This is a genomic window from Pseudogulbenkiania ferrooxidans 2002, assembly GCF_000174355.1.
In the GTDB taxonomy this organism is placed as follows: domain Bacteria; phylum Pseudomonadota; class Gammaproteobacteria; order Burkholderiales; family Chromobacteriaceae; genus Pseudogulbenkiania; species Pseudogulbenkiania ferrooxidans.
Map to the genome: position 1 here is coordinate 1 of NZ_ACIS01000016.1, position 56,114 is coordinate 56,114.

Here is a 56,114-nt window from a genome sequence, read left to right on the forward strand (position 1 = left end):
TTAGCTCAGCTGGTAGAGCAGCGGACTTTTAATCCGTTGGTCGCAAGTTCGAATCTTGCACGACCCACCACCGAGGCTCGATGGGTCGTTAGCTCAGCTGGTAGAGCAGCGGACTTTTAATCCGTTGGTCGCAAGTTCGAATCTTGCACGACCCACCATCGACGCCGAAGGGTCGTTAGCTCAGCTGGTAGAGCAGCGGACTTTTAATCCGTTGGTCGCAAGTTCGAATCTTGCACGACCCACCAGATGCCGAAAACAAAAAGCCTAGTCGATCAGACTAGGCTTTTTGCTTTTTAACCCCGCAGATTGGTGTCACGCGTTGTGACGCTGTCAGCCATACCCGCAGCACGCAGACCTTCAATCTTCCATGAGCGCGCTCACTGCCTGGTTTGTCCACGACGAGATTAGGCCATCAGGCAATGTCGGCACGCGACGCCTTGGCATTGTTATGTCATTGGCTACTGTCGCATAATTCCGCGATATTCCCATTAGAGAGAGTTGTCATGTTGAAGCGCACTGCCGGCTGCCTGTTGTTATTGTCTGGACTGGTCTGGGCCCAGACGCCGGAAGAGGAGGTGCTGTCGGCCCAGATGGCGTACCAGCAGGCGAGCCGCAGCGCCGACGCGGCGCAGCGGCGTCTGGACGCGGCACAGCAGGCCAAAAAGCTGGCCGAGGCACGATTGGCGGATGCCCAGAACGAACTGCAGCGGCGCGAGAAGGAAGTGGGTGAGGCGTCGGCTGCCGCGGAGAGCGCGACGCGCCAGTTGCAGGCCGCTGAGAAAAATCTGAAACAGGCCTGGCAGCACAAGGAAGGCGTCGTGCGCTGACAGCGCGCATCAAAAAAGGGAAGGGGGCATCAGTGCGCCCCCTTCGTTGCGATCAGTGCTGGGTGAGCTGGCGGTAGCGTTCTAGGTCCGCCTGCATCTTCTTGGCCTGGCTGGCGATTTCGCTCTGCCGGCTGCTGATGGCGGCATCGAGGTTGGCGGCTTGCTGGCGCAGTACCCCGAGGTTGGCCGTCAGGGTGGGCTGGGGCGGCTTGCCGCCTTTCTGCAGCGCCTCGATCTGGCGCGTCTGCTGGGCGATGTTCTGCTGCAGCGTTTTGCGGTCGGCCAGCAGGCCGTTGAGTATGCTCTGCTGCACGGCGAGTTGTCTTTCCCGTTCGCTGCGCAGTTCGTCTGCCGACTGGTAGCTTTCGACGAGCCCCTTGTCGTAGCGGGCCTGGTAGCGCTGGCGCGCCGCCTCGGCCTGGCTGGCCGCTTCGCGAGCCTCGCGCGCCGTGCGCTCCTGGGGCGTTTCCACCGAGTGCGTGACATTGCCTTGACGGTTGAGTTCGACCAGGCCGCGCGGCGTCTGCAGCGGTGGGGCATCGCTGTAGTGAACCTTGCCGGATTCGTCGACCCATTTGTAAAGCGTGCCGCCGGCCAGGGCGGTTAGCGGTAGCAGGGCGAGCAGTAGTCCGGCAAGACGTGGCATGATCAGTCGTTCACTCCATATTGGGCGCGATAGGCGCGTACGGCGTCCAGATTGGCCGCCAGCTCGGGGCTGTCTTCGAGGAAGGCCAGCAGGTCTTTCAGGGTGGCGATGGCAACCACCGGCAGGCCGTAGGCCTGTTCGACTTCCTGCACCGCGGACAGGGCGCCGCTGCCGCGTTCCATGCGGTCGAGCGCAATGGCGACCCCGACCGGTTCGGCGCCGGCGTCGCGGATCAGCTTGACCGACTCGCGCACCGAGGTGCCGGCGGAGATGACGTCGTCGATGATCAGCACGCGGCCCTTGAGCGGGGCGCCGACCAGCACGCCGCCTTCGCCGTGGTCTTTGGCTTCTTTGCGGTTGTAGGCGAAGGGCACGTTACGGCCGGCTTCGGCCAGCGCCATCGAGGCGCCGGCAGCCAGTATGATGCCCTTGTAGGCCGGGCCGAACAGCATGTCGAATTCGACCTTGCCGTTCATTATCGCTTTTGCATAAAAACGCGACAAGTTCAATGTGGACAGGCCATCGTTGAACAGGCCGGCGTTGAAGAAGTAGGGTGATTTCCGACCCGCCTTGGTGGTGAATTCGCCGAACTTCAGTACCTGCTTGTCCAGCGCAAAACGAATAAAATCCTGGCGGAAATCGCTCATATCGACCTCTTTGAAACATTAACCATTTGAAAAACCTGCCTTTGGCGGGAAGGATAACACGGGAGACTGTCTTGCTTCGAATCGTTTCGGCCAACCTCAACGGCGTCCGCTCGGCGGACAAGAAGGGCTTTTTCGACTGGCTGGCCGGCAGCCAGGCCGACCTGGTGTGCGTGCAGGAGCTGAAGGCGCAGCCGGGCGATCTGTCGCCGCGGATGCAGGCCCCGGACGGCCTCACCGGCTATTTCCACTGCGCCGAGAAGAAGGGCTACAGCGGCGTGGGCATCTACTCGCGCCACGAGCCGGACGCGGTGGTGGAAGGCTTGGGCATCGGCTGGATCGATGCCGAGGGGCGTTACCTGCAGCTCGATTTCGGCGAACTGTCGGTGGTGTCGCTGTACCTGCCGTCGGGCTCCAGCTCGGACGAGCGCCAGCAGGTCAAGTTCGACTTCCTCGACGTGTTCATGCCGCACCTGAACGAACTGCGCGCGGCCGGGCGCGACATCGTGATCTGCGGCGACTGGAACATCGCCCACAACGAGATCGACCTGAAGAACTGGAAGGGCAATCTGAAGAACTCGGGCTTCCTGCCCGAGGAGCGCGCCTGGATGGGCGAGTTGCTCGGGGAGGGGGGCTGGCACGACGTGTGGCGCCGGCTTTATCCCGAGGTGCCGGGCTACACCTGGTGGAGCAACCGCGGCCAGGCCTACGCCAAGGACGTCGGCTGGCGCATCGACTACCATATCGTTACGCCGTCGATGATGGAGTGTGCGCGCGCGGCGTCGGTGTACAAGGACGAGAAATTTTCCGATCACGCTCCGCTGATCGTGGACTACGACAGGACGCTGTGATGTTCGACGACGAGGATATCTTCCTGCTCACGGTGCCGGGCTGGGGCAATTCCGGCCCGCAGCATTGGCAGACGTTGTGGGAGCGCAGCTACCCGCTGGCGCGCCGCGTGGAGCAGGAGAACTGGCTGTACCCGGAGCGCGACGCCTGGGTGGCGGCGCTCGCCCGTACGCTGGACGAGATCGACGGCAAGGTGGTGATCGCGGCGCACAGCCTGGGCTGCCACACCGCGGTGGCCTGGCTGTTGTCGGCGTCGCTGCTGGAACAGCGCAAGGTCAAGGGGCTGTTGCTGGTGGCGCCGCCGGCGCTGCCGATCACGCCGGAACGCGCGCTGGCCAGCGGCGAATTGCCGGCCGGGGCGCCGCTACCGGATTTCTCCGGCTTCGGCCAACCTTGGGTGCAGCGCCTGCCGTGCCCGGCGATCATGGTGGCGAGCCACGACGACCTGTTCTGCGAGTTTGCCGAAGCCGAGCGCATGGCGCAGGGCTGGGGGGTGACGCTGGTGGATGCCGGCCACGCCGGCCACATGGGCAGTACCGCGGGGCTGGGCAGCTGGCAGGAGGGGCAGCGCTTGCTGCAGCGGCTGATGCTGGCGTAGGGTGGGGCGAGCCCTCCAGGTGCCGGAGCCAGCAAAAAGCCATCCAGGGTGAAGCGGATGGCTTTTTTTACATCTTGGCAGGCTCAGCGTTCCACCGGCCGAGTGGGGTCGCTGCACCATTCGCTCCATGAGCCGGGATAGAGCCGGCTGCCGGTGAGGCCGGCGTGCTCCATCGCCAGCAGGTTGACGCAGGCGGTGACGCCGGAGCCGCACTGGTGCACCACCTCCGACCAGTCGTCACGCGCACCCAGCAACGCAATCCATTCCTGTTTCAACCTGTCCTTGTCCTTGAAGCGGCCGTCTTCGTCCAGGTTGCGCATGAAGAAGCGATTCAGCGCGCCGGGGATGTGGCCGCCGACGGGATCCAGCGTCTCGCCCTCGCCGCGGTAGCGTTCCGGTGAGCGGGCGTCCACCAGCACGAAGGCGGGTTCGCGCAGGTTGGCGGCCACCGCGTCGACTTTGACGGCCTGCGCCAGCGCGGGATGGCTGATGTAGCGCTGGGTGTGGCGACGCGGCACGTCCCGCGTCAGTTCCCCCCCCATCGCCAGCCAGGCCGGCAGCCCGCCGTCGAGCACGGCGACGGCTTCATGCCCCAGCCAGCGCAGCAGCCACCAGGCGCGCGCGGCGAACATGCCGCCGGCGTCGTCGTACACCACCACCTGCCTGCCCAGCTTCACGCCGCAGGTACCGAGATCGACCGCGAGACGCTGCCCTTCGGGCAAGGGATGGCGACCGTTGCGGCCGGTTTTGGCCCCGGACAGGTTGTAGTCGAGGTTGAGATAGTGGGCACCGGGGATGTGCCCCTTGTTGTAGGCGTGATGGCCATGATCAGGGTCGCTGAGCTGGAAGCGGCAATCCAGCACGACGCGCTCGGCTGCCGGCAGGGCGGCGAGTTCGCTGGCGGAAATCAGCGTGGTAAACATGATGGCTCTCCATAAAGGGGGCACGGGGAAGACGTGGGGGAGGCGGCTGACGGCAGTGTCGCGCACCGCTGGAACGCGCGGCGGAGCGCGATGCCAAAGACTCGACGATCAGCCTACCCAGAGCGGCCGGGTGGCGGCCAGCCGGGCGTCATGACGGAGCCTCAGGGGACGGCGTTGAGTGCGGCGATCAGCTTGTGCGCCAGGTCCGGCTGACCATGGTCGGCGCCGCTGCGGCGCGCCCCGGCCCAGATCGGACTGGGGAAATGGGCATCGTTCTGGAAGCGTGGGATCACGTGCCAGTGCAGGTGCGGCACCATGTTGCCGAGGCTGGCCAGGTTGATCTTGTCCGGCTTCATCACCTGGCGCACCGCGACCTCGGTGCGTAGCAGCCAGTCGAACAGGTGCTGGCGGTCGGCGGCGGCGAGGTCGCTCATTTCCTTGACGTGGGCCTTCCAGATGACGCGACAGAAGCCCGGGTAGCCGGGTTCGTCGACCAGCACCACCCGCAGGCGATCGTCCTCGAACAGGATGTTGCCGGCCGGCGAGGAGCAGAGTTCACAATACATGTCGGGGGAATCCGCGCTAAAAATTGAGTGAGGGAATGCTTCATTGTAGCGGCCGGCATCGCCGGCCGCTGTCGTACCGCGCCACTCGACGGCGGCCGGGTGGTGGCTCGGCGTTGGGCAGGGGTTACAGCCGGTAGGCGCTGACCACCTGGCGCATGCGCCCGGAGACCTCTTCCAGGCGCTCGGCCAGCGCCGCCGCCTGGGTCGCCGCGCTGCTGTTCTCCTCGGCCATGCGCGCCACCTGTTCCACCTGCTGGGCGATGGTGGTGGTCGCCTCGCCCTGTTCGCGGATCGCGGCGGTGATCTCGGCTACCAGCCGCACACTGTGGCCGGACGACTCGGAGATGCTGCCCATCGACTGCTGCGCCGAGTTGGCGCCGGAGACGCCCTGTTCCACCCGTGCCACGGCGTGTTGCATGCGCTCGACCGCGCTGCCCGACACGTTCTGGATGGCGCCGATGATGGTGCCGATTTCCTGCGTCGAGGCGGCGGTGCGTTCGGCCAACTTGCGTACCTCGTCGGCCACCACGGCGAAGCCGCGGCCCGATTCGCCGGCGCGCGCCGCCTCAATGGCGGCGTTGAGCGCCAGCAGGTTGGTCTGGTCGGCGACGTCGCGGATGACGTTGATCACCGAGGCGATCTCCTTGCTCTTGGCGTCGAGCTGGCGGATGTCTTCGGCGGCGGTATCCACCGCGGCGGCGATGGAATGAATGTCGCTGACGGTCTGGCCGATCACCTGGCGCCCGCTCTCGGCGCGGTCGCCGGCTTCGCTGGAGAGCTGGCGGGCTTCGCCGGCGCGTTCCGCGACGTGGCTGATGCTGACGGTCATTTGCTCTACCGAGGCGGCCATGTGCGAGGACGACTCGCTCTGCGCCCCGGAACTCTTGGCGACCTGCTGTGAGGCGCCGAGCAGTTCGGACGAGGTCTGGCCCACTTCCTGCACGCCGGTTTGCAGGTTGCGCAGACTGTCCTGCAGGCGGGCGATGAGCTGATTGAAGGCACGCAGGGTCTGGCTGACTTCGTCGTTGCCGTGCACTTCGGCACGGCGGGTGAAGTCGAGAGAGGATTCGATGGCGCTGATGGTGCCCTGGGCGTTGGCCAGCCCGACGCTGATCTGGCGGGCGATCAGCCAGCCCAGCAGGCCGGTCAGGAGCAGGATCGCCAGCACGGCGCCGCCGACGATGAGCTTGGCCTGCTGCACGGTATTGTCGGCGCTGTCGGAGCGCTGCTGGGCCTGTTGTACCTTGTATTCCAGTTCCTGGTTGAGCGCGGCCACGGTCTGGTCACCCAGTACCTTGAGCTGGTTGAGCTTGGCGTAGGCTTCGTCCTTGCGGTACAGGCCGGACAGTTCTACGGCCTTGTCCGCTTCCTTCAGATAGCCTTGCAGCGAATTGGAAGAGGCCTTGAACAGGGTGAGGTCGCGCTCGTCGCTGCCGATCAGCCCCTCGTAGTCCTTGAGCGCCTTGTTCAGCGCTTGACGCTGCTGCTTGAGCACGCTGTCCAGCTGCTGGATCTGGTTGGAGTCGGTGGTCAGGATGTGGTTGAGGATGCTGGTGCGCATCGCCAGCAATTCGATGATGACATTGTCCAGCTTGCGCAGGCTGGGGATGGTGTCTTCGTTGACGGTCTTGAGGCTCTGGTGAACGGTGCCCAACTGCTGCAGCGCCATACCCCCGATGAAGACGCTGCCGATGATGGCGGCTGCGATCAGGATCATCAGCCGGTGTGCGATTTTCATTCTCTCCCCTTTATTGTCGTGACGGTGCGGTGGACCGTCCGCGGGCCAGTATAGGCCATCTGCATGGTGTAATGAAGGGATTACCCAGGGGGCGGGAACGGCGCCCGGCGCGGCGGCGCCGGGTGATCTCGAGCAGGGGCCGGGCTGGATTCAGTCGCCGATAACGGCCTTGCTGTAGCTGGCACGCTCCATGTCGCGGACTTCGACGCTCAGCTGCACTTCGGCGCCGGGCAGCGTCAGTCCGGCGCGCTGCAGCACCGCCAGCAGGCTGGCGGACAGCCCCTGTTTGCACTCGGGGGTGCGTCCGGAGAGCAGTGCCAGCGTGACGTGGGCAAAGGCGCGCGGCGCGGGCTCGATGCCGATGCGGTAGTGCTCCAGCCGGCAGGCCCGGCTCTTGATGTCGTTTTCCGCGAATTGTCCGGACTCGACCAGCTGGCGGTTCAGCGCCAGCAGGGTGCGGTCGGCGTCGAGCGTGGTGAGGTTGCTGCTGTAGTCGAGCGTGAGGTGAGGCATGCGGCGGCTCCGGGTGGGGGGAAATGTCATGATAGACGAGCCAGGCGCGCGGCGGGGTGGTGAGCGGCGGGGGGCGTCGACAATAAAAAAAGCGGCCCAGGCAGGCCGCTTTTTCCTGGCGCGGAGCGCTTACAGCAGTACCCGCTCGATGCCGCCGTTGCGCGCCTTCTCGACGTACTCGGGCATCCAGTTTTCGCCCAGCACGTGCTTGGCGATCTCGATCACGATGTAGTCGGCCTCGGTGCCGGTGTCCTCGCCGTAGCGCGACAGGCCCTGCAGGCAGGACGGGCAGGAGGTCAGCAGCTTCACCGGTTTCTCCTGCGGCTGGCCCTCGGTCAGGAGCGCCAGATCCTTCTCGATTTCTTCCTGCTTGCGGAATTTCACCTGGCTGGAGATGTCCGGGCGGCTCACCGCGAAGGTGCCCGATTCGCCGCAGCAGCGGTCGTTGAGCTTGACGCCGCCACCGAGCAGGTTGTTGGCCACATCGAGCGGCTGGTAGGCCTTGATCGGGGTGTGGCAGGGATCGTGGTACAGGTACTTCTGACCGCTCACGCCGTCGAGCTTGACGCCCTTCTCCATCAGGTACTCGTGGATATCGAGGATGCGGCAGCCAGGGAAGATGTCCTCGAAGCGGTACTGCGTCAGCTGGTCGTAACAGGTGCCGCAGCTCACCACCACGGTCTTGATGTCGAGGTAGTTGAGCGTGTTGGCCAGGCGGTGGAACAGCACGCGGTTCTCGGTGGTGATCTGCTCGCCCTTGTCGGCGTGGCCGGCCGAGGTCTGCGGGTAGCCGCAGCACAGGTAGCCCGGCGGCAGCACGGTCTGGGTGCCGACGTGCCATAGCATCGCCTGGGTGGCGAGGCCGACCTGGCTGAACAGGCGCTCCGAGCCGCAGCCGGGGAAATAGAACACCGCCTCGGCGTCTTCCGCCACCTGCGGGTTGCGGATTACCGGCACGACGTTCGGATCCTCGACGTCCAGCAGGGCGCGCGCGGTCTTCTTCGGCAGGCCGCCCGGCATCGGGCGATTGATGAAGTGGATCACCTGCGCCTTGATGGGCGCCTTGCCGAGCGTGGCCGGCGGCTGCTCCTTCTGCTTGCCGATCAGGCCGAACTTCTTGGCCAGGTTGTGGCCGAGCCGCTGCGCCTTGTAGCCGATGTCGATCATGCCGACGCGCATCGCCTTGATGGTGGCGGGGTCCTTGACAGTGAGGAAGGTCATGCCGAGCGCGGTGCCGGGGTTGAACTTCTTGTTGCCGGTCTTGCGCAAGAAGTTGCGCATCGCCACCGACACGTCGCCGAAGTCGATCTTGACCGGGCACGGCTTGACGCAGCGGTGGCACACGGTGCAGTGGTCGGCCACGTCGGACAGCTCGTCGAAGTGCTTGAAGCTGACGCCGCGCCGGGTCTGTTCCTCGTAGAGGAAGGCTTCGGTGAGCAAACCGGTGCCGAGAATCTTGTTGCGCGGGCTGTACAGCAGGTTGGCGCGCGGCACGTGGGTGGAGCACACCGGTTTGCACTTGCCGCAGCGCAGGCAGTCCTTGACCGAGGCGGAGATTTGGCCGATGTCGGACTGCTCGAGGATCAGCGATTCGGCACCCAGCAGCTCGAACGACGGGGTGTAGGCGTTGGACAGGTCGGCGCCCGGCAACAGCTTGCCGCGGTTGAAGTGGCCGTTCGGGTCGACCTGCTGCTTGTAGGCGGCGAACGGCGCCATTTCCTCGGCGGTGAGGAATTCCAGCTTGGTGATGCCGATGCCGTGCTCGCCGGAGATCACGCCGTCGAGGCCGCGCGCCAGCGCCATGATGCGCGCCACGGCGTGGTGCGCGGTCTGCAGCATGTCGTAGTCGTCGGAGTTGACCGGCAGGTTGGTGTGCACGTTGCCGTCGCCGGCGTGCATGTGCAGCGCCACGAACACGCGGCCGCGCAGCACCTTCTGGTGGATGGCCTTGATCGCGGCCAGGATCGGCGCGTCGGTCTTGCCGGAGAACAGCGTCTCGAGGTCGGCCAGCAGTTCCTGCTTCCAGCTCACGCGCAGCTGGAAGTCGCGCATCGCGATGAACACCGAGGCGGGGTTGGCCGAAGCCTCTTCCAGCGGGGCCTCCGGCCACTGCGTGCGGTAGTCGGCGAGCGGCGCGTCGAGGTGGTCGAGCAGCCACTGCCAGCGCGTGCGCACGGCGCCGATCAGCTCCAGCGCGCTCTGGCGGCGCTCGCCGATCAGCTCGTCGGCCGACACCGCGCTGTTCTCGGCATCCACCGGCAGGCGGCCGTGGAAGTACTCGGTGAGCTGGTCCAGGAGGCGCACCTTGTTGGCGATCGACAGCTCGATGTTGATGCGCTCGATGCCGTCGGAGTAGTCGCCCAGGCGCGGCAGCGGGATCACCACGTCTTCGTTGATTTTGAAGGCGTTGGTGTGCTTGGCGATGGCGGCGGTGCGGGCGCGGTCGAGCCAGAACTTCTTGCGCGCCTCGGCGGTGACGGCGATGAAGCCTTCGCCGGAACGGGCGTTGGCGAGCTTGACCACGTGGCTGGCGGTTTCCGCCACGGCGTTCTCGTCGTCGGAGACGATGTCGGCGATCAGCACCATCTTCGGCCGACCCTTGGACTTGGCCTTGGTGGCGTAGCCGACGGCGCGCACGTAGCGCCAGTCGAGGTGCTCCAGGCCGGCCAGTTGCACGCCGGCCGCCAGACCGGCGCCGCCGGCCTTGAAGTAGTCGGTGATCTCGACGATGGCGGGGGTGGCCTGCGCCACGGTGCCGAAGAATTCCAGGCAGACGGTGCGGGCGTGCTTGGGCATGCGGTGCAGCACGAAGCGCGCGCTGGTGATGATGCCGTCGCAGCCTTCCTTCTGGATGCCGGGCAGGCCGGCGAGGAACTTGTCGGTGACGTCCTTGCCCAGGCCGACCTTGCGGAAGGTGCGGCCGGGGATCGCCAGTTCACGGCTCTCCAGCACGGTCTGGCCGTCGTCGGCCAGCTTGCTGACGCGGAAGGTGGCGGTGTCGACGTCATGGATCTTGCCGAAGTTGTGGCCGATACGCTCGATGAACAGCCAGTTGCCGTCCGGGTCGACCATCTTCCACGAGGCCAGGTTGTCGAGCGCGGTGCCCCACAGCAGCGCTTTCTTGCCGCCGGCGTTCATCGCCACGTTGCCGCCGATACAGGAGGCGTCGGCCGAGGTCGGGTCGACCGCGAACACCACGCCGGCGGCGTGGGCGGTTTCCTCGACGCGGCGCGTCACCACGCCGGCGCCGCACTGGATGGTGGGGTGGCGGCCGGTGAGGCCGGGCAGGGTGATGTACTCGACGCCGTTGTGGCGGTCGAGCTTCTCGGTGTTGATCACCGCCGACAGGCGGTCGAGCGGCACGGCGCCGCCGGTGTAGCCGGTGCCGCCGCCGCGCGGGATGATGGTCAGGCCGAGTTCGATACAGGCCTTCACCAGCGGGGCGATCTCGGCCTCGCTGTCCGGGCACAGCACCACGAACGGGTATTCGACGCGCCAGTCGGTGGCATCGGTGACGTGCGACACGCGCGCCAAGCCGTCGAACAGGATGTTGTCCTTGCGGGTGTGACGCGTCAGGCGCTTCAGGATGCGCGCACGCAGCTCGCGGGTGTCGTTGAACTGCTGCTCGAAGCGGGTCACGGCGTTGCCGGCGGCGGCCAAGAGCTGGCCCACCTTGTCGTTGCCGACGCGGCGCTTTTCCACTTCGGCGAGGCGATGGCGCATCGCCCCGGTCAGCGCCGCCAGGCGTTTGGGGTTGTCGAGCAGGTCGTCGACCAGGTAGGGGTTGCGGTCCACCACCCAGATGTCGCCCAGCACCTCGAACAGCATGCGGGCGGAACGGCCGGTCTTGCGCTCGCCGCGCAGCGATTCCAACAGCTGCCACATGTCCTCGCCCAAGAGGCGGATCATGATTTCACGGTCGGAAAAAGAGGTGTAGTTGTAGGGAATCTCACGTACGCGCTGGTGGGCGGTGGCGTTCATCGTGCTCTGGACTCGACAAGGTTTTGGATAATAACGACAAATTTTACCGCAATTGCTGCGCCGCGAAAAATGCCGCTCACGTCATGGTTATAGCGTCGTCGGCTATATGCGGCTGAATTGGCGATTGTCGGACAATGCGTACCTCGGGTTGAGGGGGTGGGGAGGCTCGCGATGCCACGGAGGCGGGGCGTCCTGGCGCTTGAGCTGCGTGCCGCGGGCGGCGTGGCGTGACGGCCGGCGCATCGCGTCGCGGTTCGTCCCTGGCAGGGAATGACACGGCGGCGAGACGCTGTTCTAACGCTGCATCCGGCAGAGCCCGACCTCCGCCGCAAAAAGACCTCGAACAGGCTTTAAGACGCAGGCGAAGGGCCGGGGTTCAGGCCCGGCCACTCTCCCGGCGACGCCTTATCGGGCCGGGCCTGGTGCGGCGTGGCGGGCGGCCAGGGTTTCGGCCAGCGCCAGCGCCTCGAACAGGCTGCCGGGGTCGGCACGGCCGCTGCCGGCGAGATCCAGCGCGGTGCCGTGGTCGACAGAGGTGCGGACGATGGGCAGCCCCAGCGTGACGTTGACGCCCTGGCCGAAGCTGGCGTGCTTGAGCACCGGCAGGCCCTGGTCGTGGTACATCGCCAGCACCGCGTCGGCCTGGGCCAGCTTGTCGGGGTTGAACAGCGTGTCGGCCGGCAGCGGGCCGATCAGGTGCATGCCGCCGGCGCGCAGCGTGGCTAGCACCGGTTCGATCACCTCGATTTCCTCGCGCCCCAGGTGGCCGCCTTCGCCGGCGTGCGGGTTGAGCCCGGCCACCAGGATGCGCGGGGCGGCGATGCCGAACTTGCCGACCAGGTCGGCGTGCAGGATCTGCAGCACCTCGCTCAAGAGCGCGGGGGTGAGGGCGTCGGGCACGGCGCGCAGCGGCAGGTGGGTGGTGGCGAGCGCCACGCGCATGCCGCCGCCGACCAGCATCATCACTACGCGCGGGGTATGGGTCTGCTCGGCGAGGTACTCGGTGTGGCCGGAAAACGGCACGCCGGCGTCGTTGATCACGCCCTTGTGCACCGGTGCCGTGACCATGGCAGCGAACTCGCCCGCCATGCAGCCGGCGATGGCGGCAACCAGGGTGGCCAGCACGTAGCGGCCGTTGGCGGCGTCGAGCACGCCGGGACGGCTCGGGGCCGCGAGCGGCACGTGCAGCACTTCTAGCGTGCCGGGCGCCGGCGCGGCCTCGCGCCGGTAGTCGGCCAACGTGAGCGGCAGACCCAAGAGACGCGCCCGTTCGGCCAGCAGCGTGCGGTCGGCGATGACCACGCGTCGGCTGGCGCCGGGGGCTTCGGCCAACCTCAAGACCAGCTCGGGGCCGATGCCGGCCGGTTCGCCGGCGGTGATGGCGATGACGGGCGGGCGGCTCACTTTTCTTCCAGGCGGTCGTCGACGAAGGCCGAGTCGCGCAGCTGGCGTACCCAGTCGAGGTAGGCCTCGTCGATCTTGCGCGCGCGGATCTGCTGCTTGACCATCATCTTCTCGCGATCCTGCGCCACGTCTTGGGTGCGCTTGCCTTCGACCTTGATCAGGTGCCAGCCGAACGGCGAGCGCACCGGTTGGGACACGGTATTCAGCGGCAGCGAGGTCATGGCCTGTTCGAAGGTCGGGACGGTGTCGCCGAGATTGACCCAGCCCAGATCGCCGCCGCGGGTGTTGCTGGCGTCTTCGGAGTAGAGCTTGGCCATTTCCTCGAAGCTCGCACCGCGCTCGATACGGTCGCGAATCTGCAGCAGACGCGTCTTGGCGTCGGCTTCGGAAACCGCCTCGTTGGTGCGCAACAGGATGTGGCGCACGTGGTACTGCTCGACTATCAGCGGGGTGTCGGCACTGCGCTTTTCCTGCAGCTGGAAAATGAAGAAGCCTTGCTGGCTGCGAATCACGGTGGTGTGGCTGCCGGGCTGCATGGTTTCCAGCAGCTTGGTGAAGTCGAGCGGCAGGCTGGACGCCGGACGCCAGCCCAGGTCGCCGCCCTTGAGGCCGTTGGGGGCGTCGGAGTAGGCCGCCGCCACCTTGGCGAACGGCTGGCCGGCATCCAGTTCGGCCAGCGCCTTGTGCGCCTTTTGCGACTGGGCATCGATCTGCTTGGCGTCGGCACGCTCCGGCACGCTCACCAGGATGTTGGCCAGGCGATATTCGGAACGGTTGGCGGTCTGCTCGCTCTTCAGAACCTGCTCGACCTCGGTGTCGCTGACGTTCACGCGCGACTCGACTTCGCGCTCCTTGAGGCGGGACAGCAGAATCTGGCGGCGGATTTGCTCGCGGAAGTTGTCGAAGGTGACGCCTTCCTTGGCCAGTTGTGCCTTCATCGCCTCGAGCGTCAGCTTGTTCTGGCTGGCCAGGCGCTCCAGCGTCTGCTGCAGCTCGTCGTCGCTGACGCGTACACCATTGCTGGTGGCGTACTGCACCTGCACCTCTTCGGTGATCATCTGTTCCAGCACCTGGCGCGCCAGGACGTCGGGGGCCGGGGGCGTGACCTTGCGCGCCTCCAGTTCCATGACGGTTTCCTTGATGCGTTTTTGCAGGTCGCTCTCGGTAATGGCGCTCTTGTTGACGACCGCGACGATGCGGTCCACCGCGCGTACCGGGGCCGCGTAGGCCGTGCCGAGGGTGGTGGCAATCAACAGGGCAAGCAGGGTTTTCTTCATGGTCATTGGCGTATGTCGTTGATTTTGCTGTAGCCGGGGATGGCCAGTCGCAGGGTGTCGAGCGGGTTGCTGCCGATACCGCCGAGGTCTTTCAGCTCCAGTTGCAGGAAGACGGCATTCTTGGTCGCCGTGCTGGAAGACACGTAGCGTTGGCCGACCACGCGGGCGGTCCAGCAGCCGTCGTTGTACTCGAAGCCGGCCAGTTGTTCCAGTGGCTTCTTGTCTTGCAGCGAGTAGTTGTAGCGCGCCACGGCGTACCACTTCTTCGCCAGCGGCCACTGCCCGGCGATATCGACCTGGCGCAACGGGCCGGGAGTGCCGTCGGCGTTACCGACGTCGGTGGAGCGGTCGTAGCGGTAGCGGATGCTGGCGGTCTTGCCGGGCGTGGGGGTGTAGAACAGCTGCAGGTTGTACTGCTCGGTCTTGCTGAGCTCCTGGTTGTGCTGGTACAGGCTGTCGAAGCGCCAGCTCGGGGTGAGCTGGCCGGCCGCGCTGAATAGCAGGTCCGAACTCTGGGTGCTGCGCTCGGTAGTGGTGCCGTTCAGCGTCAGGTTGTCCCGGCTGAAGTAGAACACCTGCCCCACCGACAGCCGCAGTTGTTCGCTGCCGGTCTTGTCGTCGAGGTAACGGGTGGACAGCGCCGCGGTGAGCTGGTTGGCGCCGTTGATGCGGTCGGAGCCGGAGAAGCGGTTCTCGTTGAACAGCTGGGCAAAGTCGATGCTGTTCTCCGAGCTGTCGAAGTTGGGCAGGTCGTTCTGCTGTTTGCTCGGGATGTTCAGGTAGTAGAGGCGCGGCTCCAGTGTCTGGATGTAGTTGCTGCCGAACAGCGTGGTGGGGCGGTCGAAGTAAAGGCCGCTATCCGTGCTGAAGATAGGCAGGGTGCGCGTTACCTCGCGCGCTTTGTCGCTGCCGAAATCGTCCAGGCTGTAGCGGGTGTAGTGCACGCCGAGCTTGGGACGAAGGTAGCCCCAGCTCTGGTCCAGCGACCAGGTCACGCTGGGGTAGCTGACCAGGCGGCTGCCTTCCTGCTTGGTGGGGTGGGTGAAGCGGGTCAGCTCGGCCTGCAGGTTGGCCGACAGGCCCGCCCCCAGTTCCTGGTTGGCGCTGGCGGTGAGCTGTGGCAGCCGGGCGTAGGGCACGTCGACCGGGGTGGTCGATTCCTGCAGCGTCTGGTAGCGCTGCGCCTTGAGCTGGGCGTTGAAAGTGCCGCTGTCCCACTCCGAGCCGTAGCCTAGCCAGGCTTCGCGTACCAGGTTGGTGCCGGAGGCGATGTCCTGGCGGCTGCCGAAGTCGTTGAAGTAGTCGTCGTCGGAGACGTAGTTGGCGTTGTAGCCCAGGTTGAAGCCGGAGCCGAGGTTTTGCGAGTGCTTGGCACTCCAGGCGTAGCGGCTGCGCCCGGCCTCGTGGTCGTCCGGTATCTGCGTGGTGGCGATCTCGCCCTGGTAATCCGGCTGCAGGTAGCGGAATTCGGCGCCGAGCATGGCGCCGCGCTTGTCGTTGTAACCTGGCGTGATCGTGGCGTCGTAGTTGGGCGCGATGTTCCAGTAGTAGGGGATGCTCAGTTCGGTGCCGTTGCTGCCGGTCTTGAACGTGGGTGCCAGCACGCCGGACTTGCGGCCGCCGTCGAGCGGGAAGTCGATCCAGGGCGTGTACAGGATCGGCACGCCCTGGAATTCGAGCCGGGCGTTGTGGGCTTCGCCGACGTTGCTGCCGTAGTCGAGGTCGATGCTGGAGGCCTTGAGGTACCAGGAGTCGTCGCCCGGGCTGCAGGTGTTGGCGCGCGCCTGCAGCAGGCGGTACTTGTCGCGGCCGAGGAATTCGGCGCGCTCGCCGTTGCCGCGGAAGGTGCGCAGGCCCTCGGCGGCAGCGAAGTCGGGCTGTTCGGCGGTGCCGGTGCGGTTGGCCAGGTCGTAGTCGAGCTGGGTGCCGGAGACGCGGCTGCTGGATTGAGTCAGCGTGAAGTGATCGCCGGCGCGGGCGCGGTTCTTGGCCTGGTAGTACTCCAGCCAGTCTGCGGTGAGCGTCTGGTCGTCACGGCGTACCACCACGTTGCCGCGGGCCTTGATTTCGTTGTCCATCTGGCCGCTGAGTTCGTCGGCGCTGAGCTGGGTCTGACCGGCTGCGGGCGCGGTGTTCAGTTCTTCTGCCTGGACCGACGAGAGGGAGAACGCGGCGGCGAGCGCCAGCGTCAGCGGGGTGGGTTGTAAACGTGCCATGCACAAAGCCATATCTCGGGGGCAATCAGCGGTATAAAATCGCACAATTCTATCAGCACCGCAACGAACCGACATGCAACGATTGGAACTGCTCAAAGGCTGGCTCGCCGGCCTCTATCCCGACACCGAGCTGACGGTGGAGTTCGCCGCCGCCGACGCCGACTTCCGCCGCTACTTCCGCGTCACCCTGCCGGATGGCACGAGCCGCATCGTGATGGATGCGCCGCCGGACAAGATGAACACCGACGCCTACGTCCAGGTGCGCGAGCTGTTCGCCATGGTGAACGTGCCGGAAATCCTGGTGCGCGACCGCGAGCAGGGTTTCATGCTGCTGGAGGACCTGGGGCGCGTGACCTATCTCTCGGCGCTCTTGCACGACGAGCGTCCGGTGGTGCACCAGCATCTGTTGCTGGAGGCCATCGATACCCTGATCGAGCTGCAGCAGGCGAGCCGCCCCGGGGTGTTGCCGGAATACGACGAGGCGCTGCTGACGCGCGAGCTCAACCTGTTCCCGGAGTGGTTCTGCGCCAAGGAGCTGGGGCAGCCCCTCAACTATGCCCAGCGTCAGCTGTGGGATGCCGGCGTCAAGGCGCTGCTGCCGGCGCTGCTGGCGCAGCCCAAGGTGTTCGTGCACCGCGATTTCATCGTGCGCAACCTGATGCTGACCCCGGGCAAGCCGGGTGTGCTCGATTTCCAGGACGCGGTGTACGGTCCGATCAGCTATGACCTGGTGTCGTTGCTGCGCGACGCCTTCATCGAGTGGGACGAGGCCTTCGTGCTCGATTTGGCGGTGCGTTACTGGGAGAAGGCGCGTGCCGCCGGCCTGCCGGTGCCGGCCGAGATCGACGCTTTCTGGCGCGACGTGGAGTGGATGGGGGTGCAACGCCATCTCAAGGTGGCCGGCATCTTCGCCCGTCTCTACCACCGTGACGGCAAGGACAAGTACCGCGGCGAGATTCCGCGCTTCCTCAAGTATCTGAAGAAGACCACGCGTCGCTACCAGGAGCTCGCGCCGCTCTACCAGTTGTTGGTGCAGCTGGTGGGCAAGGACGAGGACGATGACAGCCTCGGTTCGGTATTCAGCGCCACCCGCCTCGTGGCGGACGACGAATGAAGGCGATGATCCTGGCCGCCGGGCGCGGTGAACGCATGCGCCCGCTCACCGACCACACCCCGAAGCCCTTGCTGCCGGTGGGCGGCGAGCCGCTGATCGGCTGGCATATCAAGCGCCTGCGCGCGGCCGGCATCACCGAGCTCGTCATCAACCACGCCTGGCTCGGCGAGCGCATCGAGGCGGTGTTGGGCGACGGCGCGGCCTACGGCGTGCGCATCGCCTACTCGCGTGAAGGCACCGCGCTGGAGACCGCCGGCGGCATCGCCACCGCCTTGCCGCTGTTGGGCGAGGCACCATTCATCGTGGTCAACGGCGACGTGCTGACCGATATCGATTTCGCCGCCCTGGCCGACGCCGCGGCACGGCTCGACGGCCATGCGGCGCTGGCGCACCTGCTGTTGGTGCCGAACCCGCCGCACCATCCGGGCGGCGACTTCGGCCTCATGGCCGACGGCCGTCTGTCGGCCAGCCCGACCGACGGAGTCGGTCTGACCTTCTCCGGCATCGCCGCCTACCATCCCGCGCTGTTCGCCGCCACGCCGCCGCACCAGCCGGCCAAGCTGGCGCCGCTGCTGCGCGCGGCGATGGCGGAGGGCCGGGTCAGCGGCGCGCGCCACGACGGGCTGTGGCTCGACGTCGGTACCGCCGAAAGGTTGGCCGAAGCCGACGCCATCGCGCGCGGCTGGGTCGGGCGGTGAGCCGACGCATCCTCGGCATCGACCCCGGCAGCCGCATCACCGGTTTCGGCGTCATCGACGTCATCGGCCAGCAGCGCCACTACGTCGCCTCGGGGTGCATCCGCACCCCGCAGGGTGCGCCGCTGGCCGAGCGCATCAAGGTCATTGTCGACGGCCTGTTTGGCGTGGTCGATACCTACCGGCCCGGCGAGGCCGCAGTGGAGCAGGTGTTCGTCAACGTCAACCCGGCCGCCACGCTGATGCTGGGACAGGCGCGCGGCGCGGTGCTGGCGGCGCTGGTGTTGAAGCAGCTGACAGTGGCGGAGTACACCGCGCTGCAGGTCAAGCAGTCGGTGGTCGGGCACGGCAAGGCACCCAAGGAGCAGGTGCAGGCGATGATCGTGCGCCTGCTGAACCTGTCCGGCACGCCGCAGGCCGACGCCGCCGACGCGCTGGCGGTGGCGCTGGCGCACGCCAACCACAGCCACGCCGCCGTCGCCGCCTTCACCCGTCAAGGTCTCAGGGTCAAAGGCGGCCGGCTGGCCTGAGTTCTTGTGAATAAATCTGCTGCGCGTCCCTGATCGGGACTCATGTGCCCTGCGTGCGAATCTATTGCCGGGCACATCGAAAGATGTGCAGACAGCGATTCGCTCAGCGATGCGGAATCCTCATGGACTCCAGTCCATTCCGGTTCCTGTGCTGCTCTTCGCCCCGCTGAGGGCCGCTCGCGACGATTTCTTTCGCAAGCTCTGAGAACAGGCGCCGCCGCGGCCAGCTCAACAAGCCGTGCCGACTGTGGCAGCATGACAGTTTGACGCCGGTCTTCGGCCAACCTTCTCTCATTCTGGACTCCCCATGATCGGACGCCTCACAGGTCAACTCATCGAAAAACTCCCGCCGCAGATCGTGGTGGATGTCGGCGGCGTCGGCTATGAAGTCGACGTGCCGATGAGCACCTTCTACCTACTGCCCGCGCTGGGCGAGAAAACCACGCTCTATACCCACCTGGTGGTGCGCGAGGATGCCCATCTGCTGTTCGGCTTCGCCAGCAAGGGCGAGCGCGAAACCTTCCGCCAGCTGATCAAGGTCGGCGGCATCGGCGCCAAGATCGCGCTGGCCATCCTGTCCGGGCTGAGCGCCGACGAACTGGCGCTGGCGGTGGCCAGCGAAGACCTCAAACGCCTCTCCAGCGTCCCCGGCATCGGCAAGAAAACCGCCGAGCGCCTGGTGCTGGAGCTGCGCGGCAAGCTCGCCACCGGCGGCGCCGTGACCACCCCGGGCGGCCTGCCGTTCGCCGCTACACCGGACGACAAGAGTGACATCGTCAACGCCTTGCTGGCGCTGGGCTACAACGACAAGGAAGCCGCCGCCGCCACCAAGTGCCTGCCGCCCGAGGTGACGGTGAGCGACGGCGTGCGCCTGGCGCTCAAGAGCCTGATGAAAGGGTGAGCCATGGACAAGGTGCTGCTGGTGACCGGCGGCGGGCGGGGCATCGGCGCGGCCACGGCCCGGCTGGCGGCCCGCCGCGGCTACGCGGTCGCGGTGAATTACCACCGCCACGCCGACGCGGCGCAAGCCGTGGTGGATAGCATCGTGGCCGAGGGCGGCACGGCGGTGGCGATTGCCGCCAACGTGGCCGACGAGGTGGACGTGCTGCGCCTGTTTTCCGAAACCGAGGCGAGCCTGGGGCCGTTGTCGGCGCTGGTCAACAACGCCGGCATCCTGGAGCAGCAGATGCGGCTGGACGAAATGAGCGTGGCGCGCTGGCAGCGCATCCTGGCCACCAACGTACTGGGCCCGCTGCTGTGCTGCCGCGAGGCGGTGAAGCGGCTGTCCACGCGCCATGGCGGGCAAGGTGGCGCCATCGTCAACGTCTCGTCCGCCGCGGCGCGGCTGGGCTCGCCCAACGAATACATCGACTATGCTGCCAGCAAGGGCGCCGTGGATACGCTCACCGTGGGGCTGGCCAAGGAGGTCGCGGCCGAGGGCATCCGCGTCAACGGCGTGCGTCCCGGCTTCATCTATACCGAGATGCATGCCGACGGTGGCGAGCCGGGCCGGGTGGACCGCGTCAAAAGCGCGGTGCCGATGCAGCGCGGCGGCCAGCCGGAAGAGGTGGCCGCCGCCATACTGTGGCTGCTGTCCGAGGACGCCTCGTTCACCACCGGCCACCTGCTGGATGTGGCCGGCGGACGCTGAAAGCCTGCCCTCGATCTGCTGGTCTTTATTCGATTTGCGGCGCTGGGGCGATACGGCGTTGACCCCGATTCGGGGAGGCGCATGGACTGCATGTCAACTCCGCTTCCACCGCCATTTTTGCCTTGTCTCGCGCTCGCTCGCGAGATCGTGAACAGGCTTTAACAACAAGGAGCCGATATGGCCAACGTCGCCGTCCTCATCGATGCGGATAACGTCTCGCCGGGCTGGATTGAAGACGTGCTGGAAGAAGCCGGTAAGCTCGGCGTGCTGGCGCTCAAGCGTGTCTACGGCGACTTCAGCCGTCACGACAAGGCCTGGCGTGACCTGTGCGCACGCTTCGCCATCCATCCCATCCAGCAGTTTCCCAACACCAAGGGCAAGAACGCGTCGGATATCACGCTGGTGATCGATGCCATGGACATGCTGCATTCGGGGCGTTATCAGAGTTTTTGCCTGGTCTCGAGCGACAGCGACTTCTCGCGCCTGGCCACCCGTCTGCGCGAGGACGGGCTGGAGGTGTGGGGCTTCGGCGAGGAGAAAACGCCATCGGCCTTCGTCAATGCCTGCAGCAAGTTCGTCTACGTCGAAGTGCTGGGCGGGGTCGACGAGGCCAAGGCGGACGAGGTGGCGCTCAAGGGGGAGGAGGCCGGACGCGGCACCGCCAAGTCGCCGCAGCCGGCCCGTGTGCTGCGCCCGCTCGACAAGAAGCTGCGTGCCCAGTTCCAGAAGGGCATCGAGAGCATGGACGACGACGAAGGCTGGGCCGACCTGGGCGGCGTGGGCAGCCTGCTGGGGCAGTGGATGCCGGACTTCGACCCGCGCAATTACGGCTTTGCCAAGCTGTCAGACCTGGTGGTGAAGTCGGGCTGGTTCGAGGTACACAAGGCCAGCAGCGGCCGGGGCGGGGTGTCGATCCGCCTCAAGCCGGGCAACGGCGGCAAGAAGGCGAAGTAGCCGCCCGTAGATACGGTCTTGGCCGCCGAACCGCCATAAAACATGCAGCCAACGTTGTGGAGCGCAAGATTGCCCTACGGGGAGCGCCGGTCAAAATGGTGTTCGCCAGGTGTTAAGACGGCAGCTGAGCCGTTTGACGTTAGCAAACGGCGAATTGCCGGCGCCTGGCGAATGCCGTTTTGGCCGGGGTTTCGCGGACCATTAGGGCGAGCGGGGTCGTGAGGGGGCGGCGGTACGCCCCCTGGCCCGTCCGCCGGGCGGAACCGGCGACTTCAATCATCATCCACGTAGCGGATACAAAACCATGCGCGGTAGCTGTTGGGCCTCGCTACGCTCGACGCCAACCTACGAGTGGCAGGGAGTAAGCCCGGTGCAACCAAGCGTTCCGCTGTACAGGCTTGTCCGCGCCATGGCGGATCGCCCTGCGGGCATCCGCCCTACATTCGGCCTCAATGCGCGTTGCGCTCCAGCCATTCCACCAGTTCCGCCACCGCCAGCTGCGGCAGCTGGTGTTGCGCGGCGTAGGTGTCCAGTGCGGCGCCGCGCATCATGCTGCCGTCCGGGTTCATCAGCTCGCACAGCACGCCGGCCGGGCTGAAGCCGGCCAGCCGCGCCAGCTCCACCGCGGACTCGGTATGGCCGCGCCGTTCACGCACGCCGCCGGCGCGGGCGACCAGCGGGTAGACGTGGCCGGGGCGGGCCAGATGCTCGGGGCGTGCGGCGGGGGCGATGGCGGCGCGGATGGTGGTGACGCGGTCGGCGGCGGAGACGCCGGTGCTCACGCCTTCTGCCGCCTCGATACTGACGGTGAAGGCCGTGCCGTAGCGGCTGCCGTTGTCGGCCACCATCGGCGGCAGCTGCAGGCGGGCGGCGTGTTCCGGCGTCAGGCACAGGCAGACGATGCCGCTGCCATCGCGGATCAGGCGCGCCATCTCCGACACCGTCAGCGCGTCGGCAGCGAGGATCAGGTCGGCTTCGTTTTCGCGGTCGTGGTCGTCGGCCACGATCACGGGCTTACCCTGGCGCAGGGCGTTGAGCGCGGCGTGGACGCGCAGGGAAAGGATGTCGGTATGGGTGTTCATGGAAACGGTCCTCAAGATGCTGGGTTGAGAAACACGCCTCCGGGCTGAAGGTTGTCGCAGGCAAATGCCCACGGCACCGCGCGTGCGCACGGCACAGCGGTGTTCATCTTCTTTCATCCGGACTGTTACCGTCGGCTCTGGCATCGCACCAGATCTGCTGACCTTTTGCCGGGGGAGGCAAAAGCGCTCGCGGGCTCGGCCCTGGGGCCATACCGCCGGTGGGGAATTGCACCCCGCCCTGAAGACGTCGCCTGTGACCAACGCTGGCCGCAAGCGGGGCACAGTATAGCAGTGGTAACATCGCAGGATTGATGTTCAAGACCATGCCATGATCGAAACCGACAACCTGATCGGCGGCGCACCCGAGCGCCGACTCGTCACCCAGCAGTCGCTGTCCGCGCAGGAAGAAGCGCTGGAGCGCGCGCTGCGCCCCAAGGCGCTCGACGACTACGTCGGCCAGAAGAAGGCGCGCGAGCAGCTGGAAATCTTCATCGAGGCGGCGAAGAAGCGCGGCGAGGCGCTCGACCACGTGCTGCTGTTCGGCCCGCCGGGCCTCGGCAAGACCACGCTGGCGCACATCGTGGCGCGCGAGATGGGCGTCAACCTGCGCCAGACCTCGGGCCCGGTGCTGGAACGCGCCGGCGACCTCGCGGCGCTGCTGACCAACCTCGAACCGCACGACGTGCTGTTCATCGACGAGATCCACCGCCTCTCGCCGGTGGTGGAGGAAATCCTCTACCCGGCGCTGGAGGATTACCAGATCGACATCATGATCGGCGAAGGTCCGGCGGCGCGCTCGGTCAAGATCGACCTGCCGCCGTTCACCCTGGTCGGCGCCACCACGCGCGCTGGCATGCTGACCAACCCGCTGCGCGACCGCTTCGGCATCGTTGCGCGCCTCGAGTTCTACACCCCGGAAGAGCTGACGCGCATTGTCAGCCGCTCGGCCGGCCTGCTCAACGTCACCCTGGCCGACAACGGCGCCTTCGAGGTGGCCCGGCGTTCGCGCGGCACGCCGCGCATCGCCAACCGCCTGCTGCGCCGCGTGCGCGACTACGCCGAGGTCAAGGCCGACGGCGTGGTCACCGCCACCGTGGCCGACGCCGCATTGGCCATGCTCGACGTCGACCCGGCCGGGCTCGACGTGATGGACCGCAAATTGCTTGCCGCCATCCTGGAGAAATTCGCCGGTGGCCCGGTGGGGCTCGACAACGTGGCGGCGGCGATTGGCGAGAGCTCCGACACCATCGAGGACGTGATCGAACCCTACCTGATCCAGCAGGGCTATCTGCAGCGCACCCCGCGCGGCCGCATGGCGACGGCGCAGGCCTACCAGCACTTCGGCCTGCCGTTGAAGGACTGAGCCCCGGCGAGAGCAAGCGACATGAGCGAGAAACTGATCATCAAGACCGGCAGCACCCTGCCCACGTTGGCCGAAGAGCAGGGCGATTTCGAAGACTGGATCCGCCGCGAGCTGCCCGACGCGGCCGACTGGCGCGTGGTGAACGTGGTCGCCGGCGAGGCGCTGCCGCCGCCGCAACACTGCGCCGGCGTGGTGATCACCGGCTCGCCGGCCATGGTCAGCGAGCGCGCAGCCTGGAGCGAGACCACCGCCGCCTGGCTGCGCGCCGCGCATGCCGCGCGCGTGCCGCTGTTGGGTATCTGTTATGGTCACCAGCTGCTGGCCGACGCCCTGGGCGGCGAGGTCGGCTACCATCCGCACGGGCCGGAAGCCGGCGCGGTCGAGGTGGAACGGCTGGCGGCGGCGGAGGCCGACCCGCTGCTGGGGGCGCTGCCGGCGCGCTTTTCGGCCAACGTGATCCACTGGCAGACCGTGCTGCGCCTGCCGCCGGGCGCGGTGGCGCTGGCCGGCAACGCCTTCGAACCGCACCAGGCGTTCCGCCTCGGCTCGGCCTGGGGAGTGCAATTCCACCCCGAGTTCGACCAGCGCGCCATGCGCCGCTACCTCGAACTGCTGCATGACCGGCTATGTGCTGCCGGACGCGATCCGCAGGCCTTGCTGGCGCAGGTACGGCCGACGCCGGAGGCCGCCGGTCTGCTGGCGCGTTTCGCGGCCAGTCTGGTTGCGGCGGCGGCCTGAGAGGGCGCCGGGTGGCGCGGGCACGGACCCCGCCACCGCTTGGCCGCGGTGTTTCACCGTGACATCGAATCCACCGTACTGAGCACGTACAATGCGTGCCAGTCATGACGACTGACAACAAGGGGAATTTCATGTTCTTTGTATTGCTGGCGACAACGTTCCTGGTGGCGCTGGCCACCTCGCTGATCACCGCCAAGTTTTTCGATGGCGCGGTCAACCGCATCCTCAGCCGCATCGTCGGCGATGAAATGGCCGACGCCTGGCGCAAGTACCTGCTGTTTGCCATCGTGGTGGTCGGGGTCTCCGGCGGGGTGCGGCTGTGGGAGCTGGAAAAGTACGTCACCGCCAACCGCGAATCGGCGGCGCTGGAACTCAACGGCATGCGCTGGACGCTGGAAATCTACCGCACGCTGATCGAAACGCTGCAGTCGGTGGCGTGGATGATGCTGTTGTTCTTCCTGTGTTCGATGATCGCCTACGTCATCGTGCGCGCCATCGAACTCAAGCACGGCGCTCAGGAGTAGTTAGCCGGTCGTGAATACGGCAAGGCCCCTGTCCGTCAGGCGGAGCAGGGGCCTTGCGCCTTCTCTGGCTCCTGAATCTTTACAGCGCCACCATGTTGTCGCGGTGGATCAGCTCCGGTTCCACCAGATAACCCAGGATGCCCTCGATGGCGCGCGTCGGTTTCTGCATGATCAGCCGCGCCTCGTCCGAGCTGTAGTTCACCAGGCCGCGCGCCACTTCCACTCCGCTCTCGTCGACGCAGGCGACCGCCTCGCCGCGCAGGAAATCACCCTCCACCTTCAGCACGCCGATCGGCAGCAGGCTGCTGCGCTTCTGCCGCACCGCCAGCGCCGCGCCGCTGTCGAGCACCAGCCGGCCGGTCAGGATCAGATGGTCGGCCAGCCACTGCTTGCGCGCCGTCATGCGGCTGGTCGGCGCCAAGAGCTGGGTGCCGATGGCCTCGCCGTCGGCCAAGCGCGACAGCACGTTGAGCTCGCGGCCGCAGGCGATCACCGTGGCGGCACCGCTGCGCGCCGCACGCTTGGCGGCGAGAATCTTGGTGAGCATGCCGCCGGTGCCGACGCTGCTGCCGGCGCCGCCGGCCATCGCCTCCAGCTCCGGGGTGCCGGCCACCGCCTCGTGCACGAACTCGGCGTCCGGATTCTTGCGCGGGTCGGCGGTGTAGAGGCCCTGTTGGTCGGTCAGGATCACCAGCGCATCGGCCTCGATCAGGTTGGTGACCAGCGCGCCCAGCGTGTCGTTGTCGCCGAAGCGGATCTCGTCGGTCACTACGGTGTCGTTCTCGTTGATGATCGGCACCACGTTGAGATTGAGCAGCGAGGTCAGCGTGGAACGGGCGTTGAGGTAGCGGGTGCGGTCGGAGAGGTCCTCGTGGGTCAACAGTACCTGGGCGGTTTGCAGGCCGAATTCACGGAAGGCGCTCTCGTAGGCCTGGCACAAGCCCATCTGGCCCACCGCGGCGGCCGCCTGCAGTTCGTGCACCGCCTTGGGGCGGCTGCTCCAGCCCAGGCGCTGGCAGCCTTCGGCGATGGCGCCGCTGGAGACCAGCACCACCTGCTTGCCGCGCCGCTTGAGGTCGGCGATCTCGGCGGCCCAGCGCGCCAGCGCCGCCAGGTCCAGCCCTTTACCGTCGTTGGTGACCAGGCTCGACCCGACCTTGACCACCAGGCGACTGCCCGCATGAATGACCGATTGCATGAAACCCCACTCGCAACGAAGAAATCAGGTCCGCCAGTATGCCGCAACTTGCGCGCGATCCGAAAGGGCGCCGCTCGCCGGGCCGGCTCACAGATCCTGGCTGCGGCGGTACTCCATGGCCTGGTAGAACGGGGTCTGCAGTTCGACGCGGGTGACGCGGATGCGGGTTTCGCCCTGGTTGTCGCGCAGCACGAATTCGCGCAGTCGCGAGAACGGGCGGCCCGGCATCACCAGCAAGGCCGGGCGTCCGAGGCGCGGTTGTGCCGGCAGGTGCAGCGCCGGCTGGAACACGTCGTCCTGGTGGGTGATGGTGGGCAGCACCTCGACCGCTTCCGGCGCCGGCCCGAGCAGCTCCACACCGCATTCCACGTCGTTGCCGCCGAGCGGCGCCGCCGCCCAGCGCACGGCGCACAACAGGCGATTGTCCGGCTGCAACTGCGGCGCGAGCAGCAGCAGCTCGCCGGTCCGCAGCGCTTGTTCCTGCGGGTTGCCGCGCAGCAGAAAACCGAGCTGGCTCTGGTTGACGGCCTGGAACAGCGCGGGCGGGGCCGGCCGGCCCAGCACCGGTATCGGGCTATCCTCCACGGGCTCCACCGGGGCCGGTCGCAGCGTCAGCCAGATCGGCAACAACTGGGCGGTGAGGCTCAGCCATTGCTGGACCGGCTGGCGCGGCTGGCGTCGCCGCCTCGGCTGCGTCCACTCTTCGGCCAGCTTGCGCGCCACCTCCACGGTGAGGTCGGCGGGGATGGCCGCTTCGCTCGCCAACTGGCGCGCCAAGCCATCCGGCTGTTGCAGGGCGTCGATGATGTCGTTCAGATAGACCCAGAATTCGCCGCTCGCGGCCACTTGGGGTTTGAGCGGCAAGAAGTGGGGCGGGTCGTCACGCGCCGGGTCGACCTGGTAGCCGAAGCCCTGTGTCTTGGTGAGCCCGGTCAGCGGGATCAGCTCGATGCGTGGTGCCAGCCGGAAGATCAGCCCCTTGGCCGCCGCGATTTCGTTGTCGCCCAGATGCTTGCCGTCGGTCAGTCCCATCAGAAGGATCTGCCGATACACCACGGCGATGCTTTCCGTCGGGGCATGGCGGCGCTCCTGCCAGCCCGATTCCTCGGCGAGCTGGTAGAGCTGGTGGCAGTCGTGCCAGAAGTGGAGTGGCAGGTCGCTATAGCACTCCATGGCCAGTTTGGCTTGCATGCGCGCGGTCAGCAGGGCGAGGCACAGCAACTCCACCTTGGGCTGCTCGCGTTCCAGCAGCGAGCGTTTTTCCAGTCGTTCCACCAGGGTGCGCTTGAAGCCGGCGAACAGCGCATCGAACAGCGCCATGCCAAGGCGCGCCGCCTGGCGTGCCTTGGTCGAGCTGACCACCTCGTCGCTGACGATCTGGGTTTCCAGTGCCGGGAAGAAACGATCGAGCGCCGCCAGGTAAAGCTTCAGCAGCTTGTGCCGGGTGCCGACCGCCACCTGGGTGCGGCTCAGGCTTTGCAGGGCGCCCAGCAGCAAGTGCCCGCATTCGTCGAGGCGAGTGTAGGGGAGGCGATCCAGCCAGTCGGCCACGCTGTCCGGCTGCAGGTCGACCAGCTTGGGGTCCATCAGATTATCCGGTAGGCGCAGTTGCATGGCCCTAGCCCCATGTCAATGGTAGGGTGATCTTGCAATGCTATTGGTATCGGTCGGCCTTGGCAATCGTTATGGCAGCGGCGGCGTGGCGCGTTCCGGCCTTTGCCCGGACTGCTGCAGTTCATCCAGCGTGTCGAGCGTGGCCTGGCACAGCAGCGCCATCTCCTCCGCCTCGATCACGTAGGGTGGCATGAAGTACACCGTATTGCCGATCGGCCGCACCAGGCAGCCGCGCTGCAGCATGGCGGAGAAGAACGCCACGGCAAAATCGCCGCGCGCCGTATCGACCTCGAACGCCCAGATCATGCCTTGTTGGCGGAACTGGCGTACCTGGGGGTGGGCACGCAAGGGAGCGAGCAGGGTCGTGAACTGTGCGGCCTTTTCCCGATTGCGCGCGAGCACGTCTTCCTGCTCGAACAGGTCCAGCACCGCCAGCGCGGCGCGGCAGGCCAGCGCGTTGCCGGTGTAGCTGTGCGAGTGCAGGAAGCCGCGAGCCACCTCGTCGTGGTAGAAGGCCTGATAGACGCCATCGGTGGTCAGCACGCACGACAAGGGCAAGAAGCCGCCGGTGATTCCCTTGGACAGGCACAGGAAATCCGGCCGGATGCCGGCCTGCTCGCACGCGAACAGCGTGCCGGTGCGACCGAAACCCACCGCGATCTCGTCGGCGATCAGGTGCACCTGATATCGGTCGCACAGCCGGCGCGCTTCCTCCAGATAAGCAGGATGGTACATCGCCATGCCGGCGGCACCTTGCACCAGCGGCTCGACGATCAGCGCGGCGATGCTATCGGCCTGCTTGGCCAGCACGTTCTCCAGCGCCCGCGCGGCGCGGCACGCCACATCCTTCGCGGTCTCGCCATCCCTTGCCTGGCATGCATCCGGTGTCGGCACGCGGATGCCGGCCTTCAGCAACGGCGCGTAGGTCGACGAGAACAGCGGCACGTCGGTCACCGCCAGCGCGCCGACGGTCTCGCCGTGATAGCTGTTCTCCAGACTGAGAAAGCGCGTCTTGCCCGGCCGACCGCTGTTCTGCCAGTAGTGGAAGCTCATTTTCAGCGCGATTTCCGTGGCGCTGGCGCCGTCCGAACCGTAGAAGGCGTGGCCGAGGCCAGTGAGCTGACTCAGCCGCTCCGACAGTTCGACCACCGGGCGGTGCGTGAAGCCCGCCAGCATCACGTGCTCCAGGGAGTCGAGCTGGTCCTTGATCGCTGCCTTGATCGCCGGGTGGCCGTGGCCGAACAGGTTCACCCACCAGGAGCTGACCGCATCCAGGTAACGCTTGCCGTCGAAATCGGTCAGCCATACCCCTTCGGCGCTGGCGATAGGCACCAGCGGCAGCGCTTCGTGGCGTTTCATCTGGGTGCAAGGGTGCCACACGGCCTGTCGGCTGCGCGCCAGCCAGTCTTGGTTGCTCATCGGGAGAAGCTCTGTGCAATGTTCGATGCACGCGATGCTAGCACAGCCTCGGGGCGGAAGAGTGCGGGACGAGGTGACGAAAAACGGCACTTTCTGTCGTGTGCCGTCCATTCTCGACGGCAGGCCTGGTGTTGGACTAGCCAAAATTCAAGGGTTTGACCAGACTGGCATGCAGATTGCAAGAATGGCCCTCGAAACGGAGTGACACGGACCAGAAATCGGCCGAAGGCTCCTTCAGCGCAGTCTGGCCGATGTCGGCCTTGATATTCAACAAACTTGGGGGTTCAACCATGAACAAATCCATGCAGCAGGGCTTTACCCTGATCGAACTGATGATCGTGGTCGCGATCATCGGTATTTTGGCCGCGCTGGCGATTCCGGCGTACTCGGACTACACCGCCAAGTCCAAGGTGAGTGAGTCGCTATCGATGGGCGATGGATTTAAGACTAAGGTTGCATTGGCTTTGGGTGAGTCGGGCTCGTGTGACCCTGGTGGTTCCGCTGCAAGCTCTACCGGCAAGTACGTGAGTGGAGTTGTCTTTGGTGGTTCTGCAAGTACTTCGGCCTGCACTATTACAATGACCCTGGCTAGCACCGGGGTATCGACTATTGATACCAAAACGGTTGTATTGACATCGTCACTGGTTGGAGAGTCGTTGAATTGGGCTTGTGCCTCCCCTGCAATTCCTCAGAAATATCTGCCGAGCACATGTGTTGGCCAGTAAATTAACTTAAATAACATTAACCCCACCCTTGTATCAAGGGTGGGGTTTTTTTATACCACGCGGGTGGCAACTTAACTCCTGGAGCGAACTGGTGCTTCGAGCTTTTCATCGTTTTCCCCTGCTGTTGGCGGCTCTGGTATTGCTGCTTCCCTTTTTGTCGCCCCTGCATATTTACCCATTGGCGGACTGGTGGCAGGATCAGCTGGCTCTGGGGCTAATTGCTGCGGCCTTGTTGTTGCGTCTGGGCAGCAGGGGGGCTCCAATCGTGCCACAAGCGCTGTTGTTCAGCTGGGGGCTGCCGCTGTTTATTGTGCTGTCTTACGGTTTGCTAGTACGCCATTCCTACCTGATCCGTTCGCTGTCTCCACTGGTATTTCTGATCATGTCCTCGCTGACAGGATATGTTTTTTTTGCGGAAGCAAAGCGCATCGGACGTGCGCGGGTGGTTCAGCTATTAGCTACAGTGTTGTGGATTGGGGCTTTGGTTCAGGTCGGGCTGGGTTTGTTACAGGTCAGTGGGCTGGCGTTGCAAGTTCCAGGTGTACTAGTTGATCTTGCCAACCCCAGAGGGAATATCATGGGCAATATCGGTCAGCGCAACCAGTATGCCCATTATCTGGGTTGGGGCATGGCGGCAGGTTGCTATCTGTACTCGGCCAGCAAACTGCGCGGTTGGATTTTTCACTTATCAGTACTGCTACTGGCGTTGTTGATGGCGTGGTGCGGCTCGCGGCTGGTACTCGCCTATGCGGGCGGTTTTATTCTGCTGGCTTTACTCTGGTGCGCGCGTGCCGATAGTTCGACAGAGAGTGGGCAACATGCCCGGCAGCTCGGCAAGGCCTTGCTAATGGCTTGTGGCTATATTGTATTGACCCAGTTGCTGCTTGAACCGCTCACTCAACTGCTGAGTGCGGCGGGCTGGCAGGTTTCAGGCACCAGTGGTGCCGGCCGATTGATGGAGGCGGGCTTCGGGGCGAGACGCCGGGTGGAATGGAGCAAGGCCTGGCAGGTGTTTCTGGCGCATCCGTTATTTGGCGTTGGTTGGGGTGGATTTGCCCACCAGAGCGTTGCATTAGAAGCCTTTGGTGGTTTTCCCAAGACATCGGAGAGCGTGCTGTTCACCCACAGCCATAATCTGTTTGCCCAGTTGCTGGCCGAAACAGGATTGATCGGTACCAGCATCGTCGTGGTTGGTTTGCTCTGGTGCCTATTGCCGTATTTTCGTAAAAATCAGACAACAGCGGAGAACCTGCTGTTAGTCAGCCTGGCAATGGTAACTCTGGGCCACTCGATGTTCGAATATCCCTTGTGGTATTTGCCGTTTCTCTGCGGGCTGATGATTGTGCTTTCTCTGTCGCCGATCGGTGGGGTTACTCTTGGCGTAAGGCCTCAATTCCAGAAACTAGCAAGCGCTATGGTTGTTCTACTGGCCGGCTGGTATCTGGCGACGGGTGCTGCGGTGTTTTTCGACTTGACCCAGTGGAAAATACTGAGTCGGGACCCACAGGTGAACGAGCAGCGTGTGGGAGCCTTGGCGGCGCTGGCGCGCAATCCTTTATGGGCCTACGAGGCGGAACAGCAGCTGTCGACCTACCTGCCTTCGGACCGTCATCAACTGGCACTTAAGAGAGAACTGTTCGAGCGGTTGGTCGCATATCGCCCATTCCACTATCAGTTGTCACAGTTGGCTATTCTTCGCGCGCTGGATAATGACCCTGTTGCTGCCCGTGAGGCCATGGCCATGCGCATTGCCGCCTACCCTGACAGCGTTGGGAGCATCCTGGCCTTCCTGCAAACACGGTCCGAACCGGAACTGCAACCATTGCGTGAAATGGCCGAGCGCGCCGTCAAGGCTTATCAGCAGGGTGGAGCCGAAGCAGCGGCGCGTACGGCCTCTGTGCCGGAAACGCATAAAGCGCTGTTCTGATTCGCGATCATTGATCTACCAAAGCCGGGCTTCCTTCCCGGCTTTTTCCTTCCCCGCCGCTTTGCGCTATGCTGCGCGCTTGTGTTTACTGACCCGACCCCCATGCTTTCCTCCCGACTGTTTCCCCGGCTAGCCCTGCTGAGTGTCTGCCTGATCGCCATCGTGCCGTTCGCCTCGCGCTTCCACTACGTGCCCCTGCCGCAGTGGTGGGGGGAGATCAACGTGGTCTGGCTGACCGTGCTGGCGGCGGTGCTGTTGCTGCCCGGGCAGCCAGCCTTGTTCGGCCGCGTGCCGCGCGCGGCCTGGTGGGCTTTGCTGGCGGCGTTGTGCTGGGGGTTGCAGCCGTGGCTGGCGCCGGTGCTGTTCCCCGGCATGAACTGGGCCACGGCGCTGGCCTGGGCGTGCATGGCCTTGCTGGCTTGTGTCGTGCTGGCGTTGCGTGAGCACTTCGGCCAACGTGAGCTGACCGTCTGGCTGGCCTGGGCCTTGCTGGCCGGGGCGCTGCTCCAGTCGCTGATCGGCATGGCGCAACTGACCGGGCTGGCCGAAGCCACAGGGGGAATGCTGTTCTACGACCACGCCCATCCGACCAGCAACATCTTCGGCCATATCGGCCAGCGCAACCAGTTCGCCCATTATCTGATGTGGGGCGTGCTGGCGGGGTGTTATCTGTACGCCGCCGGGAAATTGCCGGCACGCTGGCTGTGGGGGCTGGTGGCATGGCTGGCGCTGTTGCTGGCCTGGGCCGGCTCGCGCACCATCCTGCTCTACCTGCTGGCGCTGTCGGTGTTGGCGCTGATCTGGCACTGGCGTATCGGCGACACGGCTTCGCGGCGTCTGCGCAACGTGCTATGGATCAGTTGCATAGTGATCCTGGCGGCGCAGTTCTTGCTGCCGTGGGTGAACCAGCTGGTGTCGCTGCTGAGTCATGAAAGCGTAGGCGGCGCCTCGGGGCTGGAGCGGTTGGCGGCCAACGGTGACAGCATGGGCTCGCGCCGCTTCGCCGAGATGCACAAGGCCTGGCTGGTGTTCCGCTCGCATCCGCTGTGGGGCGTGGGCTGGTCGCAGTTCGCTGCCGAGAGCGTGCGGTTGCAGCCGCTGCCGCCGTTTGCCGCTGCCGGCTTCAATAGCGGGTTGTTCACCAATGCCCACAACCTGGTGCTGCAGCTGTTGGCGGAGATGGGTGGGCTGGTGACCCTGCTGGTGTTGGGGGGCTTTGTCTGGGCGGTGTGGCCGTATTTCCGTGAGCGGGCCGAACTGGAACACGTTCTGCCGTTGGGCGGCATGACGGTGACGTTGATCCACAGCCTGCTGGAATACCCGTTGTGGTACCTGTACTTCCTCGCCGTGCTGGTGATCTTCGTGGCGCTGGCGCCGGGACCGGGTGCCCGCCTGCCACGCTTGGCAAGGTTGCCGCTGTGGCTGGGGGTGGCGGCATTGGGCTGGCTGTCGCTGACGGGGCTGACCCGCTACGACGAGCTGCTCGGGTTGTATACGCCGCTGGCCAACGCCAAGGCCAACGAAACGCGCGTGGCGCGGTTGGCCGAGATCGTCGAGACCGAACCGCTGTTCGCCTTCCACGCGCTCAACACGCTGGACAATTACCTCCAGCCGACGCGTGAGCAGCTGCCGCAAAAGCGGCGCTGGCTGACACGGCTGGCGGCGTTCCGTCCCTATCCGGACGTGTTGCTGAAGAAGGCCCAGCTGGAGGCGCTGGCGGGGGACGAGGGCGCTGCCGAGGCGACGCTCGGTTCAGCGCTGGCGTCGTTCCCCACCTACGCACCCTCGTTCCTGAGCGAACTCGATCCGCGTGAGCCGGCCTGGGCCGGGCTGAGGCGGATCACGGAGGCGGCGCGGCAAAAGCTGCCCCCGCAATACCGCTGAAGCGGCGGCTTCGCTGGGGCGCGGGGTAGGAAGGGCGGAGCGTCGCATAACCCATCACTGACGCGCATGGTTTGATGAGGCGCGGCGCAAACGTCTTCACCCTTCCTACGGGCTACGACCCCGATTTACGCCGTGACAAGCAAAACGCCCCGCATCGCGGGGCGTTGTCGTGTTCTGTGATCCGGGGCGTCAGGCCTCGATGGCGGCCCGCTCGCTCAGCGCGGCTTTCATCTTGGTCAGTGCCTTGGCCTCGATCTGGCGGATACGCTCGGCCGAGACGCCGAACTCGGCGGCCAGTTCGTGCAGCGTGGCGCCGCTGTCGTCGGCCAGCCAGCGCGCTTCGATGATGCGGCGGCTGCGGGCGTCGAGCGAGGAGAGGGCCTGTTCCAACCCGGCGGTCTGCAGATGGTCGAAGGCTTTCTTCTCCAGCTGGCGCGTCGGCTCGTGGTCGGAGTCGGCTAGCCAGTCGATCGGGGCAAAGCCCTCGTCGTCGTTGTCGTCGGCCAGCAGGGCCACGTCCTGGCCGCTCATGCGGGTTTCCATCTCCCGCACTTCTTCCGGCTTCACTCCGAGGTCGTCAGCGATGACGCGTGCTTCGCTGTCGGTCAGCGCGGCAAAGCTTTTCTTCATGCTGCGCAGGTTGAAGAACAGCTTGCGCTGCGGCTTGGTGGTGGCGACACGCACCAGGCGCCAGTTGCGCAGGATGAATTCGTGGATTTCGGCCTTGATCCAGTGTACGGCGAAGGAGAACAGGCGCACGCCGCGGTTCGGTTCGAAGCGTTTTACCGCCTTCATCAGACCGATATTGCCTTCCTGGATCAGGTCGGCTTGCGGCAGGCCGTAGCCGGCGTAGCCGCGGGCAATCGATACCACCACGCGCAGATGCGACAGCACCAGCTTTTTGGCCGCCTCCAGATCGTTCTGGGCATGCAGGCGGTTGGCCAGCTCGTTCTCTTCTTCTGCGCTCAACAGCGGCACGCTGTTCACGATCTGGATGTACTGCTCCAGGCTGCCGCTGGACGAGGGGACGGGCAAGGCGAACGTTGCGGTCATGGATTAACTACCTCCTTGATGGGTAGTGCAATGCTAGCACTCGCATTGGTCGAGTGCCAGCAGCAAAAAGTTCCAGTGGCGATGTATTTTTCAATCGGCCCGATAGCCGGCTTCTTTCGCCGCAATGGACGCCTAGTGCGGCTCGATCTGGCGCAGGTGATGATTGGCCGCCAGCCGCGCGCCAAGCATCGCCAGCACGCCGGTGGCGGCGAGCATCGCCAACAGTTCGAACGGCGTCAGCGTACGTAGTTCCAGCTGTTCGTTGTAGAGCTGGGCGAATTCGCGTACCGCAGGGTTGGCCGTGGCCACCAGCCAGCCGGTCAGTCCCCAGGCGATCAGCCCGGCCAGGATGCCCTGCCACAAGGCGTGGTAGAGGAAGGGGCGGCGGATGAAGTTGTCGCTGGCGCCGATCAGTTTCGACACCTCGATCTCGTCGCGGTGCGCCAGAATCTGCATGCGGATGGTGTTGTGCGTCACCAGCACTAGGGCGAGACCGAGCGCGGCACCGAGAAACAAGGTCAGGTGGCGCACCAGTTCGACCATGCCATACAGGCGCTTGGCCCAACTGGCGTCGAACTGGGCGGACTCGACCATCGGTAGGCCAGACAGCTCCTTCTGCAGCATTTCCAGCTCGCCGGGCTCGAGCGTCACTGGGGTGACCACGAAGGCGTCCGGCAGCGGGTTGCTGTCCAGGTCGGCCGCCAGGCCGTCGAGACCGTTGCGCTTTTCCAGCCCGGCCAGCGCCTCGGCCTTGCTGACGAAGCTGACCGATTTCACCTTGGGGTTGCCGGCGAGCGAGCTTTTCACCGCGGCGAGGTCGGCGTCTTCGGCCGACAGCTCCATGAACAGCGAGATCTGCGGCGTGGCGGTGAGCTTGCCGACCCAGGCCTGGGTGCTCTCGACGCCGAGGTATAGGGCCAGCGGCAGCGCCAGCGCCACCGACAGCATCAGCAGGCTGAGCAGGCTGCCGAACGGCTGGCGCAGGATTTTGACCAGCGCCTGGCGGGCGCTCAGGAGGTGCAGGTAGAGAAAGTGCTTCATGCGGCGAACTGTCCTTCTCTCAGGCGGATGATGCGGCGTCCGTAGTCTTCCATCAGCGTCTCGTCGTGGGCCGAGATCACCACGGTGACGCCGACCTGGTGGAACGACTTGAACAATTCCATGATGTCGAGCGCGTAGGCGCGGTCGAGGTTGGCCGAAGGCTCGTCGGCGAGCAGGATGGAGGGGCGATGCACCACGGCTCGGGCGATGCATAGCCGTTGCTGTTCGCCACCGGAGAGGTGGATCGGCATCGACTTCTCCTTGCCCAGCAGACCGACCTTGTCGAGCGCGGCGCGCACGCGTTTGGCGGCATCGCGCCGGTCGAAGCCGATGATGTTGAGCGGCAACATGACGTTGTCGAACACCGGGCGGTCGAACAGGATCTTGTGATCCTGGAACACCAGGCCGATGTGCTGGCGCACGTAGGGCAGCTGGCTCGGGCGCAGCTTGCTGAGGTTCTGGCCGTTGACCAGCACGCCGCCGCTGGTGGCGCGTTCGATGCCGGCGATCAGCTTCAGTAGAGTGGATTTGCCGGCACCGGAGTGGCCGGCCAGGAACACCATTTCACCGCTGTCGATGGCAAACGAGAGATTCTTCAGGGCCTCGTTACCCCCGGGGTAGCGCTTGGTGACCTGGTCGAACTGGATCATGCGGAAGAGTCCCCTTGCGAATAAATGAATTGGCCAAAGCCTGGCTGGATATAGAGCCATTCCGGCCGGCGAGCGAGCCAGGGCAAGGCTAGTGCTGCCGGCGCACAGGAAGCGGAATGGCCACGGGATACGTCAGGATTCCGCCTCGCCGCGCGCATCGGAAGAGGGGCACGCGGTCCGCCGGCACCCACGATGCCAGGCCGGAGCCGCCCGATGGCGCGGCTCTCAGTCGAACAGCGCGTCAACGTAGTCCCTGGCATTGAACGGGCGCAGGTCGTCGATGCTTTCGCCGACGCCGACGAAGCGCAGCGGCACCGGGTTCTGCTTGGCGATGGCGGCGATCACCCCGCCCTTGGCGGTGCCGTCGAGCTTGGTCAGGATCAGCCCGGTCAGGCCGAGCGCCTCGTCGAACACCTTCACCTGGTTGATGGCGTTCTGGCCGATGTTGGCGTCCAGCACCAGCATCACCTCGTGCGGTGCCTCCGGCAGCGCCTTCTGGATTACCCGCTTCACCTTCTTGATCTCTTCCATCAGATGCAGCTGGGTCGGCAGGCGGCCGGCGGTGTCGGCCAGCACGATGTCGATGCCGCGTGCCTGCGCCGCCTTGATAGCGTCGAAACAGACCGCGGCCGAGTCGCCGCTCTGCTGGGCGATCACGGTGACGTTGTTGCGCTCGCCCCAGGCGATCAGCTGCTCGCGCGCGGCGGCGCGGAAGGTGTCGCCGGCGGCCAGCAGCACCGACTTGCCCTGCGACTGGAAGTACTTGGCCAGCTTGCCGATGCTGGTGGTCTTGCCAGCGCCGTTGACGCCCGCCATCATGATGACATAGGGTTTGCGACCGGCGATGTCGAGCGGCTGCTCCAGCGGACCGATCAGGTCGTTGAGTGAATCCTTCAGCGCGCCCTTCAGTTCGGCGGCGTCCTTCAGGCCCCGGAGCGAGACGCGCTCGCGCACGTCCTTGAGCAGGTGCAGGGTAGCATCGACGCCCATGTCGGCGGTCAGCAGCACCGTCTCCAGCTCGTCGTACAGATCCTCGTCGATCTTGCCGCCGCCGAACAGGCCGGCCAGCGACTTGCCGAGCTTGTCGCGGGTTTTCGACAGGCCGGCCTTGAGCCGCTCGGTCCAGCTCGGTTTTTTCGGCGGAACGGCCTCGGCCACGACCGGCGCGATGACGGCGGTCTCGGGGGTAGAGGGGGCATCGGCGATGTGGGGCTCGGCGATGGCGGTGGTGTTGGTGGCGGGTGTTTCACTGCTGGCCGGGGTGGCCGGCGGCGCAGACTTCTTCTTGAAGAAACTAAACATGCTGGGCTGTAGTCAACTTATGGCATCGGATGGACAAATTGTATCCTCAAATCAGGCATAGGGCAGATTCCGTGATTTCTAGAACCCTCTCGACTGTTGCGGGCGTGGTGTTTCTCGGGGTATGCGGCGTGGTTTCGGCCGAACCCGTCGAGGCCGTGCTCGACAACGGCATGAAAATCGTGGTGCAGCGCGACGAGCGCGCGCCGGTGGCGGTATCGCAGTTGTGGTACCGCGTCGGCAGTGTGGACGAGGTCAATGGCCGCACCGGGCTGTCGCACCTGCTGGAACACATGATGTTCAAAGGCACGCCGACGGTGCCGGCCGGCGAGTTCAGCCGCCTCATTGCCCAGGCCGGGGGGAAGGACAACGCCTTCACCTCGCGCGACTACACCGTCTACTTCCAGCAGCTGGCCGCCGACAAGCTGCCGCTGGCGCTCAAGCTGGAGGCGGATCGCATGCACAACCTGTCGTTCAAGGACAGCGATTTCACCAGCGAATTGCAGGTGGTCAAGGAAGAGCGGCGCATGCGCACCGACGACCAGCCGGCCGGCATCATGGCCGAAACCCTGTTCGCCAACGCCTTCGTCGCCAGTCCGGTGCGCTACCCAGTGATCGGCTGGATGGACGACCTCGATCACATGAAGCCGGACGACCTGCGCCAGTGGTACCGCCACTGGTACGGCCCGAACAACGCCACGCTGGTGGTGGTGGGCGACGTCGATCCGCAGGCGGTGATCGCCGAGGCGCGCCGCCAGTTCGGCGCGCTCAAGCCGGTGGCGCTGCCCGAGCGCCGGCCGCAGCTCGAGCCGGAACAGAAGGGCGGGCGCCGGGTCAGTGTCAAGGCGGTGTCGCCGCTGCCCTCCCTGACGCTGGCGTGGCAGGTGCCGCGGCTGGAGAAGGTCGATGCGCAGCGGCCCTATGCCTTATATATGTTGTCGGCGATTCTCGACGGCCAGGCCGCGTCGCGCCTGCCGCGCCGCCTGGTGCGCGAGCAGCGTGTCGCCACCGAGGTGTCGGCCGACTACGACATGCTCGGCCGCGGCGGGGCCCTGTTCACGCTCAGCGGGGTGCCGGCCCAGGGCAAGACCCTGGCGCAGCTGGAACAGGCCCTGCGCCAGGAAATCGCCCGCATCGCCCGCGACGGCGTCAGCGAACGCGAGCTGGAACGCGTGCGACTGCAGCTGCAGGCCGGACGCATCTACGAAAAGGATTCGATGTTTGCCCAGGCCATGCGGATCGGCAACCTGGAAAGCATCGGCTTCTCCTGGCGTGACGACGCCACCATCGACGCCAATATCGCCAAGGTCAGCGCGCGACAGGTGCAAGAGGCCGCCCGCACGCTGGTCGACGACCACCTGACCGTCGTGACGCTATTGCCGCAGCAGGGAGACGCGCGGCGCATGCCGGCCATGCCACAAGGGGATCAGACACATGTCCGTTAAACTGCGCAAGAGCGTGATCGGCTGGCTGGCCGCCTCCATGCTGCTTAGCGGCATGGCGCAGGCCGTGACCATCCAGCACTGGAACAGCGCCCAGGGCGCCCGCGTCTACTTCGTCGAGGCCCATGCCAACCCCATCGTCGACCTGCGCGTCGAGTTCGATGCCGGCAACCGGCGCGAAGACCCGGCCAAGCCCGGCGTCAGCGACATGACCGCCAGCCTGCTCGACGCTGGCACCGCCACGCGCAGCGAAGAACAATTGCGCGAAGCGCTGGCCGATACCGCCTCGTCGTTGTCGGCGTTCGCCGAGCTCGAGGGGGCCGGCATCACGCTGCGTACCCTGGCGCGTCCGGCGGTGCGCGAACAAGCGGTGGCGCTGGCGGCGGACGTGCTGGCCCGGCCGACCTTCCCCGCAGCCATCCTGGAGCGGGAAAAGGCGCGCACCATTGAAAACCTGCGCCAGGAAGAGAACGACGCCGGTTTCCTGGCGCAGCGCGAGCTGACCCGGCAGATTTACCCGCAGCATCCCTACGGCATCAACGCCAGGGTATCCGCGGCATCGCTCAAATCGATCACTCGCGCCGACCTGCTGGCGTTCTGGCGCAGCCACTACCAGCCGCGTTACGCCGTGGTGTCGATTGTCGGCGACCTGAGCCGGGCGGAAGCAGAAAGGTTGGCCGAAGAACTGCTCGCCGGGCTCGCCAACCGCCCGGGCAGCCTGCCCGCCATGCCGCAGGTGGCATTACCGCCCGCCGGCAAGACGGTCAAGCTGACTCATCCCGGAACGCAGACCCATATGACGCTGGGCATGCCTGTCATCACCCGTGACGATCCGGATTACTTCCCGCTACTGGTCGGCAATTACGTCCTCGGTGGCGGTGGGTTCGATGCCCGGCTGATGAAGGAAGTGCGCGACAAGCGCGGCCTCACCTATGGCGTCAGCAGCAACTTCAGCCCGTATCAGCGCGCTGGCGAATTCGCTATCGGGCTCTCCACCCGCAACGACCAGGCCGCGACTGCCCTCAGGGTCACGCGTGACACGCTGCAACAGTTCATCGAGGAGGGGCCGAGCGCGGCCGAGCTGGAGCAGGCCAAGGCCAACATCATCGGAGGCTTCCCCTTGCGCTTCGATAGCAACGGCAAGCTGCTGGGCTATCTTGGCGTGATCGGTTTGTACCAGCTGCCGCTGACTTTCCTCGACGATTACGTGAAGCACGTCGCGGCGGTCACGCCGGAACAGGTGCGTGATGCCTGGCGACGTCGCATCCACCCCGAGCAAATGGCGACGGTCATCGTCGGGCCGAATTCCTGACCGTTGCACCAACGTGGCTGCTCCCGCCTGAGCACGGCCGGGGCCGGGGGAGAGAGGTAGAGGCGCTGTGGGTGCCGCCGGCTGTGTCGATCGAGACCGGGACCCAGTCCTTGCCGGTTGGCGATGTTGTCCCTTGATCGTCCACGCAGCGGTTAACTGATTAAAATTAAGGCGCCGAGCACCGGATCACGGTAAACTCTGCGCCTTGATTTTTTTACCGCTTTACCATGAGTCAAGCCAGAAACCAAGTTCGGATCATCGGTGGCGACTACCGTCGCCGGCAATTGCCGTTCCCCGACGCCGAAGGCCTTCGGCCAACCCCCGATCGCGTGCGCGAAACCCTGTTCAACTGGCTTGGACAGGAGCTGGACGGGCTCAGCTGCCTCGATCTGTTCGCCGGCAGCGGCGCGTTGGGTTTCGAAGCCGCCTCGCGCCGGGCGCGGCGCGTGGTCATGGTGGAAAAATCGCGCAAGGTCGCCGACAGCCTCAAGGCCAATCGCCAGCTGCTTGCGGCACAGTCGGTCGAGGTCGTGGTGATGGATGCGCTGCATTACCTCAAAAGCTGTCGCGAGCGCTTCGACCTGGTGTTTCTCGATCCACCCTACCGTTCCGAGCTGCTCGAGCAAATCCTGCCGCTGCTGCCCGCCGTGCTCGCTGACGATGCGCGAGTCTACGTCGAGGCGGCCAGTTGGCCCGGACTCGACGGCTGGCAACGGATAAAAGAAGGCCGCGCCGGCCTGGTCCATTACGGGCTGCTCGGGCGGGACCGGCCAGAAGCAAGCCTGTAGCCCGCCGCGCCGGAGCTCGCTATATCCATATAACAGTGAGGACTTGCGGGCCGGCAAGCCGGGTGACAGAATTCAAACATGAAATACTTGAGGAAAATACTATGTCTTTGATGATTACTGACGAGTGCATCAACTGCGACGTCTGTGAGCCGGAGTGCCCGAACAACGCCATCTCGCAGGGCGAGGAAATCTACGAGATCGACCCCAACCTGTGTACCCAGTGCGTTGGCCATTACGACGAACCGCAGTGCCAGCAGGTCTGTCCGGTCGACTGCATTCCGCTGGATCCGAACCGCCAGGAAACGCAGGACGAGCTGTATCAGAAGTATCTACGCATCAGCGGCAAGGCTTGATGCGACACTAAGTGGCTGATGCGAAAAGAGAAGGGTCCGGTGGCAAATCATGCCGCCGGACCCTTCGGTTTTTTATTCGCAAGAAAATGCGGTTTTTTTCAAAAAAGGTGTTGACGGCCTTCGAGGCTGTCTATAATATTCGGGTCTCTTTCAGGAGGGATTCCCGAGCGGTCAAAGGGATCAGACTGTAAATCTGACGGCTCTGCCTTCGAAGGTTCGAATCCTTCTCCCTCCACCAGAATACTTTTAAACGTCTTGGCGGCGTGTAGTAAAGTCGTCCGTGATCGTGATGGGCGGGTGTAGCTCAATGGTAGAGCAGAAGCCTTCCAAGCTTACGACGAGGGTTCGATTCCCTTCACCCGCTCCAGACGTTATATGTCAGTTTTAGGGCCCATGTAGCTCAGGGGTAGAGCACTCCCTTGGTAAGGGAGAGGTCGGCAGTTCAATTCTGCCCATGGGCACCACCCGCTTAATTTGTTTCGGATTCAGGAAATTTTGCCATGGCTAAGGAAAAGTTTGCGCGGACTAAACCGCACGTAAACGTCGGCACCATCGGTCACGTTGACCATGGTAAAACTACGCTGACCGCCGCTATCACCACCATTCTGTCGAAGAAGTTCGGTGGCGAAGCCAAAGACTACTCCCAGATCGATAGCGCGCCGGAAGAAAAGGCTCGTGGTATTACCATCAATACCGCGCACGTAGAATACGAAACCGAAAACCGCCACTACGCCCACGTAGACTGCCCGGGCCACGCCGATTATGTGAAGAACATGATCACTGGCGCTGCCCAGATGGATGGCGCGATCCTGGTGTGCTCGGCCGCTGACGGTCCGATGCCGCAAACCCGCGAACATATCCTGCTGTCCCGTCAGGTAGGTGTACCGTACATCATCGTCTACCTGAACAAGGCTGACCTGGTGGACGACGCCGAGCTGCTGGAACTGGTGGAAATGGAAGTGCGTGACCTGCTGTCGTCCTACGACTTCCCGGGTGACGACACCCCGATCATCATCGGCTCCGCTCGTCTGGCGCTGGAAGGCGACCAGTCCGAATACGGCGAACCGTCGATCTTCCGTCTGGCTGACGCGCTGGACAGCTACATCCCGACCCCGGAACGTGCTGTAGACAAGCCGTTCCTGCTGCCGATCGAAGACGTGTTCTCGATCTCCGGCCGTGGCACCGTGGTGACCGGTCGTGTTGAGCGCGGCATCGTCAAGGTCGGTGAAGAACTGGAAATCGTGGGCCTGAAGGCCACCGCCAAGACCACCTGCACCGGCGTGGAAATGTTCCGCAAGCTGCTGGACCAGGGTCAGGCTGGTGACAACGTTGGCGTGCTGCTGCGCGGCACCAAGCGTGAAGACGTCGAGCGTGGTCAGGTTCTGGCCAAGCCGGGTTCGATCACCCCGCACACCAAGTTCTCTGCTTCGGTCTACGTACTGAGCAAAGAAGAAGGCGGCCGTCACACCCCGTTCTTCGCCAACTACCGTCCGCAGTTCTACTTCCGCACCACCGACGTGACCGGCGCTGTTAGCCTGGCCGAAGGCGTGGAAATGGTAATGCCGGGTGACAACGTGGAAATCACCGTGGAACTGATCGCTCCGATCGCCATGGAAGAAGGTCTGCGCTTCGCCATCCGCGAAGGAGGCCGTACCGTCGGCGCCGGCGTCGTTGCCAAGATCATTGCTTGATCTGAAAAGGTTTTAGGCCAGTAGCTCAATTGGTAGAGTATCGGTCTCCAAAACCGAGGGTTGGGGGTTCGAGACCCTCCTGGCCTGCCAATTAAGACCAGCCGGCGCTTGCGCGCCGGTTGGTCTTTTGTCGCATTCACGCAGAGAAAATCCCGCACATGGAAATGCAAGACAAAATCAAGCTGGCACTGGCAGGGCTGATCGTCGCTGTCGGTATTGTTGGCTTTTACATGATTCCGGAAACCCAGGGTGTGCTGCGGGTGCTGGCCTTTGTGGTCAGTCTGGCTGCGGCGGCTGCCGTGGTGTGGACTTCGGCGACAGGTAAGGCCTTCGTCGGCTACGCGCAGGAGTCGGTGGCGGAAGGTCGCAAGGTGGTATGGCCGACACGTAAGGAGGCCCTGCAGATGACGGGCCTGGTGTTCGTGTTCGTATTGATCCTGGCGTTATTCATGTGGCTGGTCGACTCGGGGTTGTCCTGGCTGTTCTATGACGTGCTTCTCGGTCGAGGTTAATAATGGCTAAGCGTTGGTATGTGGTGCATGCCTATTCGGGTTTTGAAAAGAGCGTGCAGAAGGCGCTGCGAGAGCGTATCGAGCGCTCCGAGGTAGCTGACCTGTTCGGTCAGGTGCTGGTGCCGGTAGAGGAAGTGGTTGACGTCAAGAATGGCCGCAAGTCCATCTCGGAGCGCAAATTCTTCCCTGGCTACGTGCTGGTCGAAATGGAAATGACCGATGAAACCTGGCATCTGGTGAAGAGCACGCCGAAAGTCACTGGCTTCGTTGGTGGTACTGCCAATCGCCCGGCTCCGATTTCCAAGAAGGAAGTCGAGTCGATCATGCAGCAAATGCAGGAAGGCGTGGAAAAGCCGAAGCCGAAGGTGTTGTTCGAGGTCGGCGAGAGGGTGCGAGTCATCGATGGGCCGTTCAACGACTTCAATGGTTCGGTCGATGAGGTGAACTACGAGCGCAACAAGATTCGCGTGTCGGTGCAGATCTTCGGACGTGAAACGCCGGTTGAGCTGGATTTCAACCAAGTAGAGAAGCTGTAATTCTGCTTGGCAGTTTGTTGGAGGGTATGTATAATCATGCCCTTTCGTCTGGGAAGCGGGCGCCTTGCCTGCGTTACTACCCGTATTAGGAGCTAAATCGTGGCAAAGAAGATTGTCGGCTATATCAAGCTGCAAGTGCCCGCTGGTAAAGCCAACCCGTCGCCGCCGATCGGTCCGGCGCTGGGTCAGCGTGGTCTGAACATCATGGAATTCTGCAAGGCGTTCAACGCCCAGACTCAAGGCGTCGAGCCGGGTCTGCCGATTCCGGTGGTGATCACCGCCTACGCGGATAAGTCCTTCACCTTCGTGATGAAGACTCCGCCGGCAACCATCCTGCTGAAGAAGGCCGCTGGTATCCAGAAGGGTAGCCCGAAGCCGCATACCGACAAGGTGGGTACCGTTACTCGCGCCCAGCTGGAAGAGATCGCCAAGACCAAGTCCCCGGACCTGACCGCTGCCGATCTGGATGCTGCCGTGCGCACCATCGCCGGTTCCGCTCGTTCCATGGGTCTGAAAGTGGAGGGTGTGTAATGGCTAAGGTTTCCAAGCGCCTGAAGGCTCTGAATGCCAAGATCGACGCCAACAAGCTGTACGCTGTTGACGAAGCTCTGTCGCTGGTAAAAGAAGCGGCTACCGCCAAGTTCGACGAGTCGATCGACATCGCCGTGAACCTGGGTGTGGACCCGCGTAAATCCGACCAGGTCGTGCGCGGCTCCGTAGTGCTGCCGCGCGGTACCGGTAAGTCGGTGCGTGTTGCCGTGTTTGCTCAAGGCGCCAACGCCGAAGCCGCCAAGGCTGCGGGTGCTGAAATCGTCGGTTTCGACGATCTGGCCGAGCAAATCAAGGCTGGTCAGCTGGACTTCGACGTTGTTATCGCTTCTCCGGATGCGATGCGCGTCGTCGGTCAACTGGGCCAGATCCTCGGTCCGCGCGGCCTGATGCCGAACCCGAAGGTGGGTACCGTGACCCCGAACGTTGCCGAAGCCGTGAAGAACGCCAAGGCCGGTCAGGTTCAGTACCGTACCGACAAGGCAGGTATCATTCACGCTACCATCGGCCGTGCTTCCTTCGAAGCCGAAGCCCTGCGTGAAAACCTGTCCGCTCTGGTCGACGCCCTGGTGAAAGCCAAGCCGGCTGCTTCCAAGGGCCTGTACCTGCGGAAAATCGCCGTATCCAGCACCATGGGTGTTGGTGTGCGCGTAGATACCAGCACCGTCAACGCTTAATGCGATGGTGCGGCAAACCTCCGGGTTTGCCATGACTTTGGGCCGGCGGGCGTTTCGCCCGCCGGATTGTCAAAGACCGTAGGAGCCGCAAGGCTTAATCGTCGCAAGACATCCTGCGCAGACGGTGTGCCCGAGTAGAAGGCTGTCAAAACGTCTTACGGGCCCATGTAGCTCAGGGGTAGAGCACTCCCTTGGTAAGGGAGAGGTCGGCGGTTCAATTCCGCCCATGGGCACCATCAGATAGTTCTGCTGTGTCTCCTGAACAGGTCGCCGCTGCAAAGCGGAGCGGTTCGCCGCTTCATTTCAGACTAGGAGCTAGACCTTGAGTCTCAATCTTGAAGATAAAAAGGCGGTAGTGGCCGAAGTATCTGCCCAACTGGTAGATGCCCAGACCCTCGTTATCGCCGAATATCGTGGCATCGAGGTTGGTAGCATGACCCAACTCCGTGCGAAAGCACGTGAGAACGGTGTGTATCTGCGCGTTCTGAAGAACACGCTGGTGCGTCGCGCCGTGGCCGACACCGCCTTCGCGGGCCTGGCTGACCAGATGGTCGGTCCGCTCGTATACGGTATCTCGGCTGACCCGGTTGCTGCTGCCAAGGTGCTGCAACAGTTCGCCAAGCAAGATGACAAAATCGTCATCAAGGCAGGTTCTTACGATGGCAAGGTGCTGGACGCCGCTCAGGTAGCTGAGCTGGCCTCGATCCCGAGCCGCGAAGAACTGCTCAGCAAGCTTCTCTACGTTCTGCAAGCTCCGATGGCCGGCTTCGCCCGCGGCCTGGCAGCCCTTGCCGAGAAGAAGCAAGCCGAGGCGGCTTAATCAATCTGACTTATTCCGAATTCAGGAGAATTTCACATGGCAATTACCAAAGAAGACATCCTCGAGGCCGTTGGCGCCCTGACCGTTATGGAACTGAACGACCTGGTTAAGGCGTTCGAAGAGAAGTTCGGCGTTTCCGCTGCTGCCGTTGCCGTTGCCGGCCCGGCTGCTGGTGGCGCTGCCGCTGCTGAAGAGAAGACCGAATTCGACGTGATCCTGTCCGCTGCTGGCGATAACAAGGTCAACGTGATCAAGGTTGTACGTGCTATCACCGGTCTGGGCCTGAAAGAAGCCAAGGATCTGGTAGACGGCGCTCCGAAGGCTGTGAAGGAAGGCGTATCCAAGGCTGAAGCCGAAGAAGTGCTGAAGCAGCTGACCGAAGCCGGTGCTAAGGCTGAAGTGAAGTAATCTTCCTGACCGGAAGATGAGTGAGGCTGGCGGAGAAATCCGCCAGCCTTATTGCGCTTGTGATTGGCCGACACGAAGAAAGTAAAAGCCAGCAATCAATGCGTGCGTGGCTGCTGACTTTTGATTTCTTGCGCCACCCCATCTCGATGGAGACTCTATGAGTTATTCGTTTACTGAGAAGAAGCGTATTCGTAAGAGCTTTGCGAAACGCGACAGTGTTCTCGATGTCCCATTCCTGTTGGCGACCCAGATCGATTCGTACACCGAATTCCTCCAGCTGGGCGTGCCTATCGACCAGCGCAAGGAGGCTGGGCTGCAGGCGGCATTCAATTCGATTTTCCCGATCGTGAGCCACAACGGCTATGCCCGTCTGGATTTCGCACACTATATTCTTGGTGAGCCCCCGTTCGATGTTCAGGAGTGCCAGCTGCGCGGCATCACCTACGCGTCGCCGTTGCGCGCGCGTATTCGCCTGACTATCCTGGACAAGGAGTCCTCCAAACCGGTGGTGAAGGAGGTGCGCGAGAATGAAGTTTACATGGGCGAAATTCCGCTCATGACCACTAACGGGTCCTTCATCATCAACGGTACCGAGCGGGTCATCGTCTCCCAGCTGCACCGTTCCCCGGGCGTGTTCTTCGAGCACGACCGCGGCAAGACGCATTCCTCGGGTAAGCTGCTGTTCTCGGCACGCGTGATTCCTTACCGCGGCTCCTGGCTCGATTTCGAATTCGATCCGAAGGATCACCTGTACTTCCGTATCGACCGTCGCCGCAAGATGCCGGTGACCATCCTGCTGAAGGCGCTGGGCTACAACGAAGAGCAGATTCTCTCCGAGTTCTACAATACCGATACCTTCTATCTCGGCAACGACGGCGTCCACATGAAAGTGGTGGCCGACCGCCTCAAGGGTGAAGTAGCCAAATTCGATATCGTGGCGCCGGACGGCAAGCTGATCGTCGCCAAGGACAAGCGCATCACCGCCAAGCACATCCGCGACATCGTCGCGGCCAACCTCGACCGTATCGAAGTACCGTCCGATGCGCTGTTGGGCAAGATGCTGGCACGCGCCGTGGTGAATACCGACAGTGGTGAAGTGATTGCCCGTGCCAACGAGGAAATCAGCGAAGAGATACTGGCCAAGCTGGCTCTCGCCGAGATTCCGCAGGTTGACGTTCTGTTCACCAACGACCTGGACCAGGGCTCCTACATCGCGCAGACGTTGCGCGTGGACGACATCCAGGATCGGCTGCAGGCGCGCGTAGCGATCTACCGCATGATGCGCCCGGGCGAACCGCCGACCGAAGACGCTGTCGAGCAGCTGTTCCAGCGTCTGTTCTTTAGCCCGGACACCTACGATCTGTCGCGCGTGGGCCGGATGAAGTTCAACACCCGTACCTACCAGTACAAGTTCGACGACAAGACCCCGGAGTGGTTCAAGACGCTGATCGGTGAGAAGTTCGCCGAGCGTCGCGACGTGGCTGACGCCACGCTGACCACCGAAGACATCGTGTCGGTGATCGCCATCCTGTGCGAACTGAAGAACGGCCGTGGCGAAGTGGATGACATCGACCACCTCGGCAACCGTCGCGTGCGTTCGGTGGGCGAACTGGCCGAAAACCAGTTCCGCGCAGGTCTGGTCCGTGTCGAGCGCGCGGTCAAGGAGCGTCTGAACCAGGCCGAATCCGACAACCTGATGCCGCACGACCTGATCAACGCCAAGCCGGTATCGGCCGCGATCAAGGAATTCTTCGGTTCGTCGCAGCTGTCGCAGTTCATGGACCAGACCAACCCGCTGTCGGAAATTACCCACAAGCGCCGCGTTTCGGCCCTGGGCCCGGGCGGTCTGACCCGCGAACGTGCCGGCTTCGAAGTGCGCGACGTACACCCGACCCACTACGGCCGTGTATGCCCGATCGAAACGCCGGAAGGTCCGAACATCGGTCTGATCAACTCGCTGTCGGTCTATGCCCGTACCAACGAGTTCGGCTTCCTGGAAACCCCGTACCGTAAGGTGATCGAAGGCAAGGTGACGATGGAAATCGATTACCTGTCGGCGATTGAGGAAGGCCGCTACGTCATCGCCCAGGCCAACGCCGAGCTGGACAGCGACGGTACGCTGATCGACGAACTGGTGACTTGCCGCGAGAAGGGGGAAACCATTCTGGCGACGCCGGACCGCGTGCAGTACATGGACGTGGCCACCGGTCAGGTGGTGTCGGTCGCGGCCTCGCTGATTCCGTTCCTCGAACACGATGACGCCAACCGTGCCCTGATGGGCGCCAACATGCAGCGTCAGGCCGTGCCGTGCCTGCGCCCGGAAAAGCCGTTCGTCGGCACCGGCATCGAGCGCTCGGTGGCGGTCGACTCGGGCACCACCGTGGTGGCGCGCCGTGGTGGCGTGGTCGACTACGTCGATGCCAACCGTATCGTGGTCCGCGTCAACGACGAAGAGGCCCTGGCCGGTGAAGTCGGTGTGGATATCTACAACCTCACCAAGTTCACGCGCTCCAACCAGAACACCAACATCAACCAGCGCCCGGTGGTGAAGATGGGCGACAAGATCGCTCGCGGCGATGTGGTGGCCGATGGTGCTTCGACCGACCTCGGCGAACTGGCGTTGGGTCAGAACATGACCATCGCCTTCATGCCGTGGAACGGCTACAACTTCGAGGATTCGATCCTGATCTCGGAGAAGGTGGTGGCCGAAGACCGCTACACCTCGATCCACATCGAAGAGCTGTCGGTCGTCGCGCGAGACACCAAGCTGGGGCCGGAAGAAATCACCCGCGACATCCCGAACCTGTCCGAGCGCATGGCCGGCCGTCTTGATGATTCCGGCATCGTCTACATCGGCGCCGAAGTGGAAGCCGGCGACGTGCTGGTGGGCAAGGTAACGCCGAAGGGCGAAACCCAGCTGACGCCGGAAGAGAAGCTGCTGCGCGCGATTTTCGGCGAGAAGGCGTCCGACGTGAAGGATACCTCGCTGCGCGTGCCGACCGGCATGACCGGCACCGTGATCGACGTACAGGTATTCACCCGCGAAGGTATTGAGCGCGACAAGCGTGCGCAGTCGATCATCGACGCCGAACTGAAGCGCTACCGCCTCGACCTGAACGACCAGCTGCGTATTTTCGACAACGACGCCTTCAGCCGTATCGAACGCCTGATCATGGGCAAGGTCGCCAACGGTGGTCCGAAGCGTCTGGCCAAGGGCACCGCGATCGATCGCGAATATCTGGACGGCCTGCCGTCCAAGCACGACTGGTTCGACATCCGCATGGCCGACGAAGACATCGCCAAGCAGCTCGAGCTGATCAAGGAAAGCCTGGCGCAGAAGCGTGAAGAATTCGACCTCAAGTTCGAAGACAAGAAGCGCAAGCTGACCCAGGGTGACGAGCTGCCGCCGGGCGTGCAGAAGATGGTTAAGGTTTACCTGGCCGTGAAGCGCCGCCTGCAGGCCGGTGACAAGATGGCTGGTCGTCACGGTAACAAGGGTGTGGTATCGCGCATCCTGCCGGTGGAAGACATGCCGTACATGGGCGATGGCCGTCCGGTCGACATCGTGCTGAACCCGCTGGGCGTACCGTCGCGTATGAACATCGGTCAGATCCTGGAAGTGCACCTGGGCTGGGCCGGCAAGGGTATCGGCGAGCAGGTCAACCGCATGCTGCAGTCGCAGCGTGCCGTGGCCGACATTCGTGGTTACCTGGAGCGCGTCTATAACCAGACCGGCAAGCCGGAAGAGATCGCCGCCATGAGCGACGAGGAAATCCTCGACCTGGCGAGCAACCTGGCCAAGGGCATGCCGTTCGCCACGCCGGTGTTCGACGGTGCCAAGGAAGCCGAGATCAAGATGATGCTGGATCTGGCCTATCCGGACGAGGACCCGCAGACCGATCTGCTGGACTTCAACGAATCGAAGACGCAGATGACGCTGTTCGACGGCCGCTCCGGCGAAGCCTTCGACCGCAAGGTCACGGTCGGCGTGATGCACTACCTGAAGCTGCATCACCTGGTCGACGACAAGATGCATGCCCGTTCCACCGGTCCGTACTCGCTGGTGACCCAGCAGCCGCTGGGTGGTAAGGCGCAGTTCGGTGGCCAGCGCTTCGGTGAGATGGAAGTGTGGGCGCTGGAAGCCTACGGCGCCGCCTACACCCTGCAGGAAATGCTGACCGTGAAGTCCGACGACGTGACCGGTCGTACCAAGGTGTACGAGAACATCGTCAAGGGCGAGCACAAGATCGACGCCGGCATGCCGGAGTCCTTCAACGTGCTGGTGAAGGAAATCCGCTCCCTCGGCCTCGACATCGACCTGGAACGTTATTAATTAGGATTGCCGCGCTTCGGCCAACCTTGGCCGAAGCGCGGTCTCCTGACTGGAGACGCAATGAAAGCTCTGCTCGACCTCTTTAAGCAAGTTACGCAAGAAGAAGAGTTTGATGCGATTAAGATCGGCATCGCTTCACCGGACAAGATCCGTTCCTGGTCCTACGGTGAGGTCAAGAAGCCTGAAACCATCAACTATCGTACCTTCAAGCCGGAACGCGACGGGCTGTTCTGCGCCCGCATCTTCGGGCCGGTGAAGGACTACGAATGCCTGTGCGGCAAGTACAAGCGTCTCAAGCATCGCGGCGTGATCTGCGAGAAGTGCGGCGTTGAAGTCACCCTGTCCAAGGTGCGCCGCGAGCGCATGGGCCACATCGAACTGGCCAGCCCGACCGCACACATCTGGTTCCTGAAGAGCCTGCCGTCCCGCCTGGGCATGGTGCTAGACATGACCCTGCGCGACATCGAACGCGTTCTGTACTTCGAAGGCTTCGTGGTCACCGACCCGGGCATGACCCCGATGCAGCGCGGCCAGTTGCTGACGGAGGAAGACTTCCTCGACAAGGAAGACCAGTACGGCGACGACTTCAAGGCCATGATGGGCGCCGAGGCCGTGCGCGAACTGCTGCGCAGCCTGGACCTGAACAACGAGATCGAGACCCTGCGCCGCGAGCTCGAGGCCACCAGTTCCGACACCAAGATCAAGAAGATCGCCAAGCGCCTGAAAGTGCTGGAGGCCTTTCTGCGTTCCGGCATGAAGCCGGAATGGATGATTCTGGAAGTGCTGCCGGTGCTGCCGCCGGAACTGCGTCCGCTGGTACCGCTGGACGGTGGCCGTTTCGCCACTTCCGACCTGAACGATCTGTACCGCCGTGTCATCAACCGTAACAACCGTCTGAAGCGTCTGCTGGAACTGCGCGCGCCGGACATCATCGTGCGCAACGAGAAGCGCATGCTGCAGGAATCGGTTGACTCGCTGCTCGACAACGGTCGTCGTGGCAAGGCCATGACCGGTGCCAACAAGCGTCCGCTGAAGTCGCTGGCCGACATGATCAAGGGTAAGGGCGGTCGCTTCCGTCAGAACCTGCTGGGTAAGCGCGTCGACTATTCCGGTCGTTCCGTGATTACCGTGGGTCCGACCCTGCGTCTGCACCAGTGCGGCCTGCCGAAGAAGATGGCACTGGAACTGTTCAAGCCGTTCATCTTCCACAAGCTGGAAGTGCTGGGCCTGGCCTCCACCATCAAGGCCGCCAAGAAACTGGTTGAGCAGGAAGTGCCGGAAGTCTGGGACATCCTCGAAGACGTCATCCGCGAACATCCGGTATTGCTGAACCGTGCGCCGACGCTGCACCGTCTGGGTATTCAGGCGTTCGAGCCGGTGCTGATCGAAGGCAAGGCGATCCAGCTGCACCCGCTGGTCTGCGCGGCGTTCAACGCCGACTTCGACGGTGACCAGATGGCCGTTCATGTGCCGCTGTCGCTGGAAGCACAGATGGAGGCCCGCACCCTGATGCTGGCCACCAACAACGTGCTGTCGCCGGCCAACGGCGAGCCGATCATCGTGCCGTCGCAGGATATCGTGCTGGGTCTGTACTACATGACCCGCGACAAGGTGAACGGCAAGGGCGAAGGCATGGTGTTTGCCGACACCAAGGAAGTGCACCGCGCCTACGAAACCCGTCAGGTTGAGCTGGCTACCCGCATCACCGTGCGTCTGCGCGAGTGGGAAAAGGACGAGCAGGGCGAGTTCCAGCCGGTGATCAAGCGCTACGACACCACGGTCGGCCGCGCGCTGCTGTCGGACATCCTGCCGAAGGGGCTGCCGTTCGAGCACATCAACAAGGCGCTGAAGAAGAAGGAAATTTCCAAGCTGATCAACGCCTCGTTCCGTCGTTGCGGCATCCGCGACACGGTAATCTTCGCCGACCAGCTGATGTACACCGGTTTCGCCTTCTCCACCCGCGGTGGTATCTCGATCTGCGTCGACGATATGCAGATCCCGGCCAAGAAGGTCGAGCTGCTGGGCGAAGCCCAGAAGGAAGTGAAGGAAATTGAAGAGCAGTATCGCCAGGGTCTGGTGACCAATGGCGAGCGCTACAACAAGGTCGTGGACATCTGGGGCCGTACTGGCGACAAGATCGCCAAGGCGATGATGGACGACCTGTCCACCCAGAAAGTGCTGGACAAGGACGGCAAGGAAGTCGACCAGGAGTCGTTCAACTCCATTTACATGATGGCCGACTCCGGTGCCCGGGGTTCCGCGGCACAGATCAAGCAGCTGGCCGGTATGCGGGGCCTGATGGCGAAACCGGACGGTTCGATTATCGAAACGCCGATTACTGCCAACTTCCGCGAAGGTCTGACGGTACTGCAGTACTTCATCTCGACCCACGGTGCCCGTAAGGGTCTGGCGGATACCGCGTTGAAGACCGCCAACTCCGGTTACCTGACCCGTCGTCTGGTCGACGTGACGCAGGATCTGGTGGTGATCGAGGACGATTGCGGCACCACCAACGGCTTCGTGATGAAGGCGGTACTGCAAGGTGGTGACGTGATCGAAGCGCTGCGCGACCGTATTCTCGGCCGCGTTACCGCCAGCGACGTAGTCGATCCGTCCACCAGCGAGACCGTGATCGAAGCCGGCACGCTGCTCGACGAGTATCTGGTCGAAATGATCGACAGCTTGGGCATCGACGAAGTCAAGGTACGTACCGCCATCACCTGCGACACCCGCTACGGTCTGTGCGCCAAGTGCTACGGTCGCGATCTGGCACGCGGCAAGCGCGTCAACGCCGGCGAGGCAGTCGGTGTGATCGCCGCCCAGTCGATCGGTGAACCGGGTACCCAGCTGACCATGCGTACCTTCCACATCGGTGGTGCGGCATCCCGTTCGGCCGCGGCCAGCCAGGTGGAAGGTAAGTCCAACGGTACCGTTCGCTTCTCCAGCCAGATGCGCTACGTGGCCAACAATAAGGGCGAGCTGATCGTCATCACCCGCTCCGGCGAAGTGGTGATCCACGACGACATCGGCCGCGAGCGCGAGCGTCACAAGGTGCCGTACGGCGCCACGCTGCTGGTCAACGACGGCATGGTGATCAAGGCCGGCGCCGTACTGGCCACGTGGGACCCGCACACCCGTCCGATCATCACCGAGTATGCCGGCCGCGTGAAGTTCGAGAACGTGGAAGAGGGCAACACCGTCGCCAAGCAGACCGATGAAGTAACTGGCCTGTCGACGCTGGTGGTGATCGATCCGAAGCGCCGCGCTGGTTCGCAGTCCAAGATGCTGCGTCCGCTGGTGAAGCTGCTCGACGAGTTCGGCACCGAAGTGAAGCTCGCCGGTTCCGATTCGTCGGTCTCGATCACCTTCCAGGTGGGTGCCATCATTACCGTGCGCGACGGTCAGGAAGTGGGCAAGGGCGAAGTACTGGCGCGTATTCCGCAGGAATCGACCAAGACCCGCGACATTACCGGTGGTCTGCCGCGTGTGGCCGAGCTGTTCGAAGCGCGTTCGCCGAAAGACGCCGGCATGCTGGCCGAAGTCACCGGTACCGTGTCGTTCGGTAAGGACACCAAGGGCAAGCAGCGTCTGATCATTACGGATCTGGACGGCAACGGCTTCGAGAGCCTGATCCCGAAAGACAAGCACGTCCTGGTGCACGATGGTCAGGTGGTGAACCGCGGCGAACTGATCGTCGACGGTGCCGTCGATCCGCACGACATCCTGCGCCTGCAGGGTATCGAGGCGCTGGCGCGCTACATCGTCCAGGAAGTGCAGGAAGTGTATCGTCTGCAGGGTGTGAAGATTAACGACAAGCACATCGAGGTGATCATTCGCCAGATGCTGCGTCGCGTCGTCATCACCGATTCGGGCGATACCGACTTCATCCAGGGCGAGCAGGTCGAGCGTGCTGAAGTACTGGCGAAGAACGACGAGATGTTGGCCGAAGGCAAGGAACCGGCGCATTACGACAACGTCCTGTTGGGTATCACCAAGGCCTCGCTGTCGACCGACTCCTTCATCTCGGCAGCGTCGTTCCAGGAAACCACGCGCGTGCTGACCGAAGCGGCGATCATGGGCAAGAAGGACGACCTGCGTGGCCTGAAGGAAAACGTCATCGTCGGTCGTCTGATTCCGGCTGGTACCGGTCTGGCCTACCACCGCAACCGTCGCCGTCATGCGCCGGGCGGCGAGGGCGGGGCCGACCAGCAGCTGCTGGAGCCGCAAATGGAGACGCTCGAAGGCAACGAGTAAACGCCTGCTGTTGCTGAAGTGTTGAAAAAACGCTGTCCTTTCAACGGTTAACGTTGGGAGGCAGCGTCTTTTCATTGACGCTGTAAGACTGCTTAAAATATAATCCTCCGTCCTTCTGGGCGGCATGTTGCCGTCCATGACTCAACAAGGAACTGATAGTAATGCCAACCATCAACCAACTCGTGCGCAAAGGCCGCCTCGCTGAACAAGCGAAGAGCAAGGTGCCGGCGCTGGAGGCCTGCCCGCAGAAGCGCGGTGTGTGCACCCGTGTTTACACCACGACCCCGAAAAAGCCGAACTCCGCACTGCGTAAAGTGTGCAAGGTTCGTCTGACCAACGGTTTCGAAGTGATTTCCTACATCGGTGGTGAAGGCCACAACCTGCAGGAACACTCCGTGGTGCTGATCCGTGGCGGTCGTGTAAAAGACTTGCCGGGTGTGCGTTACCACACCGTTCGCGGTTCGCTGGATACCGCTGGCGTGAAAGACCGTAAGCAGTCCCGTTCCAAGTACGGTGCCAAGCGTCCTAAGTAAGTCGCTAGCCTCGGAACGTGAACGGCGGTGACATACCGTCGAGTAAGTGGTTGCTCCACTGGGCGCCATGAGCTTCAAGCTCAACTGAATTGATTTAAGGAATTACCATGCCAAGACGCAGAGAAGTCCCCAAGCGCGAAATCCTGCCGGATCCGAAGTTCGGTAGCCAGGATCTCTCCAAATTCATGAACGTCGTGATGATTGACGGCAAGAAATCCGTTGCAGAGCGCATTATCTACGGCGCGCTGGACCAGATTGAAAAG

General features: G+C 64.0%; 48 protein-coding genes, 7 tRNA genes and 1 riboswitch (1 of these 56 running past the window's edge). Of the genes, 37 read left to right on the plus strand and 18 right to left on the minus strand.

Features of this window, described 5'->3' with window-relative positions:
* Nucleotides 1-82 precede the first annotated feature (82 nt).
* From FURADRAFT_RS19220 to FURADRAFT_RS19230, 3 genes are all read left to right on the plus strand, one after another.
* Nucleotides 83-158: transfer RNA gene (locus FURADRAFT_RS19220), tRNA-Lys, on the plus strand.
* Between the two features lie 11 nt (nucleotides 159-169).
* Nucleotides 170-245 (plus strand) — tRNA-Lys (locus FURADRAFT_RS19225).
* 258 nt (nucleotides 246-503) lie between these two features.
* Nucleotides 504-827, plus strand: coding sequence for a hypothetical protein (locus FURADRAFT_RS19230; RefSeq protein WP_008955842.1), 324 nt, complete (start codon nucleotides 504-506; stop codon nucleotides 825-827).
* 52 nt (nucleotides 828-879) lie between these two features.
* On the opposite strand, the gene FURADRAFT_RS19235 is transcribed toward FURADRAFT_RS19230, so the two are convergent.
* Both FURADRAFT_RS19235 and pyrE read right to left on the minus strand, forming a co-directional pair.
* Nucleotides 880-1,473 (minus strand): DUF4124 domain-containing protein, encoded by a 594-nt coding sequence (locus FURADRAFT_RS19235; RefSeq protein WP_008955843.1) that lies wholly within the window; start codon nucleotides 1,471-1,473, stop codon nucleotides 880-882.
* Between the two features lie 2 nt (nucleotides 1,474-1,475).
* On the minus strand, nucleotides 1,476-2,120 hold the full coding sequence (gene pyrE / locus FURADRAFT_RS19240) for an orotate phosphoribosyltransferase (protein WP_008955844.1): 645 nt from the start codon (nucleotides 2,118-2,120) through the stop codon (nucleotides 1,476-1,478).
* 71 nt (nucleotides 2,121-2,191) lie between these two features.
* On the opposite strand from pyrE, the gene FURADRAFT_RS19245 reads away from it, so the two are divergent.
* A complete protein-coding gene (locus FURADRAFT_RS19245) occupies nucleotides 2,192-2,968 on the plus strand; it encodes an exodeoxyribonuclease III (protein WP_008955845.1) in 777 nt (258 codons plus the stop codon).
* Nucleotides 2,968-3,564 (plus strand): RBBP9/YdeN family alpha/beta hydrolase, encoded by a 597-nt coding sequence (locus FURADRAFT_RS19250; protein WP_008955846.1) that lies wholly within the window; start codon nucleotides 2,968-2,970, stop codon nucleotides 3,562-3,564. Before FURADRAFT_RS19245 ends, FURADRAFT_RS19250 begins: the two co-directional genes overlap by 1 nt.
* Before the next feature lie 83 nt (nucleotides 3,565-3,647).
* On the opposite strand, the gene FURADRAFT_RS19255 is transcribed toward FURADRAFT_RS19250, so the two are convergent.
* The 8 genes from FURADRAFT_RS19255 to FURADRAFT_RS19290 form a co-directional block, all read right to left on the minus strand.
* On the minus strand, nucleotides 3,648-4,487 hold the full coding sequence (locus tag FURADRAFT_RS19255) for a sulfurtransferase (protein WP_008955847.1): 840 nt from the start codon (nucleotides 4,485-4,487) through the stop codon (nucleotides 3,648-3,650).
* A 161-nt stretch (nucleotides 4,488-4,648) separates the two neighbouring features.
* Nucleotides 4,649-5,053 carry an HIT family protein gene (locus FURADRAFT_RS19260; protein WP_008955848.1) on the minus strand — a complete coding sequence of 135 codons (405 nt, stop codon included), beginning with the start codon at nucleotides 5,051-5,053 and terminating at the stop codon, nucleotides 4,649-4,651.
* Nucleotides 5,054-5,177: 124 nt separating this feature from the next.
* Nucleotides 5,178-6,791 carry a methyl-accepting chemotaxis protein gene (locus tag FURADRAFT_RS19265; RefSeq protein ID WP_008955849.1) on the minus strand — a complete coding sequence of 538 codons (1,614 nt, stop codon included), beginning with the start codon at nucleotides 6,789-6,791 and terminating at the stop codon, nucleotides 5,178-5,180.
* Nucleotides 6,792-6,941: 150 nt separating this feature from the next.
* Entirely contained in the window at nucleotides 6,942-7,304 is a 363-nt protein-coding gene (locus tag FURADRAFT_RS19270) for a 5-carboxymethyl-2-hydroxymuconate Delta-isomerase (RefSeq protein ID WP_008955850.1), read from the minus strand.
* Nucleotides 7,305-7,433: 129 nt separating this feature from the next.
* Nucleotides 7,434-11,285, minus strand: a complete 3,852-nt coding sequence (locus FURADRAFT_RS19275; protein ID WP_008955851.1) for a DUF3683 domain-containing protein — start codon at nucleotides 11,283-11,285, stop codon at nucleotides 7,434-7,436.
* Between the two features lie 405 nt (nucleotides 11,286-11,690).
* Nucleotides 11,691-12,689 carry a 4-hydroxythreonine-4-phosphate dehydrogenase PdxA gene (pdxA, locus tag FURADRAFT_RS19280; protein ID WP_008955852.1) on the minus strand — a complete coding sequence of 333 codons (999 nt, stop codon included), beginning with the start codon at nucleotides 12,687-12,689 and terminating at the stop codon, nucleotides 11,691-11,693.
* Nucleotides 12,686-13,972: a peptidylprolyl isomerase gene (locus FURADRAFT_RS19285; protein WP_008955853.1), complete on the minus strand. Its 1,287-nt coding sequence runs from the start codon at nucleotides 13,970-13,972 to the stop codon at nucleotides 12,686-12,688. The genes pdxA and FURADRAFT_RS19285 overlap by 4 nt, the downstream gene beginning before the upstream one ends.
* Complete coding sequence (locus FURADRAFT_RS19290; protein WP_008955854.1) at nucleotides 13,969-16,182, minus strand: LPS-assembly protein LptD; 2,214 nt, start codon at nucleotides 16,180-16,182, stop codon at nucleotides 13,969-13,971. The genes FURADRAFT_RS19285 and FURADRAFT_RS19290 overlap by 4 nt, the downstream gene beginning before the upstream one ends.
* 73 nt (nucleotides 16,183-16,255) lie before the next feature.
* Between FURADRAFT_RS19290 and amgK the strand changes: the two genes are divergently transcribed.
* From amgK to FURADRAFT_RS19320, 6 genes are all read left to right on the plus strand, one after another.
* Entirely contained in the window at nucleotides 16,256-17,296 is a 1,041-nt protein-coding gene (gene amgK, locus FURADRAFT_RS19295) for an N-acetylmuramate/N-acetylglucosamine kinase AmgK (protein ID WP_008955855.1), read from the plus strand.
* Nucleotides 17,293-17,994, plus strand: a complete 702-nt coding sequence (murU, locus tag FURADRAFT_RS19300; RefSeq protein WP_008955856.1) for an N-acetylmuramate alpha-1-phosphate uridylyltransferase MurU — start codon at nucleotides 17,293-17,295, stop codon at nucleotides 17,992-17,994. The genes amgK and murU overlap by 4 nt, the downstream gene beginning before the upstream one ends.
* Nucleotides 17,991-18,521, plus strand: a complete 531-nt coding sequence (gene ruvC, locus FURADRAFT_RS19305) for a crossover junction endodeoxyribonuclease RuvC (protein ID WP_008955857.1) — start codon at nucleotides 17,991-17,993, stop codon at nucleotides 18,519-18,521. Before murU ends, ruvC begins: the two co-directional genes overlap by 4 nt.
* Nucleotides 18,522-18,828: 307 nt before the next feature.
* Entirely contained in the window at nucleotides 18,829-19,422 is a 594-nt protein-coding gene (gene ruvA, locus FURADRAFT_RS19310; protein ID WP_008955858.1) for a Holliday junction branch migration protein RuvA, read from the plus strand.
* A gap of 3 nt (nucleotides 19,423-19,425) precedes the next feature.
* Nucleotides 19,426-20,172 carry an SDR family oxidoreductase gene (locus FURADRAFT_RS19315; protein WP_008955859.1) on the plus strand — a complete coding sequence of 249 codons (747 nt, stop codon included), beginning with the start codon at nucleotides 19,426-19,428 and terminating at the stop codon, nucleotides 20,170-20,172.
* Nucleotides 20,173-20,349: 177 nt separating this feature from the next.
* Entirely contained in the window at nucleotides 20,350-21,126 is a 777-nt protein-coding gene (locus tag FURADRAFT_RS19320) for an NYN domain-containing protein (protein ID WP_008955860.1), read from the plus strand.
* A gap of 449 nt (nucleotides 21,127-21,575) precedes the next feature.
* Here FURADRAFT_RS19320 and ribB read toward each other — a convergent pair whose 3' ends face one another.
* On the minus strand, nucleotides 21,576-22,208 hold the full coding sequence (ribB, locus tag FURADRAFT_RS19325) for a 3,4-dihydroxy-2-butanone-4-phosphate synthase (RefSeq protein ID WP_008955861.1): 633 nt from the start codon (nucleotides 22,206-22,208) through the stop codon (nucleotides 21,576-21,578).
* 101 nt (nucleotides 22,209-22,309) lie between these two features.
* Nucleotides 22,310-22,458, minus strand: a riboswitch (FMN riboswitch).
* 78 nt (nucleotides 22,459-22,536) lie between these two features.
* Between ribB and ruvB the strand changes: the two genes are divergently transcribed.
* The 3 genes from ruvB to FURADRAFT_RS19340 all read left to right on the plus strand — a co-directional run bounded on the left by ruvB (nucleotide 22,537) and on the right by FURADRAFT_RS19340 (nucleotide 24,833).
* Nucleotides 22,537-23,571, plus strand: coding sequence for a Holliday junction branch migration DNA helicase RuvB (ruvB, locus tag FURADRAFT_RS19330; protein WP_008955862.1), 1,035 nt, complete (start codon nucleotides 22,537-22,539; stop codon nucleotides 23,569-23,571).
* A gap of 21 nt (nucleotides 23,572-23,592) precedes the next feature.
* Nucleotides 23,593-24,309: a glutamine amidotransferase gene (locus FURADRAFT_RS19335; RefSeq protein WP_008955863.1), complete on the plus strand. Its 717-nt coding sequence runs from the start codon at nucleotides 23,593-23,595 to the stop codon at nucleotides 24,307-24,309.
* A gap of 131 nt (nucleotides 24,310-24,440) precedes the next feature.
* Nucleotides 24,441-24,833: a hypothetical protein gene (locus tag FURADRAFT_RS19340; protein WP_008955864.1), complete on the plus strand. Its 393-nt coding sequence runs from the start codon at nucleotides 24,441-24,443 to the stop codon at nucleotides 24,831-24,833.
* A gap of 79 nt (nucleotides 24,834-24,912) precedes the next feature.
* Here FURADRAFT_RS19340 and proB read toward each other — a convergent pair whose 3' ends face one another.
* From proB to FURADRAFT_RS19355, 3 genes are all read right to left on the minus strand, one after another.
* Nucleotides 24,913-26,031, minus strand: a complete 1,119-nt coding sequence (gene proB, locus FURADRAFT_RS19345; protein WP_008955865.1) for a glutamate 5-kinase — start codon at nucleotides 26,029-26,031, stop codon at nucleotides 24,913-24,915.
* 87 nt (nucleotides 26,032-26,118) lie between these two features.
* On the minus strand, nucleotides 26,119-27,645 hold the full coding sequence (locus FURADRAFT_RS19350) for a hypothetical protein (protein WP_040653331.1): 1,527 nt from the start codon (nucleotides 27,643-27,645) through the stop codon (nucleotides 26,119-26,121).
* Nucleotides 27,646-27,714: 69 nt separating this feature from the next.
* Complete coding sequence (locus FURADRAFT_RS19355) at nucleotides 27,715-29,064, minus strand: adenosylmethionine--8-amino-7-oxononanoate transaminase (RefSeq protein WP_008955867.1); 1,350 nt, start codon at nucleotides 29,062-29,064, stop codon at nucleotides 27,715-27,717.
* A gap of 290 nt (nucleotides 29,065-29,354) precedes the next feature.
* Between FURADRAFT_RS19355 and FURADRAFT_RS20330 the strand changes: the two genes are divergently transcribed.
* The 3 genes from FURADRAFT_RS20330 to FURADRAFT_RS19370 all read left to right on the plus strand — a co-directional run bounded on the left by FURADRAFT_RS20330 (nucleotide 29,355) and on the right by FURADRAFT_RS19370 (nucleotide 33,600).
* Nucleotides 29,355-29,789, plus strand: a complete 435-nt coding sequence (locus FURADRAFT_RS20330; protein ID WP_040653333.1) for a pilin — start codon at nucleotides 29,355-29,357, stop codon at nucleotides 29,787-29,789.
* 91 nt (nucleotides 29,790-29,880) lie between these two features.
* Nucleotides 29,881-31,716, plus strand: coding sequence for a PglL family O-oligosaccharyltransferase (locus FURADRAFT_RS19365; protein WP_040653334.1), 1,836 nt, complete (start codon nucleotides 29,881-29,883; stop codon nucleotides 31,714-31,716).
* A gap of 102 nt (nucleotides 31,717-31,818) precedes the next feature.
* Complete coding sequence (locus tag FURADRAFT_RS19370) at nucleotides 31,819-33,600, plus strand: PglL family O-oligosaccharyltransferase (protein ID WP_008955870.1); 1,782 nt, start codon at nucleotides 31,819-31,821, stop codon at nucleotides 33,598-33,600.
* 189 nt (nucleotides 33,601-33,789) lie between these two features.
* On the opposite strand, the gene rpoH is transcribed toward FURADRAFT_RS19370, so the two are convergent.
* From rpoH to ftsY, 4 genes are all read right to left on the minus strand, one after another.
* Nucleotides 33,790-34,653 (minus strand): RNA polymerase sigma factor RpoH, encoded by an 864-nt coding sequence (gene rpoH, locus FURADRAFT_RS19375; RefSeq protein ID WP_008955871.1) that lies wholly within the window; start codon nucleotides 34,651-34,653, stop codon nucleotides 33,790-33,792.
* A gap of 132 nt (nucleotides 34,654-34,785) precedes the next feature.
* Nucleotides 34,786-35,694 (minus strand): permease-like cell division protein FtsX, encoded by a 909-nt coding sequence (gene ftsX, locus FURADRAFT_RS19380; protein ID WP_008955872.1) that lies wholly within the window; start codon nucleotides 35,692-35,694, stop codon nucleotides 34,786-34,788.
* Nucleotides 35,691-36,344, minus strand: coding sequence for a cell division ATP-binding protein FtsE (gene ftsE, locus FURADRAFT_RS19385; protein ID WP_008955873.1), 654 nt, complete (start codon nucleotides 36,342-36,344; stop codon nucleotides 35,691-35,693). Before ftsE ends, ftsX begins: the two co-directional genes overlap by 4 nt.
* Nucleotides 36,345-36,569: 225 nt before the next feature.
* Nucleotides 36,570-37,646: a signal recognition particle-docking protein FtsY gene (gene ftsY, locus FURADRAFT_RS19390; RefSeq protein WP_008955874.1), complete on the minus strand. Its 1,077-nt coding sequence runs from the start codon at nucleotides 37,644-37,646 to the stop codon at nucleotides 36,570-36,572.
* A 71-nt stretch (nucleotides 37,647-37,717) separates the two neighbouring features.
* Between ftsY and FURADRAFT_RS19395 the strand changes: the two genes are divergently transcribed.
* The 20 genes from FURADRAFT_RS19395 to rpsG form a co-directional block, all read left to right on the plus strand.
* Nucleotides 37,718-39,088, plus strand: coding sequence for a M16 family metallopeptidase (locus FURADRAFT_RS19395; RefSeq protein WP_081455973.1), 1,371 nt, complete (start codon nucleotides 37,718-37,720; stop codon nucleotides 39,086-39,088).
* The gene (locus FURADRAFT_RS19400; protein WP_008955876.1) at nucleotides 39,078-40,397 is read left to right on the plus strand and encodes a M16 family metallopeptidase; all 1,320 of its coding nucleotides are present in this window, start codon (nucleotides 39,078-39,080) and stop codon (nucleotides 40,395-40,397) included. The genes FURADRAFT_RS19395 and FURADRAFT_RS19400 overlap by 11 nt, the downstream gene beginning before the upstream one ends.
* 227 nt (nucleotides 40,398-40,624) lie before the next feature.
* A complete protein-coding gene (gene rsmD, locus FURADRAFT_RS19405) occupies nucleotides 40,625-41,185 on the plus strand; it encodes a 16S rRNA (guanine(966)-N(2))-methyltransferase RsmD (RefSeq protein WP_008955877.1) in 561 nt (186 codons plus the stop codon).
* 101 nt (nucleotides 41,186-41,286) lie between these two features.
* A complete protein-coding gene (locus tag FURADRAFT_RS19410) occupies nucleotides 41,287-41,538 on the plus strand; it encodes a YfhL family 4Fe-4S dicluster ferredoxin (RefSeq protein WP_008955878.1) in 252 nt (83 codons plus the stop codon).
* A 153-nt stretch (nucleotides 41,539-41,691) separates the two neighbouring features.
* Nucleotides 41,692-41,776, plus strand: a tRNA-Tyr gene (locus FURADRAFT_RS19415).
* Between the two features lie 55 nt (nucleotides 41,777-41,831).
* Nucleotides 41,832-41,905 (plus strand) — tRNA-Gly (locus FURADRAFT_RS19420).
* A 22-nt stretch (nucleotides 41,906-41,927) separates the two neighbouring features.
* Nucleotides 41,928-42,002, plus strand: a tRNA-Thr gene (locus FURADRAFT_RS19425).
* A gap of 36 nt (nucleotides 42,003-42,038) precedes the next feature.
* Nucleotides 42,039-43,229 carry an elongation factor Tu gene (gene tuf / locus FURADRAFT_RS19430; protein ID WP_008955879.1) on the plus strand — a complete coding sequence of 397 codons (1,191 nt, stop codon included), beginning with the start codon at nucleotides 42,039-42,041 and terminating at the stop codon, nucleotides 43,227-43,229.
* A gap of 14 nt (nucleotides 43,230-43,243) precedes the next feature.
* Nucleotides 43,244-43,319 (plus strand) — tRNA-Trp (locus tag FURADRAFT_RS19435).
* A gap of 68 nt (nucleotides 43,320-43,387) precedes the next feature.
* Nucleotides 43,388-43,741 (plus strand): preprotein translocase subunit SecE, encoded by a 354-nt coding sequence (secE, locus tag FURADRAFT_RS19440; protein WP_008955880.1) that lies wholly within the window; start codon nucleotides 43,388-43,390, stop codon nucleotides 43,739-43,741.
* A 2-nt stretch (nucleotides 43,742-43,743) separates the two neighbouring features.
* Nucleotides 43,744-44,277 (plus strand): transcription termination/antitermination protein NusG, encoded by a 534-nt coding sequence (gene nusG, locus FURADRAFT_RS19445; RefSeq protein ID WP_008955881.1) that lies wholly within the window; start codon nucleotides 43,744-43,746, stop codon nucleotides 44,275-44,277.
* Between the two features lie 99 nt (nucleotides 44,278-44,376).
* On the plus strand, nucleotides 44,377-44,808 hold the full coding sequence (rplK, locus tag FURADRAFT_RS19450) for a 50S ribosomal protein L11 (protein WP_008955882.1): 432 nt from the start codon (nucleotides 44,377-44,379) through the stop codon (nucleotides 44,806-44,808).
* Nucleotides 44,808-45,503, plus strand: a complete 696-nt coding sequence (gene rplA / locus FURADRAFT_RS19455) for a 50S ribosomal protein L1 (RefSeq protein ID WP_008955883.1) — start codon at nucleotides 44,808-44,810, stop codon at nucleotides 45,501-45,503. Before rplK ends, rplA begins: the two co-directional genes overlap by 1 nt.
* Nucleotides 45,504-45,664: 161 nt before the next feature.
* Nucleotides 45,665-45,739 (plus strand) — tRNA-Thr (locus FURADRAFT_RS19460).
* Nucleotides 45,740-45,825: 86 nt separating this feature from the next.
* The gene (rplJ, locus tag FURADRAFT_RS19465; RefSeq protein ID WP_008955884.1) at nucleotides 45,826-46,323 is read left to right on the plus strand and encodes a 50S ribosomal protein L10; all 498 of its coding nucleotides are present in this window, start codon (nucleotides 45,826-45,828) and stop codon (nucleotides 46,321-46,323) included.
* 36 nt (nucleotides 46,324-46,359) lie between these two features.
* The gene (rplL, locus tag FURADRAFT_RS19470; protein ID WP_008955885.1) at nucleotides 46,360-46,731 is read left to right on the plus strand and encodes a 50S ribosomal protein L7/L12; all 372 of its coding nucleotides are present in this window, start codon (nucleotides 46,360-46,362) and stop codon (nucleotides 46,729-46,731) included.
* 157 nt (nucleotides 46,732-46,888) lie between these two features.
* A complete protein-coding gene (gene rpoB, locus FURADRAFT_RS19475) occupies nucleotides 46,889-51,064 on the plus strand; it encodes a DNA-directed RNA polymerase subunit beta (protein WP_008955886.1) in 4,176 nt (1,391 codons plus the stop codon).
* Nucleotides 51,065-51,124: 60 nt separating this feature from the next.
* Nucleotides 51,125-55,318 (plus strand): DNA-directed RNA polymerase subunit beta', encoded by a 4,194-nt coding sequence (gene rpoC, locus FURADRAFT_RS19480; protein ID WP_008955887.1) that lies wholly within the window; start codon nucleotides 51,125-51,127, stop codon nucleotides 55,316-55,318.
* Nucleotides 55,319-55,479: 161 nt separating this feature from the next.
* On the plus strand, nucleotides 55,480-55,851 hold the full coding sequence (gene rpsL / locus FURADRAFT_RS19485; RefSeq protein WP_008955888.1) for a 30S ribosomal protein S12: 372 nt from the start codon (nucleotides 55,480-55,482) through the stop codon (nucleotides 55,849-55,851).
* 107 nt (nucleotides 55,852-55,958) lie between these two features.
* Nucleotides 55,959-56,114, plus strand: partial view of a 30S ribosomal protein S7 gene (rpsG, locus tag FURADRAFT_RS19490; protein ID WP_008955889.1) — the beginning only. 315 nt of this gene lie beyond the right edge of the window; 156 of the gene's 471 nt are visible here — the first part of the coding sequence; the start codon lies at nucleotides 55,959-55,961; its stop codon lies off the right edge, out of view.

What these genes read in the sequence shown, in the direction of transcription:
- FURADRAFT_RS19230 (WP_008955842.1), top strand. Translation starts at nt 504, where the DNA reads ATGTTGAAGCGCACTGCCGGCTGCCTGTTGTTATTGTCTGGACTGGTC.
- rpoB (WP_008955886.1), top strand. Translation starts at nt 46,889, where the DNA reads ATGAGTTATTCGTTTACTGAGAAGAAGCGTATTCGTAAGAGCTTTGCG.
- pyrE (WP_008955844.1), bottom strand. Translation starts at nt 2,120, where the DNA reads ATGAGCGATTTCCGCCAGGATTTTATTCGTTTTGCGCTGGACAAGCAG.
- FURADRAFT_RS20330 (WP_040653333.1), top strand. Translation starts at nt 29,355, where the DNA reads ATGAACAAATCCATGCAGCAGGGCTTTACCCTGATCGAACTGATGATC.
- murU (WP_008955856.1), top strand. Translation starts at nt 17,293, where the DNA reads ATGAAGGCGATGATCCTGGCCGCCGGGCGCGGTGAACGCATGCGCCCG.
- FURADRAFT_RS19335 (WP_008955863.1), top strand. Translation starts at nt 23,593, where the DNA reads ATGAGCGAGAAACTGATCATCAAGACCGGCAGCACCCTGCCCACGTTG.
- FURADRAFT_RS19270 (WP_008955850.1), bottom strand. Translation starts at nt 7,304, where the DNA reads ATGCCTCACCTCACGCTCGACTACAGCAGCAACCTCACCACGCTCGAC.
- rpoC (WP_008955887.1), top strand. Translation starts at nt 51,125, where the DNA reads ATGAAAGCTCTGCTCGACCTCTTTAAGCAAGTTACGCAAGAAGAAGAG.
- nusG (WP_008955881.1), top strand. Translation starts at nt 43,744, where the DNA reads ATGGCTAAGCGTTGGTATGTGGTGCATGCCTATTCGGGTTTTGAAAAG.
- rpoH (WP_008955871.1), bottom strand. Translation starts at nt 34,653, where the DNA reads ATGACCGCAACGTTCGCCTTGCCCGTCCCCTCGTCCAGCGGCAGCCTG.
- tuf (WP_008955879.1), top strand. Translation starts at nt 42,039, where the DNA reads ATGGCTAAGGAAAAGTTTGCGCGGACTAAACCGCACGTAAACGTCGGC.
- FURADRAFT_RS19320 (WP_008955860.1), top strand. Translation starts at nt 20,350, where the DNA reads ATGGCCAACGTCGCCGTCCTCATCGATGCGGATAACGTCTCGCCGGGC.
- FURADRAFT_RS19355 (WP_008955867.1), bottom strand. Translation starts at nt 29,064, where the DNA reads ATGAGCAACCAAGACTGGCTGGCGCGCAGCCGACAGGCCGTGTGGCAC.
- rplA (WP_008955883.1), top strand. Translation starts at nt 44,808, where the DNA reads ATGGCTAAGGTTTCCAAGCGCCTGAAGGCTCTGAATGCCAAGATCGAC.
- FURADRAFT_RS19315 (WP_008955859.1), top strand. Translation starts at nt 19,426, where the DNA reads ATGGACAAGGTGCTGCTGGTGACCGGCGGCGGGCGGGGCATCGGCGCG.
- ftsY (WP_008955874.1), bottom strand. Translation starts at nt 37,646, where the DNA reads ATGTTTAGTTTCTTCAAGAAGAAGTCTGCGCCGCCGGCCACCCCGGCC.
- FURADRAFT_RS19275 (WP_008955851.1), bottom strand. Translation starts at nt 11,285, where the DNA reads ATGAACGCCACCGCCCACCAGCGCGTACGTGAGATTCCCTACAACTAC.
- FURADRAFT_RS19350 (WP_040653331.1), bottom strand. Translation starts at nt 27,645, where the DNA reads ATGCAACTGCGCCTACCGGATAATCTGATGGACCCCAAGCTGGTCGAC.
- FURADRAFT_RS19370 (WP_008955870.1), top strand. Translation starts at nt 31,819, where the DNA reads ATGCTTTCCTCCCGACTGTTTCCCCGGCTAGCCCTGCTGAGTGTCTGC.
- ruvA (WP_008955858.1), top strand. Translation starts at nt 18,829, where the DNA reads ATGATCGGACGCCTCACAGGTCAACTCATCGAAAAACTCCCGCCGCAG.
- FURADRAFT_RS19255 (WP_008955847.1), bottom strand. Translation starts at nt 4,487, where the DNA reads ATGTTTACCACGCTGATTTCCGCCAGCGAACTCGCCGCCCTGCCGGCA.
- FURADRAFT_RS19250 (WP_008955846.1), top strand. Translation starts at nt 2,968, where the DNA reads ATGTTCGACGACGAGGATATCTTCCTGCTCACGGTGCCGGGCTGGGGC.
- ftsE (WP_008955873.1), bottom strand. Translation starts at nt 36,344, where the DNA reads ATGATCCAGTTCGACCAGGTCACCAAGCGCTACCCCGGGGGTAACGAG.
- FURADRAFT_RS19285 (WP_008955853.1), bottom strand. Translation starts at nt 13,972, where the DNA reads ATGACCATGAAGAAAACCCTGCTTGCCCTGTTGATTGCCACCACCCTC.
- secE (WP_008955880.1), top strand. Translation starts at nt 43,388, where the DNA reads ATGGAAATGCAAGACAAAATCAAGCTGGCACTGGCAGGGCTGATCGTC.
- FURADRAFT_RS19235 (WP_008955843.1), bottom strand. Translation starts at nt 1,473, where the DNA reads ATGCCACGTCTTGCCGGACTACTGCTCGCCCTGCTACCGCTAACCGCC.
- FURADRAFT_RS19400 (WP_008955876.1), top strand. Translation starts at nt 39,078, where the DNA reads ATGTCCGTTAAACTGCGCAAGAGCGTGATCGGCTGGCTGGCCGCCTCC.
- ribB (WP_008955861.1), bottom strand. Translation starts at nt 22,208, where the DNA reads ATGAACACCCATACCGACATCCTTTCCCTGCGCGTCCACGCCGCGCTC.
- FURADRAFT_RS19290 (WP_008955854.1), bottom strand. Translation starts at nt 16,182, where the DNA reads ATGGCACGTTTACAACCCACCCCGCTGACGCTGGCGCTCGCCGCCGCG.
- FURADRAFT_RS19410 (WP_008955878.1), top strand. Translation starts at nt 41,287, where the DNA reads ATGTCTTTGATGATTACTGACGAGTGCATCAACTGCGACGTCTGTGAG.
- FURADRAFT_RS19265 (WP_008955849.1), bottom strand. Translation starts at nt 6,791, where the DNA reads ATGAAAATCGCACACCGGCTGATGATCCTGATCGCAGCCGCCATCATC.
- ruvB (WP_008955862.1), top strand. Translation starts at nt 22,537, where the DNA reads ATGATCGAAACCGACAACCTGATCGGCGGCGCACCCGAGCGCCGACTC.
- rpsL (WP_008955888.1), top strand. Translation starts at nt 55,480, where the DNA reads ATGCCAACCATCAACCAACTCGTGCGCAAAGGCCGCCTCGCTGAACAA.
- proB (WP_008955865.1), bottom strand. Translation starts at nt 26,031, where the DNA reads ATGCAATCGGTCATTCATGCGGGCAGTCGCCTGGTGGTCAAGGTCGGG.
- ftsX (WP_008955872.1), bottom strand. Translation starts at nt 35,694, where the DNA reads ATGAAGCACTTTCTCTACCTGCACCTCCTGAGCGCCCGCCAGGCGCTG.
- amgK (WP_008955855.1), top strand. Translation starts at nt 16,256, where the DNA reads ATGCAACGATTGGAACTGCTCAAAGGCTGGCTCGCCGGCCTCTATCCC.
- rplL (WP_008955885.1), top strand. Translation starts at nt 46,360, where the DNA reads ATGGCAATTACCAAAGAAGACATCCTCGAGGCCGTTGGCGCCCTGACC.
- FURADRAFT_RS19260 (WP_008955848.1), bottom strand. Translation starts at nt 5,053, where the DNA reads ATGTATTGTGAACTCTGCTCCTCGCCGGCCGGCAACATCCTGTTCGAG.
- rsmD (WP_008955877.1), top strand. Translation starts at nt 40,625, where the DNA reads ATGAGTCAAGCCAGAAACCAAGTTCGGATCATCGGTGGCGACTACCGT.
- FURADRAFT_RS19340 (WP_008955864.1), top strand. Translation starts at nt 24,441, where the DNA reads ATGTTCTTTGTATTGCTGGCGACAACGTTCCTGGTGGCGCTGGCCACC.